Origin of the sequence: Kitasatospora sp. NPDC017646 (genome assembly GCF_044329365.1) — a bacterium.
Lineage (GTDB): Bacteria > Actinomycetota > Actinomycetes > Streptomycetales > Streptomycetaceae > Kitasatospora.
The window spans coordinates 57401-108959 of sequence record NZ_JBIRJC010000012.1 but is presented as its reverse complement, the minus strand read 5'-3'; the positions used below and the strand labels follow the sequence as shown (position 1 = coordinate 108959).

46 protein-coding genes, 2 tRNA genes and 1 pseudogene (1 of these 49 only partly in view) are annotated in these 51559 nt (G+C 73.0%); 24 read left to right on the top strand and 25 right to left on the bottom strand.

All coding sequences use genetic code 11. The features are described from left to right. Positions 1 to 482: 482 nt before the first annotated feature. Positions 483 to 1037 (top strand): GNAT family N-acetyltransferase, encoded by a 555-nt coding sequence (locus tag ACH4J0_RS20480; RefSeq protein ID WP_396241958.1) that lies wholly within the window; start codon positions 483 to 485, stop codon positions 1035 to 1037. Between the two features lie 14 nt (positions 1038 to 1051). Here the strand turns inward: ACH4J0_RS20480 and ACH4J0_RS20475 are convergent, their stop codons facing one another. Continuing rightward, positions 1052 to 1801, bottom strand: a complete 750-nt coding sequence (locus tag ACH4J0_RS20475) for a TetR/AcrR family transcriptional regulator (protein WP_396241957.1) — start codon at positions 1799 to 1801, stop codon at positions 1052 to 1054. Between the two features lie 79 nt (positions 1802 to 1880). Between ACH4J0_RS20475 and ACH4J0_RS20470 the strand changes: the two genes are divergently transcribed. Continuing rightward, positions 1881 to 2813, top strand: a complete 933-nt coding sequence (locus tag ACH4J0_RS20470) for a zinc-binding dehydrogenase (protein WP_396241956.1) — start codon at positions 1881 to 1883, stop codon at positions 2811 to 2813. 75 nt (positions 2814 to 2888) lie between these two features. On the opposite strand, the gene ACH4J0_RS20465 is transcribed toward ACH4J0_RS20470, so the two are convergent. Both ACH4J0_RS20465 and ACH4J0_RS20460 read right to left on the bottom strand, forming a co-directional pair. Next, complete coding sequence (locus ACH4J0_RS20465; protein WP_396241955.1) at positions 2889 to 3404, bottom strand: SDR family oxidoreductase; 516 nt, start codon at positions 3402 to 3404, stop codon at positions 2889 to 2891. 37 nt (positions 3405 to 3441) lie between these two features. Continuing rightward, on the bottom strand, positions 3442 to 4431 hold the full coding sequence (locus tag ACH4J0_RS20460) for a zinc-binding alcohol dehydrogenase family protein (RefSeq protein ID WP_396241954.1): 990 nt from the start codon (positions 4429 to 4431) through the stop codon (positions 3442 to 3444). Positions 4432 to 4540: 109 nt separating this feature from the next. On the opposite strand from ACH4J0_RS20460, the gene ACH4J0_RS20455 reads away from it, so the two are divergent. After that, positions 4541 to 4954 (top strand): ArsR/SmtB family transcription factor, encoded by a 414-nt coding sequence (locus ACH4J0_RS20455; protein ID WP_396241953.1) that lies wholly within the window; start codon positions 4541 to 4543, stop codon positions 4952 to 4954. Between the two features lie 9 nt (positions 4955 to 4963). On the opposite strand, the gene ACH4J0_RS20450 is transcribed toward ACH4J0_RS20455, so the two are convergent. Beyond that, the gene (locus ACH4J0_RS20450; protein WP_396241952.1) at positions 4964 to 5539 is read right to left on the bottom strand and encodes a hypothetical protein; all 576 of its coding nucleotides are present in this window, start codon (positions 5537 to 5539) and stop codon (positions 4964 to 4966) included. Between the two features lie 137 nt (positions 5540 to 5676). Continuing rightward, positions 5677 to 6444, bottom strand: coding sequence for a CDP-alcohol phosphatidyltransferase family protein (locus tag ACH4J0_RS20445; protein WP_396241951.1), 768 nt, complete (start codon positions 6442 to 6444; stop codon positions 5677 to 5679). 278 nt (positions 6445 to 6722) lie between these two features. Between ACH4J0_RS20445 and ACH4J0_RS20440 the strand changes: the two genes are divergently transcribed. Continuing rightward, a complete protein-coding gene (locus ACH4J0_RS20440; RefSeq protein ID WP_396241950.1) occupies positions 6723 to 7289 on the top strand; it encodes an NUDIX hydrolase in 567 nt (188 codons plus the stop codon). A gap of 35 nt (positions 7290 to 7324) precedes the next feature. After that, complete coding sequence (locus ACH4J0_RS20435) at positions 7325 to 8014, top strand: HAD family hydrolase (protein ID WP_396241949.1); 690 nt, start codon at positions 7325 to 7327, stop codon at positions 8012 to 8014. A 10-nt stretch (positions 8015 to 8024) separates the two neighbouring features. On the opposite strand, the gene ACH4J0_RS20430 is transcribed toward ACH4J0_RS20435, so the two are convergent. Together ACH4J0_RS20430 and ACH4J0_RS20425 are read right to left on the bottom strand one after the other, a co-directional pair. Continuing rightward, positions 8025 to 8717: a YidC/Oxa1 family membrane protein insertase gene (locus ACH4J0_RS20430; protein ID WP_396241948.1), complete on the bottom strand. Its 693-nt coding sequence runs from the start codon at positions 8715 to 8717 to the stop codon at positions 8025 to 8027. An 88-nt stretch (positions 8718 to 8805) separates the two neighbouring features. Further along, positions 8806 to 9099 carry a DUF6412 domain-containing protein gene (locus tag ACH4J0_RS20425; RefSeq protein ID WP_396241947.1) on the bottom strand — a complete coding sequence of 98 codons (294 nt, stop codon included), beginning with the start codon at positions 9097 to 9099 and terminating at the stop codon, positions 8806 to 8808. Between the two features lie 197 nt (positions 9100 to 9296). On the opposite strand from ACH4J0_RS20425, the gene ACH4J0_RS20420 reads away from it, so the two are divergent. Beyond that, entirely contained in the window at positions 9297 to 9581 is a 285-nt protein-coding gene (locus tag ACH4J0_RS20420; RefSeq protein ID WP_030290733.1) for a type II toxin-antitoxin system Phd/YefM family antitoxin, read from the top strand. Next, positions 9574 to 9996 (top strand): type II toxin-antitoxin system VapC family toxin, encoded by a 423-nt coding sequence (locus ACH4J0_RS20415; protein ID WP_396241946.1) that lies wholly within the window; start codon positions 9574 to 9576, stop codon positions 9994 to 9996. The genes ACH4J0_RS20420 and ACH4J0_RS20415 overlap by 8 nt, the downstream gene beginning before the upstream one ends. A 51-nt stretch (positions 9997 to 10047) precedes the next feature. Here the strand turns inward: ACH4J0_RS20415 and ACH4J0_RS20410 are convergent, their stop codons facing one another. Then, entirely contained in the window at positions 10048 to 11136 is a 1089-nt protein-coding gene (locus tag ACH4J0_RS20410; protein ID WP_396241945.1) for a Gfo/Idh/MocA family oxidoreductase, read from the bottom strand. Between the two features lie 229 nt (positions 11137 to 11365). Between ACH4J0_RS20410 and ACH4J0_RS20405 the strand changes: the two genes are divergently transcribed. From ACH4J0_RS20405 to ACH4J0_RS20390, 4 genes are all read left to right on the top strand, one after another. Then, the gene (locus ACH4J0_RS20405; protein ID WP_396241944.1) at positions 11366 to 12145 is read left to right on the top strand and encodes an HAD-IIA family hydrolase; all 780 of its coding nucleotides are present in this window, start codon (positions 11366 to 11368) and stop codon (positions 12143 to 12145) included. Positions 12146 to 12239: 94 nt separating this feature from the next. Then, entirely contained in the window at positions 12240 to 13454 is a 1215-nt protein-coding gene (locus ACH4J0_RS20400; RefSeq protein WP_396241943.1) for a low temperature requirement protein A, read from the top strand. A gap of 129 nt (positions 13455 to 13583) precedes the next feature. Then, positions 13584 to 14261 carry a uracil-DNA glycosylase gene (locus tag ACH4J0_RS20395; RefSeq protein WP_396242059.1) on the top strand — a complete coding sequence of 226 codons (678 nt, stop codon included), beginning with the start codon at positions 13584 to 13586 and terminating at the stop codon, positions 14259 to 14261. A 480-nt stretch (positions 14262 to 14741) separates the two neighbouring features. Further along, a complete protein-coding gene (locus ACH4J0_RS20390) occupies positions 14742 to 15635 on the top strand; it encodes a glycoside hydrolase family 6 protein (protein ID WP_396241942.1) in 894 nt (297 codons plus the stop codon). A gap of 12 nt (positions 15636 to 15647) precedes the next feature. Here the strand turns inward: ACH4J0_RS20390 and ACH4J0_RS20385 are convergent, their stop codons facing one another. The 4 genes from ACH4J0_RS20385 to ACH4J0_RS20370 form a co-directional block, all read right to left on the bottom strand. Next, on the bottom strand, positions 15648 to 17579 hold the full coding sequence (locus ACH4J0_RS20385; protein ID WP_396241941.1) for a galactose oxidase-like domain-containing protein: 1932 nt from the start codon (positions 17577 to 17579) through the stop codon (positions 15648 to 15650). A 52-nt stretch (positions 17580 to 17631) separates the two neighbouring features. Then, positions 17632 to 19764, bottom strand: coding sequence for a glycosyltransferase family 2 protein (locus tag ACH4J0_RS20380; RefSeq protein ID WP_396241940.1), 2133 nt, complete (start codon positions 19762 to 19764; stop codon positions 17632 to 17634). 448 nt (positions 19765 to 20212) lie between these two features. Beyond that, on the bottom strand, positions 20213 to 20890 hold the full coding sequence (locus ACH4J0_RS20375; RefSeq protein WP_396242058.1) for a 3-oxoacid CoA-transferase subunit B: 678 nt from the start codon (positions 20888 to 20890) through the stop codon (positions 20213 to 20215). A 139-nt stretch (positions 20891 to 21029) separates the two neighbouring features. Then, positions 21030 to 21791 (bottom strand): CoA transferase subunit A, encoded by a 762-nt coding sequence (locus tag ACH4J0_RS20370; RefSeq protein WP_396241939.1) that lies wholly within the window; start codon positions 21789 to 21791, stop codon positions 21030 to 21032. Positions 21792 to 22126: 335 nt separating this feature from the next. Between ACH4J0_RS20370 and ACH4J0_RS20365 the strand changes: the two genes are divergently transcribed. The 6 genes from ACH4J0_RS20365 to ACH4J0_RS20340 all read left to right on the top strand — a co-directional run bounded on the left by ACH4J0_RS20365 (position 22127) and on the right by ACH4J0_RS20340 (position 28274). Then, positions 22127 to 23401, top strand: a complete 1275-nt coding sequence (locus tag ACH4J0_RS20365) for a substrate-binding domain-containing protein (RefSeq protein ID WP_396241938.1) — start codon at positions 22127 to 22129, stop codon at positions 23399 to 23401. Positions 23402 to 23523: 122 nt separating this feature from the next. Beyond that, positions 23524 to 24264: an ABC transporter ATP-binding protein gene (locus tag ACH4J0_RS20360; RefSeq protein WP_396241937.1), complete on the top strand. Its 741-nt coding sequence runs from the start codon at positions 23524 to 23526 to the stop codon at positions 24262 to 24264. Positions 24265 to 24356: 92 nt separating this feature from the next. After that, on the top strand, positions 24357 to 25169 hold the full coding sequence (locus ACH4J0_RS20355) for an ABC transporter ATP-binding protein (protein ID WP_396242057.1): 813 nt from the start codon (positions 24357 to 24359) through the stop codon (positions 25167 to 25169). Beyond that, positions 25169 to 26035, top strand: coding sequence for a branched-chain amino acid ABC transporter permease (locus ACH4J0_RS20350; protein WP_396241936.1), 867 nt, complete (start codon positions 25169 to 25171; stop codon positions 26033 to 26035). Before ACH4J0_RS20355 ends, ACH4J0_RS20350 begins: the two co-directional genes overlap by 1 nt. Positions 26036 to 26286: 251 nt before the next feature. Then, positions 26287 to 27372, top strand: coding sequence for a branched-chain amino acid ABC transporter permease (locus tag ACH4J0_RS20345; RefSeq protein ID WP_396241935.1), 1086 nt, complete (start codon positions 26287 to 26289; stop codon positions 27370 to 27372). Further along, positions 27369 to 28274, top strand: coding sequence for an alpha/beta fold hydrolase (locus ACH4J0_RS20340; RefSeq protein WP_396241934.1), 906 nt, complete (start codon positions 27369 to 27371; stop codon positions 28272 to 28274). Before ACH4J0_RS20345 ends, ACH4J0_RS20340 begins: the two co-directional genes overlap by 4 nt. Positions 28275 to 28395: 121 nt before the next feature. On the opposite strand, the gene ACH4J0_RS20335 is transcribed toward ACH4J0_RS20340, so the two are convergent. Both ACH4J0_RS20335 and ACH4J0_RS20330 read right to left on the bottom strand, forming a co-directional pair. After that, positions 28396 to 29676, bottom strand: coding sequence for a hypothetical protein (locus ACH4J0_RS20335; protein WP_396241933.1), 1281 nt, complete (start codon positions 29674 to 29676; stop codon positions 28396 to 28398). A 357-nt stretch (positions 29677 to 30033) separates the two neighbouring features. Continuing rightward, a complete protein-coding gene (locus ACH4J0_RS20330) occupies positions 30034 to 30621 on the bottom strand; it encodes a DedA family protein (protein WP_396242056.1) in 588 nt (195 codons plus the stop codon). Positions 30622 to 31287: 666 nt separating this feature from the next. Between ACH4J0_RS20330 and ACH4J0_RS20325 the strand changes: the two genes are divergently transcribed. Beyond that, a complete protein-coding gene (locus ACH4J0_RS20325; protein ID WP_396241932.1) occupies positions 31288 to 32394 on the top strand; it encodes an LLM class flavin-dependent oxidoreductase in 1107 nt (368 codons plus the stop codon). 66 nt (positions 32395 to 32460) lie between these two features. Here ACH4J0_RS20325 and ACH4J0_RS20320 read toward each other — a convergent pair whose 3' ends face one another. Together ACH4J0_RS20320 and ACH4J0_RS20315 are read right to left on the bottom strand one after the other, a co-directional pair. After that, positions 32461 to 34674: a putative bifunctional diguanylate cyclase/phosphodiesterase gene (locus ACH4J0_RS20320; protein ID WP_396241931.1), complete on the bottom strand. Its 2214-nt coding sequence runs from the start codon at positions 34672 to 34674 to the stop codon at positions 32461 to 32463. A gap of 375 nt (positions 34675 to 35049) precedes the next feature. After that, on the bottom strand, positions 35050 to 35475 hold the full coding sequence (locus tag ACH4J0_RS20315) for an OsmC family protein (RefSeq protein ID WP_396241930.1): 426 nt from the start codon (positions 35473 to 35475) through the stop codon (positions 35050 to 35052). Between the two features lie 237 nt (positions 35476 to 35712). Between ACH4J0_RS20315 and ACH4J0_RS20310 the strand changes: the two genes are divergently transcribed. Next, entirely contained in the window at positions 35713 to 36048 is a 336-nt protein-coding gene (locus ACH4J0_RS20310) for a chorismate mutase (RefSeq protein WP_396241929.1), read from the top strand. A gap of 134 nt (positions 36049 to 36182) precedes the next feature. Continuing rightward, a complete protein-coding gene (lepB, locus tag ACH4J0_RS20305) occupies positions 36183 to 37088 on the top strand; it encodes a signal peptidase I (RefSeq protein ID WP_396241928.1) in 906 nt (301 codons plus the stop codon). Here the strand turns inward: lepB and ACH4J0_RS20300 are convergent. The 3 genes from ACH4J0_RS20300 to ACH4J0_RS20290 all read right to left on the bottom strand — a co-directional run bounded on the left by ACH4J0_RS20300 (position 37051) and on the right by ACH4J0_RS20290 (position 41129). Continuing rightward, the gene (locus ACH4J0_RS20300; protein WP_396241927.1) at positions 37051 to 38181 is read right to left on the bottom strand and encodes an EamA family transporter; all 1131 of its coding nucleotides are present in this window, start codon (positions 38179 to 38181) and stop codon (positions 37051 to 37053) included. The genes lepB and ACH4J0_RS20300 overlap by 38 nt on opposite strands. A 224-nt stretch (positions 38182 to 38405) precedes the next feature. Next, a complete protein-coding gene (locus ACH4J0_RS20295) occupies positions 38406 to 40832 on the bottom strand; it encodes a transglycosylase domain-containing protein (RefSeq protein ID WP_396241926.1) in 2427 nt (808 codons plus the stop codon). A 223-nt stretch (positions 40833 to 41055) separates the two neighbouring features. Further along, positions 41056 to 41129 (bottom strand) — tRNA-Lys (locus ACH4J0_RS20290). A 164-nt stretch (positions 41130 to 41293) separates the two neighbouring features. Here ACH4J0_RS20290 and ACH4J0_RS20285 point away from each other — a divergent pair. Continuing rightward, positions 41294 to 42175, top strand: coding sequence for an alpha/beta fold hydrolase (locus ACH4J0_RS20285; protein WP_396241925.1), 882 nt, complete (start codon positions 41294 to 41296; stop codon positions 42173 to 42175). 29 nt (positions 42176 to 42204) lie between these two features. On the opposite strand, the gene ACH4J0_RS20280 is transcribed toward ACH4J0_RS20285, so the two are convergent. The 5 genes from ACH4J0_RS20280 to ACH4J0_RS20260 all read right to left on the bottom strand — a co-directional run bounded on the left by ACH4J0_RS20280 (position 42205) and on the right by ACH4J0_RS20260 (position 47106). Further along, positions 42205 to 42864: a GPP34 family phosphoprotein gene (locus ACH4J0_RS20280; RefSeq protein WP_396241924.1), complete on the bottom strand. Its 660-nt coding sequence runs from the start codon at positions 42862 to 42864 to the stop codon at positions 42205 to 42207. A gap of 73 nt (positions 42865 to 42937) precedes the next feature. Further along, a tRNA-Lys gene (locus tag ACH4J0_RS20275) sits at positions 42938 to 43011 on the bottom strand. A gap of 73 nt (positions 43012 to 43084) precedes the next feature. Next, positions 43085 to 45139, bottom strand: a complete 2055-nt coding sequence (locus ACH4J0_RS20270) for a dipeptide ABC transporter ATP-binding protein (protein ID WP_396241923.1) — start codon at positions 45137 to 45139, stop codon at positions 43085 to 43087. Beyond that, the gene (locus ACH4J0_RS20265; protein WP_396241922.1) at positions 45136 to 46110 is read right to left on the bottom strand and encodes an ABC transporter permease; all 975 of its coding nucleotides are present in this window, start codon (positions 46108 to 46110) and stop codon (positions 45136 to 45138) included. The genes ACH4J0_RS20270 and ACH4J0_RS20265 overlap by 4 nt, the downstream gene beginning before the upstream one ends. Positions 46111 to 46125: 15 nt before the next feature. Then, positions 46126 to 47106, bottom strand: a complete 981-nt coding sequence (locus ACH4J0_RS20260) for an ABC transporter permease (RefSeq protein WP_396241921.1) — start codon at positions 47104 to 47106, stop codon at positions 46126 to 46128. Positions 47107 to 47429: 323 nt separating this feature from the next. Between ACH4J0_RS20260 and ACH4J0_RS20255 the strand changes: the two genes are divergently transcribed. Continuing rightward, positions 47430 to 49136: an ABC transporter family substrate-binding protein gene (locus ACH4J0_RS20255; protein ID WP_396241920.1), complete on the top strand. Its 1707-nt coding sequence runs from the start codon at positions 47430 to 47432 to the stop codon at positions 49134 to 49136. A gap of 460 nt (positions 49137 to 49596) precedes the next feature. Beyond that, a pseudogene (locus ACH4J0_RS20250) lies at positions 49597 to 50048 on the top strand (low temperature requirement protein A); the annotation flags it as partial. On the opposite strand, the gene ACH4J0_RS20245 reads toward ACH4J0_RS20250, so the two are convergent. Further along, the gene (locus ACH4J0_RS20245; protein WP_396241919.1) at positions 50036 to 51061 is read right to left on the bottom strand and encodes a LysR family transcriptional regulator; all 1026 of its coding nucleotides are present in this window, start codon (positions 51059 to 51061) and stop codon (positions 50036 to 50038) included. The pseudogene ACH4J0_RS20250 and the gene ACH4J0_RS20245 sit on opposite strands and share 13 nt — an antisense overlap. Positions 51062 to 51323: 262 nt before the next feature. Between ACH4J0_RS20245 and ACH4J0_RS20240 the strand changes: the two genes are divergently transcribed. Beyond that, positions 51324 to 51559: the beginning of a snapalysin family zinc-dependent metalloprotease gene (locus tag ACH4J0_RS20240; RefSeq protein WP_396241918.1), read on the top strand. It continues 469 nt past the right edge of the window; only the first 236 of its 705 coding nucleotides appear in the window; its start codon is at positions 51324 to 51326; the stop codon falls past the right edge of the window.

Here is a 51559-nt window from a genome sequence, read left to right as displayed (position 1 = left end):
TAACACCCCCGGGGCGCCCCCCTGGGGGGGGGGGGCGCCCCAAACCCCCGCGCCGCGCGGGGGGGGGTGGTGGGTAGGGGGCCCGGGCCGACTTCCCGTCCACGGCCACCACTAGGCTCACCTCCCTGGTCCGGGGGGAGCCGCCCCGGCCGCCCCGTCGTACGAACTCCCGGGGGAGCCGCCGTCGCCTTCTACGGCAGCGAGATCTGGCGCCGGGGGCCGCGCGAGGCGATCGTCTCCCGGATCGACAGCATGCACTCGATCGTGATCGAGGTGCCCGAGCGCGCCGTGGAGGCCTTCGAGCGCCCCTGAGGCGTGAGCCCCTTCCCCGGTCTCGGCGGGACCCGCTGCCTGCCGCCGTGTGGATGCGGCGAACCCGCTCCGCGAGCTCCCGGGGCCGCTGCCGCAGCCGGGGGAAGCCCGGTCCGGCGGCGTGGAAAAGGGGGTTGCCAGCGCGGACGGGCGCTCGTGATGATCGTGCGATGAGCACCACCATCAGACGGGTACGGACCGACGAGTGGGAGCGGGTCAAGGAGATCCGCCTCGCCGCGCTGCAGGACCCGATCGCGCACCTCGCCTTCCTGGACACGTACGAGAACGCCTCCGCCAAGCCCGACGGGTTCTGGCAGCAGCGCACCGCCGGCGCCGCCGAGGGCGAGGCCGTGTGGCAGGGCGTCGCCGAGGCCCCCGACGGGCGCTGGCTCGGCACCATGACCGTGCTCGTCGAGCAGCCCGGCGGGGACGGCGCCCTCGGCGGCGACGTCATCACCGTCCCGCAGGCCCACGTCGTCGGCGTCTACGTCCGCCCCGAGGCGCGCGGCACCGGCCTGGCGCACGAGCTGATCCGGGCCGCCCAGGACTGGGCCTGGTCGCTCACCGAGCCCCGGCTCCAGCGCGTCCGGCTGTACGTCCACGAGGACAACGCCCGCGCCCAGGCCATGTACGAGCGGGCCGGCTTCAAGCACTCCGGCGTGTCCGTGCCGGTGCCGGGCGACGAGACGCACCGGGAGATCGAGCTCGCCGTCGAGCGGGACTGACTCCCGCCCCGACCTCAGGCGTTCCGCGGCAGCAGGCCGCCGAGCGCCGTGCGCTCGTCGCCGACGGTCGTCGTCCTGGACACGGGCGCTTGCACGGTCTCCTCGCCGCGCGGTTGCGCCGTCGTGGCGAGGGTGCCCGGGAGCTCGGCGCAGGCCGCTCGGAGGCGCCGGGCGAGGTCCTCGCGGGTGTGTCCGGAGGGTTGGGCCACCCAGGCGGCGAGGGCCTGGTGGAAGGCGGAGACCAGCATGTCCAGTGCGAGCCGGATGCGCAGGGCGGCGACGCCCTCCTCGGCGGTGTCCAGGGTGAACCGCCGCTCCGTGACGGCCGCCGCCTCCCGGCTGACACGGCCGCAGAAAGCCAGTCCGTGGGCGTCCATCGAGGGCGTCACGGCGGCCAACTTCCGGCTCGCCAGGGCGCGTTCGGCCCACCCCGGGCTCGACATCCGGTCGATCGCCTCGACCAGGACCTCCTCGTACAGCGAGACCAGTGGCCGGCCCTGCGGCGGGCGGTCCTCCAGCACCTCCAGGAATGCCGTCCAGAGGTCCTGGGTGGGCGCCGCCGCGACGTCCTCCTTGCTGCTGAACGCGCGGAAGAACGTCCGCTTGGAGACCTCGACCGCCTCGCACAGCTGGTCCAGGGTCACCCGGTCGAAGCCGCGCTCGCCGAACAGCTCCAGCGCGGTGTCGATGAGCGCCTGGCGGGTGCGCAGCTTCTTGCGCTCGCGCAGGGGGAGCGCGGGGTCATCCGGAGTCATCGGGGTCATCCGGGCCAGTGTATCCGGGCAGCGATTGCCACCTGTAGGCTTATGCCACTCAGTGGCAGAATTCAGGGGAGGATCCTCCATGCGCGCACTTCTGGTCGACCGCTCGGCTCCCGGCGGCCTTCGCCTCGGCACCGCCCCCGACCCCGAACCTGCGCCGCACCAGGCGCTGGTCCGGGTCACCGCGACCTCGCTCAACCACGGTGAGGTCGCCTTCGGCCTCGACTCGGCCCCCGACGGCACCGTGCTCGGCTGGGACGCGGCCGGAATCGTGGAGCGCGCCGCCGCCGACGGCTCCGGCCCTGTGGCCGGGACTCCGGTGGTCACCCTGATGCCCGCCGGTGCATGGGCCGAACTGCGGGCCGTCGACACCGAGTTGATCGGCGTCGCACCCGCCGGGGCCGACCCGGCCGCGCTCGCCACCATCCCGGTCGCCGGCGCCACCGCCCTGCGCGCCCTGCACCGCGCGGGGCCGCTGCTCGGCCGCACCGTACTGGTGACGGCGGCCACCGGCGGCGTCGGGCGGTACGCCGTCCAACTCGCCCGCGCCGCAGGGGCGTACGTGATCGCGTCCACCGGCGCACCCGAGCGGAACCGTGCTCTGCTGGAGCGGCTGGGCGCGCACGAGGTGGTCGGGGCGCCCGGGCAGGCCTCGCGTCCGGTCGACGGAGTGGTCGAGCTGGTCGGCGGGCCTCAGCTGGTCGATGCCTACGCCGCCCTGGTTGAGGGTGGCACCCTGGTCGCCGCCGGACACATCGCGGGCCAGGGAGAGGACTTCCCGTTCGGCGCGCTGTTCGGTGACCAGCAGCGGCACGACCGCAGCCTGGTGACCTTCTTCCTGCTCGGCTGCACCGGCCTCGGCCGGGACCTCACCTGGCTCGCACACCGCGTCGCCGCGGGGGAGTTGGACCCGGGCATCACCTGGCGCGGGAGCTGGGACGGCGCGGCGGAGGCCGTCGACGCCCTGCTCGCCGGGCGGCTTCACGGCAAGGCGGTGCTGACCTTCGACGCCTGAGTCCCGACCCCCTTTTGGCTCCGGTCGGGGCCCGTCGTGCCGTACGGGCCCCGACCGGGTGCGCCGCGTGGCGGACTACCGGAAGTCCTCCGCGTGCTCCCGCACCCAGGAGCGGAAGCTACGGGCCGGGTGACGGACACCGTGGAGCAGGTGCTCGGCCGCGTGGGCGATCGCCTCGGGCCCGGTGACCAGGTACTTGGCGCCTTCGTGCCCGTCCTCGGTGAGCGCCCGTACGACCACGTCAGCGATGTCCCGCTCGTGGATCAGCGAGCGGCGGGCCTGCCCGTACGGCCAGCGGACGACGCCCGCGCGGACCTTGTCGGCCCAGGCGAGCACGTTGCCCGCGAAGTCGATCGCCCGGACGAAGGTCCACCCCAGGCCGGACTTGCGGATCAGCCGCTCGATCTCCTGGTGGAAGATCGCGGGCGGCTCGTCGTCGGCGGCGTCCGGCACGTCCGTCGAGAGGTGGACGACCCGCTCGGCGTGCTCGGCGATCGGCTCCACGATCCGTGGCCGCACGGGGATCCCGGGCCACATCAGGTAGACGGCGTCCACCCCGTCGCCCAGCGCCCCCGCCCGCCACCAGCGCACTTCACCTGTCCGTCGTGCGCCGGCCCCGGCTGCCTGGTCAACCGGCCACGCGCACCACGTACTTGCCGGTGGCCCGCCCCTCCTGCATCGCGTCGTGCGCCGCCGGTACGGCCTCCAGGCCCGGCAGTTCGGTGAGCGGGACGGTGAGGCCGCCGTCGGCCTGGAGGCCGAGGGTGGTGCGGATGGCCCGAGCGAGGCGCTCCGGGGCGGTGGCGGCGAAGGCGCGGTGGCTGAAGCCGGTGACGGAGAGGTTGCCGCCCATCAGACGGCCGAGCGGGGGCAGGTCGTTCACCTCGCCGCCGCCCGCGTTGCCGAACAGGACGATCCGGGCGCCGGGCGCGGCGACCGTCAGGTCGAGCTCCAGCGCGGCGGTGCCCAGTGGGTCGAGCACCAGGTCGACGCCCCGGCCGCCGGTGGCGGTTCGGACGGCCTCGGCGAGCTCCTCGTCGCGGGCGAAGGCGTGGTGGTAGCCGAGGTCGACGGTGGCCGCGGCCTTCTCGGGGCGGCCGACCGTGCCGATCAGAGTGCCCTCGCCGCCGAGCAGCGGGACGAGCTGGGCGATGGCGCTGCCGATGCCGCCGCCCGCCGAGTGGACCAGCACGTTGTCCCCGGCGGTCAGCCGACCCGCGTCCGTGAGCAGCAGGACGGCGGTGGCGAGGCCGAGCGGGGCGGCGGCGGCCGTGCTGAGCTCAAGCCCGTCCGGGACGGGGAGGGTCAGTACGGCCTCGGCGACCACGACCTCGGCCAGTCCGCCGCCGACCGGTGCGGCGACCACCCGGTCGCCCACGGCCAGTCCGGTGACGCCCTCGCCGAGCTCCCGGACCGTACCGGCCACCTCCTTGCCCGGCAGGTAGGGCCACTCGGAGGTGTATCCGCCGTCGCCCCGGCGGGCCATCACGTCCACGAAGTTCAGTCCGGCCCAGGCGACGTCGATCGCCACCTGGCCGGGGCCGGGGCGCGGCGCCTCGACCTGCCGGATCTCGGAGTTCTCGGCTCCACCGGGTGCGGTCATCACCAGTGCGCGCATGTCGGTCCCCCTGGACTACGATGTTCGACGAACGGCGAAATTGCCGTGGCACAGTGGTACCGCTCGTTTCGGCGTTTGTCGAACATCCCAGATCAGAGGAGGTAGGAGCGTGCCCCGCAGCACCCGTCGCCGGCCGGCGCCCGCCCACCCGGCGACCGAGGAGATCGACCTGTACGACGTTCTCCACGCGCTCTCCGACCCCACCCGGATGACCATCGTGCGCGTTCTGCGGACCGAGCCCGAACGGGCCTGCGGCACCTTCCCGGTGGACGTCGCGCCCTCCACCCTCAGCCACCACTTCAAGGTGCTGCGCGAGGCCGGGGTGATCAGCCAGCGCGAGGAGGCCAACCGCCGGTTCTCCGCGCTGCGGACGGTCGACCTGGAACGGCGCTTCCCCGGACTGCTCGACACCGTGCTCGCCGCGCTCGCCCGCAACGAGCCGGGCGAGCGCGGCGAGTTCGACGACGGGCACGACGGCGAACCCGGCGGCGGGCGCGGCTCCGAGGTGGCCCGGCACGGGTAGCTTCCGCGGTCAGGCGCCGGCCCCGCGGTGCCTGCGGTGGTACGAGACGGTGACCGCCGCCAGCAGCGGACCCCAGGCGACGGCGGGCAGGTAGAGGAACCCGACCAGCAGGTGCCCGAGCGGGGTCATGTTCGGGTGGGCCATCGCCCACCAGGCCAGGAACGGCGTCCAGAGCACCGTCAGCCCGGCGGCGCCCAGCGAGGCCGCCAGGACGACGCGGCGCGGGTTGACCGGGTGCCCGCCGAGGAGCGGGACCCAGCGCGGCGGCACCGTGCCCCAGGGGCGGACCAGCCCGAGGGTGAGCAGGGCCAGCGCCTCGGTGAGCACGCTCAGGGTGAGCGGCCAGACCGCGTTCCAGCCGGTGAAGCCCACCGCGTGGTAGCCCGCGTCGGTGTACCCGCCGTGCCAGCCCAGGACCAGCCCGAGCCGCCACAGCCCGGCCGGCAGCGCGGTGACCGCGGCCACGTGGGCGGCGCGGACCGCCCAGCGCGGCGGGGCGGGAACGGCGGGCGCCGCGGTCGGGGCGCTACATGCGGTGGCGGCGGTGGTGGTGGGGCCGGTGGCCGCAGGCTGGGGCGTCGTCATGCGTTCACCCTCACGTGCGGGCCACCGCCACGGCGTCCGCCCGGCGACGGGCTCGTGCGGGGCCCCTCCCCCTGGTGGGGGAGGGCCGGCTCGGCCCTACGGAGGCCGGTGGCGGCGCCGGTTGCGGCCGCCGGACGTCAGCGCAGCCGCGAGGAGGAGAGGATCGACGCCAGGTGCGCCACCACCATCCCCCAGGTGATCACCGTGATCCCGGCGAGCGTCCACCGGGTCGCGTCCAGGTCGTGCAGCCCGGCGTCCACCACGGCCGCCGCCAGCAGCACCAGCGAGGCCTCGATGCCGTTCGTCACCCGGTGGATCTTGAAGATCGAGGCGAACCGACGGGCCGTCGCGATGCCCTGGGAACGCGGCTGGGTCGACTCCTCGTCCGCCGGCGGCTGTCCGCTGCGCGCGCGGGCCACGTCCACCAGGTCCGTCGACGCCTTGAGCAGCACCACGCCCAGCGCGGCCGCCAGGCCCGCCGACACCCAAAGCTCCGAGCCGCCGCGCGCCGCCCGGACGCCGGCGCCGATCATCAGCGCGGCGTCCGCCAGATAGGCGCCGAGCCGGTCCACGTACACCCCGGCCATGCTGAACCGGCGCTTCCAGCGCGCCACTTCGCCGTCCACGCAGTCGAACAGCAGGAACAGCTGGAACAGCACCGCCGCGAGCACCGCGCCGGTCGGACCCGGGATCAGCAGGGCCGCGCCGCCGCCGACCCCGCACACCACCATCACCCAGGTCAGGGTGTTCGGCGAGACCGAGGTGCGCACCAGCTGCCGGGTGGTCCGCAGCGAGATCGCCCGCATGTACATCCGACCCGCCCAGTGCTCACCGTTGCGGCTCTGCAGCTTGGCCTGCGGCTGGCACACCTCGCGCAGCTCGGCGAGCGCCGGAGCAGCCACCATGACGACATCCCTCCACCTGTCCCGAAACGATCACCACAGGCTACGGCCTCCGGGCGGGCGCGCTGACCCGCGGGTACGGCCCCGCAGGTACGGCCCCGGGGCCGGGAAAACCGGTGGGCCGCCCGGCCGCCCCGGGGCTAGGCTTCCCGGGTTCACCGGAACCGGAGCCCCGACCCGACCGACCGCTCCCGCAAGCCCGTTGGCGTTCCTCGCCGTGACGCGGCCCGGCGGGGACGGCGCGACGCCGCCCCGAGGCGGAACGAGGAGAGCACATCACCATGGTGACCACGGGCACCGCACCGCAGAGCCCCGGCCTGGCCCGACTTCTGGCCGACCACCGCCCGCAGGGCCCGGTCGAGGCCGCCGACCACGCCCGGGCCCGCGCCCTGGTCGACGCCCCCGACGCCTGGGACCGCGGCACCCCGCTGCACTTCACCGCCTCCGCGCTGATCGTCCACCCGCCCACCCGACGGGTGCTGCTGCGCTGGCACGTCCGCCAGCAGGCCTGGTTGCAGGTCGGCGGCCACGGCGACCCGGGGGAGACGCTGCCGCTGGACATCGCCCTGCGCGAGGGCCTGGAGGAGACCGGCCTGACCGACCTCACCCCCTGGCCCGACGCCGCCCTCCTCCACCTCGCAGTGGTGCCCGTCCCGGCCTCGCCCGTCGAACCCGCCCACGAGCACGCCGACCTGCGCTTCCTGCTGGCCACCGGTACCCCGGACGACGCCCGGCCGGAGAACCCCGCCTCCCCGCTGGAGTGGCTCACGGTCGAGGAGGCCCGGCAGCGGACCACCGAGGACAACTTCCGCGAGACCCTCGACCGCGCCGCCCGCCTGCTCGGCTGAACCGCCCTCCCCCTAAGGACCGTTGAGGAACCTTGATGCACACCGACCAGACCCTCATCTTCGACGCCGACGACACCCTCTGGGAGAACAACGTCCTCTTCGAGCGGGTCATCGACGGCTTCCTGGACTGGGTCGCCGGCCCGGTGGAGCGGGACGCCACCCGCAGCCTGCTCGACCGGATCGAGGCCGCCAACGCCGCCGAACTCGGCTACGGCGCCACCGTCTTCCGGCAGAGCCTCGCGGACTGCCTGCGACAGCTGAACGAGGACCGCACCCCCACCGCGGCCGAACTGGCCCGGATCGACGAGCTGCTCGCCCCCCTCACCCGCCGCGGCGAGATCGAGCTGATCCCCGGCGTCGCCGACACCCTCACCGCCCTCGCCGACCGCCACCACCTGCTGCTGCTCACCAAGGGCGACCAGGAGGAGCAGCGGGCCAAGGTGACGGCCTCCACCATCGACCACCACTTCCGCGGCGTCCACATCGTGGCCGAGAAGTCCGTCGACACCTACCGGCAGCTCACCGCGGAGCTCGGCCTCGACCCGCACCGGACCTGGATGATCGGCAACTCGCCCAAGTCCGACATCGCCCCCGCCCGCCGGGCCGGCCTGCGCACCGTGTTCATCCCGCACGAGCACACCTGGGTGCTGGAGCACGAGGACCTCGGCCCGGACGAGGCGACGCTGCAGCTCACGGCCTTCCCGGAGCTGCTGCGCCACTTCTGAGACGGCGGGCCTAGATCGCCAGCGCCGTCGCCGGGGCCTGGTTCGTACCCCGGTACAGCCAGGCCCGCTCGGAGGCCGACCACATGCTCGTGGTCAGCAGGTAGAGCCCGGCGGCCACCGGTACCAGCACCGCGAACAGCACCGAGGCGAAGGACAGGTACGGCAGCAGAGCCGCCCCCGGCTGCGGGGTGGTCTGCGCCGCCGCCGCACGCCGGGCCCGGCGGTAGTTGACGTACCCGACCGCCGCCAGCCCGGCGTACAGCAGGCCGAACACCGCGAACTGCCCGGCGCCGTGGGCGTTCCCGACGTGCAGGCCCAGCGGCACGCCGAACAGGGTGTGGTCCAGCAGGTCGTTGGGGGTGGTGAACAGCCGGTACATCACCGAGAAGAACGGGATCTGGATCAGCATCGGCAGGCAACCCGCGAACGGCGAGACCTGCTCCTTCCGGTACAGCTCCGCGAGCGCCTCGCGCGCCCTCTCCGGGTTGTTCCTGTGCTTCTTGTTCAGCTCGGCGACCTTCGGCGCGAGCTTCGTACGGGCCTTCTCCCCGCGCGCAGCCGCCCGCGCCAGCGGGTGCAGGCAGAGCCGTACGGCGAGGACGAACAGGACGATCGCCAGCGCGGTCGGCAGCAGGTGGGCGATGGCGGACACCACGGCGTGGGCGACGGTGACGGCCGGGTCGAGAACAGACAGAACGGACATGGTGGAGCGAGCCCTCCGGGGTCTCAGGACATGAGTGATCGGCGGAGGACGGCCGCGAAGGAACCCACGGCGACGGGGCGACGAGGGGTTACGCGGCCGCCGGGGCCGCTCCCGGCGCCCTGGGGCGTCGCCTGCCCCGGGCGTCCGGATCACGCTGCGGAAGGAACGCCGTACGGAACGCCCGGCGTCGCAGCACGCCGCTGCGCACCGCCGCCGGGGCTCGCGCCCCCAACAGCCGCGCTCCGGCCAGTGCGCCCGCGACCGCCCCGGCCACCAGGACCACGGCCGCGACGGCGGCGACGGACGCGAGCGCGCCGCCGTCGGTCACCAGCTGTCCGGTCAACATCCGGAGCAGGCTCAGCAGCATCGCGACGACACCCACGGCGGCCCCCCTCTCGATGTCTTCCCGGTTCGGACGTTCAGCAGGACGATCGTACGGGCTGTCGAGTTCCCGCGGTGCGGCGGTGCGGCGGTGCGGCGGTGCGGCGGTGCGCGCAGTGCCGCAGTCCCGCAGTGCCGCAGTGCCGCAGTGCCGCGCGAAGCGTAGCCACCGGTGCTACGCAGGGCTACCGTGGATCCATGAAGACGATTACCCAGCGGGAGTTCCGGAACAACTCCGCCGCGGTGATGGACGCGGTGGAGGCCGGGGAGACCTTCCACATCACCAGGAACGGGGTCGAGGTCGCGGAGCTGCGGCCGGTGTCCGGGCGCCGGAGGCTCACGGCCGAGGAGCTGGTGGCGCGGCACGTGAAGCTGCCGCGGGTGGACTACCAGGAGATGCGCAAGGAGGCCGAGGAGTACTTCGGGCCCGAGGAGCTGGTGGGGGACGAGGGCGACGACCCGTTCGAGCGGCGGCGTGGCTGAGCGCCGCAGACCACCCCGGCGGCGGCCCGCCGGGGTGCTGGACACCTGCGTCTACATCGACCTTGCCCTGCTGAACCCCGCCGACCTGCCCGCCGTGCCGGAGCTGACCGCGATCACCTTCGCCGAACTCCAGCAGGGCGTCTCGATGGCCCGAGACCCGGTCAGCCGGGCGGCCCGGCTGGAGGTGCTGGGCGCGGCGATGGCCGACTTCGACCCGCTGCCCTTCGACGCGGCCGCTGCCGCCCGCTACGGGACCCTCGTCACCCTGACGATCGCCGCCGGGCGCCAGCCGCGCCCGCGCCGGATCGACCTGATGATCGCCGCCGTCGCCTCCGCCCACGGGCTGCCGCTGTACACCCGCAACGTGGCGGACTTCCGGGGCCTGGGCTCGGCCGTGGAGATCATCGGACTGTGACGGCGGGTGGCTCCGCCGGAGCCCCGATGCGGGCGGAGCCGCCCGGCGCTGTCAGACGAGTCGGACCGCCGACCCGGTGGCCGCGGAGGTGCGGGCCGCCTCCAGGACGGTGAGGGTGGCCACCGCGTCGCGCGGGTCGACCGGGGGCGGGGTGCCGGGGACGGCCAGGGCGGCGGCGATGCCGGCGTAGTAGGCCGGGTAGTCGCCCGGTTCGGTGGGCAGGGAGATCGCGGACTCGTCGGTGCCCAGGGTGCCGTAGTGCTCGGGCAGGTCGGCGCCCCACGGGTGGCTGCCGTCCGGGCGGTGGCCCGACCGCAGCTCCCCCTCCTGGGGGTCCATGCCGTGCTTGACGTATCCGGCGGTGTCGCCGAGCACCCGCAGCCGGGGGCCGATCAGCGGGGTGATGGCGCTGGTCCACAGGTGCGAGCGGGTGCCGGAGGCGTGGGTCAGGGCGAGGAAGGCGTCGTCGTCGACCACCGCGCCGTCGCGCCGCACGTCGATCTCCGCGTACACCATCTCGACCGGCCCGAAGAGGGTGAGCGCCTGGTCGACGAGGTGGCTGCCCAGGTCGTACAGGGTGCCGCCGATCTCGGCCGGGTCGGCCAGCTCGCGCCAGCCCGGCTTGGGCTTGGGGCGGAATCGCTCGAAGCGGGACTCGAAGCGGTGCACCCTGCCCAGTGCCCCGCCGCGCACCAGCCGGCTCGCGGTGAGGAAGTCGCCGTCCCAGCGCCGGTTCTGGAACACCGAGAGCAGGGTGCCCCGCTCCTCGGCGAGCCGGCACAGCTCCAGCGCCTCGGCGGCGGTGCCGGCCAGCGGCTTGTCCACCACGGTGGCCAGGCCCGCACGCAGGGCGGCGCGGGCGAGCGGGGCGTGGGTGCGGTTGGGCGAGGCGATGACGACCAGGTCCAGAGCGTCCGGGTCGGCGAGCAGCTGCTCGGGGGTGTCGACCGCGCGGGCGTCGGGATGCTCCTGCCGCAGCTGCTCGCGGCGCTCCGGGTTGGCGGTGACCACGGCGTCCAGCCTCAGCCCCGGGGTGGTGGCGATGAGCGGGGCGTGGAAGGCGGAGCCGGCCAGGCCGTAGCCGATCAGGCCGACGCGCAGCGGGCGGTCGTGCGGGGCGCGGGGGGTCTGCGGGTTCATGCCGCCCACTCAATCACGAGGCGCCCGGTTGCTCCCGGTTTCCACGGGACGGGCACCACATGACTGCTGCGCGGTCGTCGGGCGGTCGTCGGGTGGCCGTCGCACGACTGCCGCACTGCTGCCGCATCCCGCCCAGCGGGACGTCCCTGTCCCCGGTCACCTGCGCGGATTAGGCTGTGCCGGGTCAGGGCCCCACGCAAGACGCTGCAACACTTCGGGAGACACGCACGTGGCAGACCGCAAGCCCATCGAGTCCTGGCTGACCGACATGGACGGTGTCCTCATCCACGAGGGCACGCCGATCCCCGGCGCGGAGGAGTTCCTGCGCAGGCTCCGGGAGTCCGGCAAGCCCTTCCTGGTCCTCACCAACAACTCCATCTACACCCCGCGCGACCTGAGCGCCCGACTGGCCGGGATGGGCCTGGAGGTGCCGGAGGAGTGCATCTGGACCTCCGCCCTGGCCACCGCCAAGTTCCTCGCGGGCCAGCGGCCGAACGGCACCGCGTACGTGATCGGCGAGGCCGGCCTCACCACCGCGCTGTACCAGGCCGGGTACGTCCTGACCGACAACAACCCCGACTACGTGGTCCTCGGCGAGACCCGCACCTACTCCTTCGAGGCGCTCACCAAGGCGATCCGCCTGATCAACCAGGGCGCCCGGTTCATCTGCACCAACCCGGACGAGACCGGCCCCTCCACCGAGGGCGTGCTGCCGGCCACCGGCTCGGTCGCGGCCCTGATCACCAAGGCCACCGGCGTCGAGCCGTACTTCGTCGGCAAGCCCAACCCGCTGATGATGCGCGAGGCGCTGAACACCGCCGGTGCCCACTCGGAGACCGCCGTGATGATCGGCGACCGGATGGACACCGACATCGTCGCGGGCATGGAGGCCGGCATGGAGACCATCCTGGTGCTCACCGGCCTGACCTCCGCCTCCGACGTGGAGCGCTTCCCGTACCGGCCGACCCGGGTGGTCAAGTCGATCGCGGACCTGATCGAGCTGGTCTAGCCTCTGCGGTGCAGTCGCGAGCCCCGTTCCGGCCGAGCGCCGGGGCGGGGCTCGTTCCGTAACGGGTGCCGCAGGGCGGGGAGGCAGGGCGCGGATGAGTGCGACGGGGGAGACGGGCGAAACGGGGGAGACGAGCGCGTCGGGGGTAGTGGCGGGGGCCGGGGAGAAGCGGGTCACCTGGGCGGAGCTCTACTTCGACCTGGTCTTCGTCTTCGCGATCACCCAGGTCTCCGCGCTGCTGCACCACCAGCACGACCTCACCGGGCTGGTCCGGGCCCTGGTGGTGTTCGTGCCGGTCTACTGGTGCTGGGTCGGCACCACCGTGCAGGCCAACATCCGGGACGTGGACAACCCGCGCGACCGCCTCGGCATCCTGCTGGTCGGACTGACCGGCCTGTTCATGGCGCTTGCCGTCCCCGGGGCGTACGGGCGCCGGGGCGTTCTGCTCGGTGCCGCGTACTGGCTGGCCCGGGTGGTGCTGCTGCTCCTGCTGGTGCGCATCCCGGGCGTCTGGCAGGGCCCGTACGGGGCGGGCGTGCTGGTCAGCGGGCCGCTGCTGCTGGTCGGCGGGCTGCTGCCCGACGGTCCGCGACTGGTGCTGTGGGCGGCGGCCGCGCTCTGCGACCTGTCCGCGCCGCTGGTGTTCCGGCGGCGGCTCGCGGACGTGGCCTACCACCCGTCGCACATGCCCGAGCGGTTCGCGCTGTTCCTGCTGGTGGCGATCGGCGAGTCGATCGTGGGGATCGGCGGCTCGGCCGCCGCGGCCCGGTTGGACCTGCCCGAACTGTTCGCCGTGGCGGCCGCGTTCACCATCTCGGCCGGGCTGTGGTGGCAGTACTTCGTGTTCGCGGCGGACGCCATGCGGCACGCGGTGGAGGTCGCCGACTCGCGACGGGACGTGGTCCGGCGGATCTTCCAGTACGGGCACCTGGCGCTGGCCGCCGGGGTGATCGGGGTGGCGGTCGGCTTCGAGGAGACGGTCGCGGACCCGTGGCGGGCGCTCGGCGCCGGGTCGGTGGCGCTGCTGTACGGCGGGTGCGGGCTGTACCTGCTGACCTTCGGGTACACCCGCTGGATGATGTTCCGCCGGGTGTCGACGACCAGGATCGCCGCGGCGGTGGTGGTACTGGGGCTGCTGCCCGCGATGGTGCGGCTGCCGGCGCTGGTGGTGCTGGGGGTGCTGGCGGTGCTGCTGGTGGTGCTCAACGGGGTGGAGTACGTGCGGGTGGTGCGGGCGGCGGGTGCTGGCCCTGCCCCTGACCCTGCCCCGTCGGCTCCTGCCCCCGCCCCGTCGGCTCCCGTGGAGTGAGTTGTCGGTGGGGCTGTGTAGCGTTCGGGGTGTAAGAGGGCGGGCGGCGCAGCAGCCGCGGTGTGGGAGGTAGATGTCGTGACGGACACGGTCGAGGCGGGCGTGGTCGAGGCCGGCGAGGGCGGCGGGCTGGAGCTGCCCGAGTCCTGGCGCGAGGTGCTGGGCGCCGAGACGGAGAAGCCGTACTTCGCGGAGCTGGCGGCCTTCGTGGCGGCCGAGCGCGCTGAGCACGAGGTGTTCCCGCCGAGCGGCCAGGAGTTCGCGGCGCTGGAGGCCACCCCGTACGAGAAGGTCCGGGTGCTCGTCCTCGGTCAGGACCCGTACCACGACAACGGCCAGGCCCACGGCATGAGCTTCTCGGTGCTGCCCGGGACGAAGACGCCGCCGTCGCTGCGCAACATCTTCAAGGAGCTGGACGCCGACCTGGGCGTCCCCGCCCCCGACAACGGGTACCTGATGCACTGGGCCGAGCAGGGCGTGCTGCTGCTCAACGCGGTGCTCACGGTCCGCGCGCACGAGGCCAACTCGCACAAGGCGAAGGGCTGGGAGAAGTTCACCGACGCGGTGATCAAGGCGGTGAGCGCTCGCGAGGAGCCGGTGGTCTTCGTGCTGTGGGGCAACTACGCCAAGAAGAAGCTGCCGCTGATCGACACCGAGAAGCACGTGGTCGTGCAGGGCGCGCACCCGTCGCCGCTGTCCGCCAAGCTGTTCTTCGGCAGCCGTCCGTTCTCGCAGATCAACACGGCGCTGGACGACTTCGGCGGCGAGCCGATCGACTGGCGGGTGCCGGACCTGAAGCAGGGCTGACGCCGAGCCGGGGCCGGTCCGGTGGGGAGCCGGGCCGGGTCGGCGGTGAGTCTGGGGGGACGGGACGGGACGGGACGGGACGGCGTGGCCGTGGGTGGACGGGGTCGGATTCCCGTTCGCCCACGGCCACTTGTCCTTCACCGACGGCTGCCGTCGGCCGGGGTCGGGTGTGCTTAGCTGGTGCCGACCGGTCGCCGGGCCGGTCCTGGGGCGGGGGTCGGGCTTCGGGCTTCGGAGGGGCGGTACGTGCGCGGGGTGGGACGGGCAGGAACGGTTCGGAGCGTCAGGGCTTGCCGGTGGAGCGCCGCGCTGGTCGGTGCGGTGGTGGTGCTGGCGGTGTCGGGCTGTGGCGGCTCGGGCGGTTCGAGTGGTGCGGGTCCGAGCGGTACCGGTTCCACTGGCGCTGGTCCGAGCGGTACCGGTTCGAGTGGGACCGGGGCGGGCGCCGGTACCCCCGCTGGTAGCCCGGCGGCCGGGCCCGTGGTCCTCAACCAGCTTCCCGGGCAGGCCTTCTACGTCTCCGACCGGACCAACGCCGCCCAGCAGGTCGGCGTCCTGCGCAGCCAGGGCCGGTCGGCCGAGGCGGACACCCTGCTGCGGATCGCCGCCCAGCCGTCCTCCCAGTGGCTCGGGGAGCAGGGCGCCCGGGAGATCGCCGACCAGGTGAGCCGGCGGGCCACCGAGGCGGGCCGCACGGCCGTCTTCGTCGCGTACGACATCCCGCACCGGGACTGCGGCCAGTACTCGGCCGGCGGCGCCACCGACGCAGCCTCCTACCGCTCCTGGATCACCGGCGTCGCCCAGGCCCTCGGCGACCGCAGGGCCTGGGTGGTGCTGGAGCCGGACGCCGTCGCCCACACCCTGGACGACTGCGGGGTCAAGGGCGACCTGGCGGCCGAGCGGTACGGCCTGCTGGCCTTCGCCGTCCAGGAGCTGAAGAAGCGTCCGAACGTCCGGGTCTACCTGGACGCGGGCAACCCCGGCTGGGCCCACGACCCGGACGACCTGGCCACCGCGCTGCGCAAGTCGGGCATCGCCGCGGCCGACGGCTTCGCGGTGAACGTCGCCAACTTCTACCCGACCGACCGGAACGTGGCGTACGGCAGTCGGCTCGCCGCCGCCCTGGACGGGAAGCACTTCGTCATCGACACCAGCCGCAGCGGCAACGGTTCGGCGGGCGCCGACTCCTGGTGCAACCCGCCGGGCCGGGCGCTCGGCGAGGCGCCGACCACCGAGACCGGCCGGCCCGGGGTCGACGCCTACCTGTGGATCAAGAACCCGGGCGAGTCGGACGGCCAGTGCGGCCGCGGCGAGCCCCCGGCGGGCCAGTTCTGGCTGCCGTACGCGCTCGGACTGGCGCAGGCGGCGCACTGAGCGCTCGCGCGGTCAGCCCGTGACCTGGACCCAGCGGGCGACCGACGGGGTGCCGGCGGCGTCCGTCAGGAAAAGCATGTACCAGCCGGGCGGCAGCAGGTTCGGGTTGCCCGGGAGGGTGAGCGAGACCCCGTCGGCGCCGCGCCCGGTGATGTCCAGGGCGACCGAGCGCTGTTCGACGTCGGTCACGTGGGTCACCGAACTCGGCCGGATCAGCTTGGCGGTGGTCACCGCGTCCGGCTCGGCGGTGCCGACCCGCAGGGTGCCGCCGAGCTTCGCCGACGCCGGCGCGGCGGTCACCTCCGGGCGGTCGCCGTGGTACAGGTAGGGCGGGGTGTAGATCTCGATGCGTTGCTCGAAGCCGCCCGGCTGGGTCTCGGCCTTGTCCGCGAACAGCGGGTTGGAGCCCAGCACGGCGACCCGGCCGTCCGGCAGCAGCAGCGCCTCGGAGTGGTAGTCGCGGCCCACGCTGGGCTCGGCGGCGGTGCTGAAGGTGTTGGAATCCGGGTGGTACACCTGCGCCTTGAGCAGGTCGCTCTTGCCCCGGCCGCGGTAGCCGCTGGAGCCGCCGGTGGTGAACACGGTGTCGTCCGGGAGGATCACGCTGTTGAGGTAGCGGGTGCCGCCGGCCGGCAGGTCCGGGCCAGGGGTGAAGGCGGGCTCGCGCGCCGTCAGGTCGACGATGTCGGTGCGGGCCGTGGACAGCGGGGACTCGCCCACCCCGCCGCCGCCGAGCACCATGACCTTCTGCGCCTGCGCGGGCGGCAGCAGCACCGAGGAGGAGGTCTCGGTCAGAACCGGGTCGCGCAGGCCGGGGACTGGCCGGAAGGAGTTGTTCGACAGGTCCCAGACGCCGGGCTCGCGCCCCTTGTCGGCGGGACCGTAGCCCGCGTTGGAACCGGAGTAGAAGAGCTTGCCGGTGGCCGTGAGGAAGATCGACGGGTAGGTCGGGAAGTAGCGGTCGGGGGCCTTGGTCCAGGTCCTGGACCCGGGATCGTAGACCTCGTTGTCGTTGCCGTCGAGGATCTGCCCGGTGTCGTCCAGGCCGGACACGGTGACCACCCGGCCGTCGCCCAGCCCGGTCAGGGTCGGGTACCACCGGGCGTGCGCCATGTCGGTGACCTGCTCGTAGAGCTCGGTCTCCGGGTTGAACTCGAAGGCGGAGCGGATGCCCTGGTAGTCCTGCTTGTCCAGGGTCAGCTTCTCGCTCTGCCCGTACAGGTTGTGGGCGTCCGCGCCGGTCAGGCCCTTGATCCGGTACTGCGCCGGGGAGTTGGTCACGGAGCCCGGGCCCTCGCCGACCGCCTCGACGAACACGTGCTGCTCGCCGGCGGTGACCACGGTCTGCTTCCCGGCGCCGGTCTTTGTCGCGGCGGGCACGGTCACCTGGACGGTGCTGGCGTACTCGCGGCCGTTGGGGGCGACGAAGACGGTGCCCTTGGGAAAGGTGTGGTCGCGTTCCGGGCTCTCGTTGCGCACCCGCATCACGCCGGCCGCCTTCTTCACCGCGCCGTCCAGCTTCTCGTACCGCTGGGTGCCGCCGGCCACCAGCACCCGGCCGTCCGGGAGGGAGGCGTGACCACCGCAGAACATGTCGGCGGGGGTGGGTACCAGCTTGTAGGTGTTCTTCGCCGGGTCCCAGAGCAGGCTCTTGAAGGTGCCCGCGTCGAACTGCTTCTCGTCGTTGCCGGAGCCGGCCACGATCAGCACCTTGCCGGTGCGCAGCAGGGTGGCGTGGACGGCGTTGACCCGGAACTCGGCGGGCAGCGTCAGGGCTTGCCAGTGGCCGTACTGCGCCTTGTACTCGGGGCGGTTGATCACGTACTGGTGGTACTGGGCACTGGCGAAGCCGAGCACGGCCGGGGCGTTCATCCCGGCGACGGTCAGCGCGACCGTGCTGCCGAGGGCGAGGCGCTTGGTGCGGCCGGCTTTGTGGATCTTCACGGTGGTGCTCCCCTCGGGAGGCGGGCGGGACTGGCTCAGTGGGTCGGCGTGCTCAGTGGGCGTGCTCAGTGGGTGGGCGTGCCGCTCCCGGCGGGGTCGGGCGGGTGGCCGTCAGGCGGAGCTGGAGGGTGGGGGTGTCGAGCGCGAGGGCGTCGGGCGGGGGCGTGTCGAGCGTGGAGGTGTGGAGGGCCGGGGTGTCGTCGGCGGTTGGGCCGCCGGTGCGGGCACGGCGGGCATGGCGTGGGCGGCGCTTCTCCAGGACGACCCTCGGGGTGGCCGACGGGCCGCCGGTCACGGTGAGGGTGGCGGTGGGCCGGGTACGGCGGCGGCGGACGGCGTCGCCGGCCGAGATCAGCAGCGGCAGTATGGTCAGGACCAGGGCGATGCAGGCCCAGGTGCGCATCGCGACGTGGTCGTAACCGGTGTGGAAGGACGCGGCGACGGCGCCCCCGAACACCAGTGTCCAGAAGAGGTGGTAGCGGAAGGTGCCGAGTCGGTCGGTGCTGGCGGAGCGGCCCTTGGGCGTCACCACGAAGCGGCCGCGGCGGCGGACCAGCGCCTGGAGCAGCGAGGCCGCGTAGACCGGGCCGCAGACCGCCGACATCACCATGCCCGCGACCCCGGAGGAGCCGGCCGGCTCGTGCGGGCTCACGTTGTGCTTGCGGTTCCAGGTGTAGAGCAGGAGTTGGAGCGCGGCGGCGTCGCTGTAGAGCATCATCCAGATCTCCGAGGAGACGTGGACGCCGGAGGCGCCGAAGCCCAGGTAGAGCACGCTGGACACCCCGCCGAGCAGCCAGGTGAGCGCCGCCATCGGGTAGAAGCCCACCATCAGTGAGTAGTTGAGCAGCCGGCCGGGCGAAAGCCGCCAGAGCACCCGCCAGTACTGGGTGAGCAGGGTCTCGTAGGTACCGCGGCTCCAGCGCAGTTGCTGGGAGAAGAAGTCGGTCCAGGAGGACGGTCCTTCGCCCACCGCGAGCACGTCCGGGGTGTACACGGACTTCCAGCGTTCTCCGGTCTCCGGGTTCTGGCTCCGGTGGAACTCCAGGCCGGTCGCCATGTCCTCGGTGATGGAGTCGTACAACCCGCCGATCGACTGGAGCGCGCGGATTCGGACGGCGTTGTTGGTCCCGACGAACATCGGTGCGCCGTAACGGTTTCCGGCGCGTTGGACGAGGGCGTGGAAGAGGTACTGCTGGCTCTCGGAGAATTTGGTGACGGCCGAGCCGGAGCTGCGGTAGTTCCCGTACACCTGGGGGCCGACCACGAATGCCACGTCCGGATCGCGGAAGTAGCCGAGCATGCGCTCGCAGAAGTCGGGCAGCGGGGCGTGGTCGGTGTCGACGGACACCCAGAAGTCGTAGTCGTCGCCGTGGGCCTGGAGCCAGGCGTTGTAGTTGCCGTGCTTGGTCCCGGCGCGGAAGCGCCCCTTCGGCTGGTTCCAGTGCGGGCGGCCGGAGCGGCTGAAGTGGCGGACTCCCAGCTCGGTGCACAGGGCCCGCATTGCAGGATCGTTTCCCTCGTCCAGCAGCCAGACCTCGTAAGGTCCTTCGTGCCGGACGGCGGTGGCCGCCACCAGAGTGGCCCGGACCATCTCCGGCGGCTCCTTGCCCGGCACGCAGGTGGTGAGGAACGCGACCCGGGTGCCGGGCTCCGGCGTCACCGGTATCGGATCGCGGGCCACCAGAGTGGCGTGGGCGTTGGAGACCACGTTGACCAGCCGGAACACCTCGACCACCGCGATGATCCCGATCATCACCTTGTCTCCGAGCAGCACCAGGACGTTGGTCTCGTCGAGGCGCTCCGGCCAGTGCTCCGGTAACAGCAGCCAGACCAGCAGTATCGCCTCCACCAACGGGGCCGCCACCAGCAGCAGGGCGGCCCGGGCCCGGTGCGGCTCGTGGCGCAGCAGGCTGCGGTACTGGACGCGGTACGGCGTGGCCGGCTCTGTTCCCACGGGGTCCCGGATGCCGCCCGGCTCGGCGCGGTAGACACCGCCACCGAGCTCCCGGTCCTCGTCCGGATCGACCGCCGGGCCGGCCAGGCGGCTGAAGTGGCCGTAGTCGTACGGGGCTTCCGGTACCGGCAGATCGCTCAGCACGGCCTCGTCGAGCCGTGCGGCGCCTCGGTGGCCGCCTCGGGTCCCGGCCGGCCCGGCGTCCCTTCGTCGCGAGGACGGTGTGGTCATGGCGTGCTCCCCCCGGAGTATTGCGAGGTGCTGTGCTCGGCGTTGCCCGCCTCGCCCCGGAGTCGCCCCGGAGTCGCCCCGGAGTTGCGCGGATAGAACACGGCCCGGTGAACTGCGGTCCGTCCCACAGTTTCCGGGCTGTCCAACACGCACTCCGGTGCCGGGAATCCCATGAGCGGGGCCCGGCACGTGGAGTGTGTGCGACCGGTTCAGTTGTGGGCCTGCACGGCGGCTTCGAATGCGGGATCCCGGTGCGCCATCCAGCTTCCCCTCCGGATGCGATGGGACCCTTGGGCTTGCTCAACTCTCCCGGAGCGTAACGCTGATGGCAACAGGACCGCACGACGATCACCGCTCAAGCGTGAAGAAACCACGGTTCCCGGCCACTCTGGCTCGTGATGGTGCTAATGCAGCGGAAATTCGGAAACGGGGCGGCGTGCGGCAGCGGTCAGAGCGGCGGCAGCAGGGTGGCGTCCGTGGCCGCCCGCACCTCGGCGGGGCTCACGCCCGGGGCCGTCTCCACCAGGTGCAGCCCGTCCGGGGTCACGTCGACGACCGCCAGGTCGGTGACGATCCGGTCCACGACCCGCCTGCCGGTGGCGGGAAGTGAGAGTTCCCGGACGATCTTCGGAGAACCGTCCCGGGCGGTGTGCTCCATCACCACGATCAGCCGGCGGGCGCCGTGCACCAGGTCCATCGCGCCGCCCATGCCCTTGACCATCCTGCCGGGGATCATCCAGTTCGCGAGGTCCCCGGTGGCCGACACCTGCATCGCCCCGAGCACCGAGACGTCGATCCGACCGGCCCGGACCATACCGAAGGAGGAGGCGGAGTCGAAGTAGGAGGCCCCGGGCACGACCGTCACCGTCTCCTTGCCCGCGTTGATCAGATCGGCGTGCTCGGCACCATCCGCCGGGTACGGGCCCACGCCGAGGATGCCGTTCTCCGAGTGCAGCACCACCCGCACGTCCGGCGGGAGGTGGTTGGGGATCAGGGTGGGCAGGCCGATACCCAGGTTGACGTACTGCCCGTCGCGCAACTCCCGGGCGGCGCGGGCGGCCAGGGCGTTGCGCGGATCGAGCGGGGCGGGGGTGGGGGTGGAGGCGTGGGTGCTGGGGGTGGGGATGTCGGGGGCCGGGACGGGGGTGCCGGCGATGGGGGTGTCTGCGACGGGGGTGTCTGCGACGGGGGTGGGAGTGCGGGGGACGGGGGTGTCGGCGACGGGGGCACTGGGGGTACTGGGGGTACTGGGGGCGGGCATCGGTTCAGACCTCCTGGAGGGCGGGGCGGACGGTCCGGCGCTCGATGCGGCGGTCCTCGGGATCGGCGGCCACGATCCGGTCGACGTACACCCCGGGCAGGTGCACCGCGCCCGGGGCCAGCTCGCCCGGGTCGACGATCCGGTCCGCCTCGACCAGGGTGATCCGGCCCGCCGCCGCACAGAGCGGGTTGAAGTTCCGCGCGGTCGCGTGGAACACGCAGTTGCCGTGCCGGTCCGCCACCTCGGCCCGGACCAGTGCGAAGTCCGCGGTGATCGCCTGCTCCAGGAGGTACCGACGGCCGCCGAACTCCCGTACCTCCTTGGGCGGTGAGGCCAGCGCCACCGAGCCGTCCGCCGCGTAGCGCCAGGGCAGCCCGCCCTCCTCGACCTGGGTGCCGACCCCGGCCGGGGTGAAGAACGCCGGGATGCCGGCCCCACCGGCCCGCAGCCGCTCGGCCAGCGTGCCCTGCGGGGTCAGCTCGACCTCCAGCTCCCCGGAGAGGTACTGCCGGGCGAACTCCTTGTTCTCGCCGACGTACGAGGAGGTCATCCGGGCGATCCGGCCCGCCCGTAGCAGTAGGCCCAGCCCCCAGTCGTCCACTCCGCAGTTGTTCGACACCACGCGCAGCCCGGTGGTGCCGGTGGCCACCAGGGCGCCGATCAGGGTGCTCGGGATGCCGCAGAGGCCGAAGCCGCCGACGGCCAGTGCCGCGCCGTCGGGGATGTCGCCGACTGCGGCGGTGGGGGAGTCCAGGACCTTGTCCAAGGGATTACCTCATGGGGGTGTGGGAGGGGAGCGGCGTGCCGCGCGCGGGGCCGTGGCGAGGCCGGCAGCCGGGAGCCGTACCCGTCCGGCACCGCGGCCCTTCCACCGTCGCCGGGCGCGGGGCGCCGCAGCCATGGCGGCCACCGCCATGGACGGGCGCGGTGCCGTGTCGGTGGGCCACATCCGGATGCCCGGAGCGCGACGTCGGGCCGGCGGTATGTCGGTGGGTGCCACATCACGGCGGGCTGCTACGTCGACCGGGCACATGTCGCCGGTCCCACCGCACACCTACGGTTCCGGCATCCACCCCGCCGCACCTCCAGGAGTCGGTCACCATGCGCAGCACCACAGTCCCCACCAGGACCGCCTCCGGCGCCCGCCCGGGCCGGCCCCTGACCGCCGACCCGGCACGGAAGCTCGCCGCCGTCGCGGTGTGCGTCCTGCTCGCCGCCGGCTGCGCCAAGGCCGGCACCGCCGGGACTGCCCCAGGGGGCGACGGTGGCGCGAAGGCCCCGGTCAAGGTCGGCCTGGTGTACTCCAAGACCGGCCCGCTCGCCGCCTACGGCAAGCAGTACCTGGACGGCTTCAAGGCCGGCCTGAGCTACGCGACCAGGGGCACCGGCGAGGTTGACGGGCACAAGATCGAATTCGAGGAGCAGGATGACGCGGGGGATCCGGCGAAGGCGGTGTCCGCCGCCAAGGACCTGATCGGCAAGGGCTACAAGGTCCTGGCCGGCTCCACCGCCTCCGGTGCCGCCCTCCAGGTCGGCCCGATCGCCTCCCAGAACAAGGTGCTCTTCATCAGCGGGCCGGCCGCCGCCGACAAGGTCACCGGCTTGAACAAGTACACCTTCCGTTCCGGCCGCCAGTCCTACCAGGACATCAGGACCGCGGCCTCCTTCATCGGTGACGCCACGGGCAAGAAGGTCACCGTGCTCGCTCAGGACAACGCCTTCGGGCAGGCCAACGTGGCTGCCGTGAAGGCCGTGCTCGGTGCCCAGGGCGCGACGGTGGAACAGGTGCTCGCCCCGCCGAGTGCCACCGACCTCACCCCCTTCGCGACCCAGGCCAAGACCGCCAAACCCGACCTGTTGTTCGTCGCCTGGGCCGGCGACACCGCGTCGGCCCTGTGGACGGCCCTCAACCAGCAGGACGTGTTCACCGACACCAAGGTGGTCACCGGCCTGGACCTGGCCGCCTCCTACCCGCTGTTCGGCCCGGCCGGCGAGAAGATCTCCTTCCTCGACCACTACTTCGACGGCGCCGCCGGCACCCCGGCGGAGAAGGCCATGGCCGGGGCCGTCACCGCCGGGGGCGGAAAGCCCGACATCTTCACCCCGGACGGCTTCACCGCCGCCCAGATGATCGTGCACGCCGTCGAGGCCAACCACGGCTCCGCCGAAGACACTTCGGCCATGGTCAAGGCCCTGGAGGGCTGGAGCTTCGACGGGGTCAAGGGCAGGACCACGGTCCGCGCCGAGGACCACGCCCTCCTCCAGCCGATGTTCCAGGTCCGGCTGACCGGCACCGGGGCCGCCGCCAAGCCCTCGGTGGAGAAGACCCTGACCGGGGACGAGGTGGCGCCCCCGGTCACCCCGATGGCGGGCTGATCCCGATGCCCGCTCCCGCTGCCTCCACTCCTCCGGCCTCCGCGCGACACTCCTCCCTGCCGCAGTCCTCCATTCCTCGTTCCTCCGCGGCGCGTTCCTCCACGGCGCGTTCCTCCGCTGCGGTGCTGCGACTGGACGGGCTCGGCTGGTCCGTCCGCGGTGTGCCGGTCGTCGAGGACGTCTCCTTCTCGGTCGGCGAAGGCGAGTTCATCGCCTTGATCGGCCCCAACGGCGCCGGCAAGACCTCCCTCTTCAACCTGATCTCCGGCATCTATCCGGCGACTCATGGCAGCCTCCACCTCGACGGCACGGACATCACCACCGAGGCCGTGCACGCCCGGGCGCGCCGCGGTCTCGGCCGCACCTTCCAGACCTCCTCACTCTGGCCGGGGATGACCGTTGCCGACCACGTCCGGCTGGCCGCCCAGGCGGCAGCCGAACCGCGAGCCTCGTACCGCCTCTGGCGCCGCGCCGACCGCTACCCGGAGCAGGTGGCCGACACCCTGCAGCGCACCGAACTCACCCACCGCGCCGATACCTTGGCCGGAGCGCTCTCTTACGGCGAGAAGCGCAAGCTGGAGCTCGCTGTCCTGCTCGTCTCCGACCCGAGGCTGATCCTGCTGGACGAGCCGATGGCAGGCGTCAGCGCGGAGGAGGTGCCGGCCCTCACCGAACTGATCCGTTCCGTACACCGTGAGCTCGGCCGGACCGTCCTGATGGTCGAGCACCACATGGACGTCCTGCTCGGCCTGGCAGACCGCTTGGCGGTGATGCACCACGGCACCCTGCTCGCCCTCGACACTCCCGAAACCGTGATGGCCGACCCGACCGTGCAACAGGCCTACTTGGGTGAGGCGCTGTGACCTCCTCTCCGTTCTCCTCCGCCCAATCGTCCTCCTCTTCTTCCTCGTCCTCGTCCGCTGTCGAACCCCTCCTCTCCGTCCGCGACCTACGGGTGGTCATCGACGGGCTGCACATCCTGCACGGTGTCGACTTCGACGTGGCCTCCGCCGGAGTCACCGCATTGCTGGGCCGCAACGGCGCAGGCAAGACCACCACCGTGAAGGCCGTCATGGGCCTGGTGCCGCGCACCGGAAGCATTCGCCTGTCCGGCGCTGAAACCTCCTCTCTTCCCACGCACCTGGTGGTCCGTCACGGCATCGGTTTCGCACCCGAGGATCGGGGGATCTTCGCCGGCCTGACGGTCGCCGAGAACCTCCGCCTCGCCGAGCGCGGAGCCCCGGGAGGAGCCCCGGGAGGAGCCCCGGGAGGAGCCTCGGGTGGAGCCGGTGCGGGTGAGCCGAACTACGCGCTCGTCCACGAGCTCTTCCCCGAACTCAAGCAGCGGGCCGGGCAGTTGGCCGGGACGCTTTCCGGGGGCCAGCAGCAGATGGTGGCGATCGGCCGGACCCTGCTCAATCGGAACCGGCTGATCATCGCCGACGAGCCCACCAAGGGCCTGGCGCCGAAGATCGTCTCGGAGGTGGCTGAGGTGCTGGCGCGAGCGGCAGACGCCGTGCCCGTTCTCCTGGTCGAGCAGAACCTCGCGCTCGTCCGCCGACTGGCCGGCACCTGCGCCGTCCTGGCCGACGGTCGGACCGCCCACCGGGGCGACACCGCCGAGTTGTTGGCCGACGAGGAGGCCGCCCGCCGCCTGCTCGGAGTCGGCTCACGGTACCCGCTCGCCGGCGGACTCCGGCCCGCCTCCTCCTCCCCGGCGGCCTCTCCGGCCGCCGCCCCAGTCGTCACCACGGAGGTGAAGCCCTGATGGACACCGTCGTTCTCCTTTCCTGCACTGGTCTCGGTCTCGGCGCGCTGTACTTCCTGGTTGCCTCCGGTCTTTCGTTGATCTTCGGCCTGATGGACGTGCTCAACTTCGCGCACGGCGCCCTGCTCTCCATCGGCGCCTATGCGACATGGTGGGCCGGTACGGAGGCCGGCTTCTCCTTCTGGCTCGCAGTGCCGTTCGGCACTCTGGTCGGGACGGCCGCCGCCATCCTGCTCGAGCTCTTCCTGATCCGGCCGCTCTACAGCCGCCCGCGCGACCAGATCCTCGCCACCGTCGGGGTCGGGCTCGCCGCACCCGCCCTGCTCATGGGGATGTGGGGCGCGGACGCCCGCCCCTTCCCCCAGCCGGCCCTGCTGGCCGGCACCTGGCACGTGCTCGGTGCGACCGTCCCGGTCAACCGCTTCGTGCTCGTGGCCGCCGCCGCGCTGTTGCTGCTCACTCTTCGGTTGTTCCTCGCCCGCACCCGCTACGGGCTGATCGTCCGGGCCGGCGTCGAGGACCGGGCGATGGTCACGGCGCTCGGCATCGACGTCCGGAGGGCGTTCACCCTCGTCTTCGCCATCGGCGGGGCGGCCGCCGCGCTGGGCGGCGCCCTCGGCGGCCTCTACTTCGGTTCGGTCAATCCCGGTCAGGGAACCAGCCTGCTCGTCTTCGCCTTCGTCGTCGTGGTGATGGGTGGCATGGGCTCCGTGACCGGGGCCGCCGCCGCCTCGGTGGGCGTCGGCCTCGTCCAGCAGTTCGCCAACTATTACACCGGCGCCGGACTCGGCGACCTCTCGGTCGTCGTCCTGCTCGCCGTGCTGCTTCTGGTCCGACCTCGTGGACTCACCGGGAGGCTCGCGTGAGCGCCGAAACTCCGATCACGAGCACCGGTGGCCCCGCGGCCGCCCACAGCGCAGCCACCTCGGCAGGGGGGACTGACACCGGCCCTGCCATGACCGCCGTGCCGACAGAGGGGACTGACACCAGCTCCACCGACACCGCCAGTGTGGCAAGGGGGACTGACACCAGCCTTGCCAGGACCAATTGTGAACACACGGATGAGCCCGGCGCCATCCCTCGAACAGGTGATTCAGTCACTAATCGCTGGACAGGGATGCACGCAGCGCTACGCTGGTGGCCGATCGCCCTGCTGATCACGCTCCTTGTCGCCCCATACAGTGCGCTTCCCGTCCCGGGACTGCTCGACGGCCCGCTCGGCAGCCCGGGAAGTCTCCAACTCATCGCCCTGTGCCTGCTCTACGGGGCCCTCGCCACCGGCTACGACCTCCTGCTCGGTCGCACCGGACTGCTCTCCTTCGGCCACGCGCTCTACTTCGCGACCGGCCTCTACGCCACCGACCTCGGCATGCTCGAACTGCAACTCCCGTTCGCCGCCGCAGCGGCGTTCGGCGTCGTCTGCACCGTGCTGCTGGCCCTGGTGCTCGGCTCGGTGAGCCTGCGAGTCACCGGAATCGGCTTCTCCATGGTCACCCTCGCCTTCGCCCAGGCCGGTGCGATCCTCGTCCAGCGCAACCCCGGTGGTGTCACCGGCGGGGAGGAGGGCCGCTCCGCCCCGGCCGACCTGCTGCCGTCCGGCCTGCTCGGGATCGAGAACACCGCCAACCTCTACTGGATCACCGTCGGTTACCTGGTGCTGACGGTCGCCGCGGTCCACTGGGCCGTCAACTCCCCGGCCGGCCGGGTCTGGGAGGGAGTCAAGGAGAACGAGCGCCGGGTGGAGGTGCTCGGACTGCGGCCCTACGGCTACAAATTGGTCGCCTTCGTACTGTCCGGAGCGCTCGCCGGACTGGGCGGAGTGGTCTACCTGCTGCTCACCGGCGGAGCCACCCCGCAGGCCGCCGGCTCGGACGCCACGCTCGCGCTGCTGGTCATGGTGGTCCTCGGTGGCTCGGGCACCCGCTGGGGGCCGCTCCTGGGCGGGGTGCTCTACACCTGGGCCGGCCACCGGCTCGGCGACCTCGCCAACTCGACCGCCGTCGCCGACCTGCCCGCGGTGCTGCGCGTGCCGCTCTCCCAACCGCTCTTCCTGCTGGGAACCCTGTTCGTCGCCGTGGTCTACCTGCTCCCCGGCGGCCTGGCCGGACTGCCCGGCCGCATCCGCGCCGCCCGATCCGCCCGTTCGGTCCGCACGCCGACCGGCGTGCCCGCCGCCCGTCCCACCGGAGGTACCCCCGCGTGAGCCAGCCGTTCCTGACGCCCGAGGAGTTGACCGTCCCCGTGCCCGGCGGGGACCTCGCCGTCCTGCGGTGGCCCGCCGACCGCCCGGGAGCCCCGACGGTCGTGGCGGTGCACGGCATCACCGCCAACGGCTTCGCCTGGTACGAGGTCGCCCGCAGGCTCGCCGGGCGAGCCACCCTGCTCGCGCCCGACCTGCGGGGCCGCGGCGCCAGCCGCTCGGTCTCAGGACCGTACGGGCTCGCCCGGCACGCCGACGACGTGGCCGCGCTGATCGCCGCCCTCGGCACGGGGCCGGTCGTGGTCGTCGGCCACTCGATGGGCGCCTGGGTCACTGCCCTGGCCGCCGTCCGGCACCCCGAACTCGTCCGCCGGGTACTGCTGGTGGACGGTGCGCTGAGCTTCCCGCTCCCGGAGGGCGTGCGCGAGGAGGATGCCCTGGCCGCGGTGCTCGGCCCCGCGCTGGCCCGGCTGTCGATGACCTTCCCGGACCGCGCGGCCTACCGGGAGTTCTGGCAGCGCCACCCGGCCTTCGACGGCAGTTGGTCCGACGGGATCGACGCCTACATCCAGCGCGACCTGGTCGGCACCGAGCCCGAACTGCGCTCCTCCTGCGTGCTGGAGGCTGTGCAGACCGACGGGGCCCAGGTCCTGCTGGACCAGGAGGCGGCCGGCGCAGTGCACCGGCTGCCCTGCCCGGCCGAACTGCTCTGGGCGGAGCGCGGTCTGCTCAACGAGCCGCAGGGCCTCTACGACCACCAGCGGATCGGGCTGTCCGGGCTGGACCGTGACCGGGTGCCGGCCTCGCTAGTGCCGGACGCCAACCACTACTCGATCCTCTGGAGCGAGGCGGGAGCCGACCGCATCGTTCGCAAGCTGCTCGCGGACGTCCCAACCGCCGGGTAGGGGGACCCGGCCGGGAACAGAGGGCGACGGAGCAGCAGGGCAACGACACAGCGGGCGCCGGAGCCAAGGAACGGCAAACGGCCGACGGGGTGCGAACACCCCGTCGGCCGGACCGGTCGGGTCAGCCCGCCGCGCCGAGGAAGCTCTCCCAGCCGCCGGACGGAGCCTGGCCGACGTTGAGCGTGCGCAGCTTGCGCAGGGTCGACTGGTCCTGCACCTCCAGCCATTCGACCAACTGCCGGAAGGAGACCAGCCGGACCTCGGGCTTGCCCGCGATGGCCTTGAGGGTTTCCTCGACGGCGTCCATGTAGATGCCGCCGTTCCACTGCTCGAAGTGGTTGCCGATGAAGAACGGCGCCCGGTTGCTGTTGTAGGCGCGCTCGAAGCCGGCCAGGTAGGAGTTGGTGGCCTGGGTGCGCCAGTCGCCGTACTTGGACGGGTCGCCCTTGGTACTGCCGTTGGACTGGTTGGCCAGGATGTTGTAGTCCATCGACAGGACCTGGAAAGTGTGCCCGGGGAACGGGATGGACTGCAGCGGGAAGTCCCAGATCTTGCCGTCCTGCACCTTCTGCGGCCATATCTGGAGGCCGCCCGAGGAACTGGCGTCGTACTTCCAGCCCAACTTGGCGATGGTCGGCAGCAGCGCCTTCTGCCCCTCCAGGCACGGGGTGCGGCCGCCGACGAGCTCCTTCTTGTAGTCGAAGGGGAGCGGGTCGACGTCGGTGAAGCCGGTGTTGGTGCGCCACTGGGTGACGAAGGCGATCGCCTGGTCTATCTCGCTCTGCCAGTCGTCCGGGGTCCACATGTTGACCCCGTTCTTGTCCGGACGGCTGGAGCAGAAGTGCCCGTTGAAGTGGGTGCCGATCTCGTGCCCGGCGAGCCAGGCCTGGCTGACGAGCTTGAGGGTGCTCTTGACCGCGCCGTCCGAGAGGTAAGGGATGTCGGAGGCGCCGACCGCGTGCTTCGGCGGGTGGTACATCTGGGACTTGCCCTTGGGCAGGGCGTAGATGCCGGAGAGGAAGAAGGTCATCGTGGCCTTGTACTGCTCCGCCAGCTTGAGGAAGCGGGGGAACTGGCCGTCGTCGGTGCCGCCCGCGCCGTCCCAGGAGAACACCACGAACTGCGGCGGGCGCTCGCCCGGCTTGAGCTTCTCGGGCTTGGGCTGGTTCGGCTGCGGACCGGTGTCCGCGTTGGATCCGTCGCCGATCGGAGTGCCCTTGGGCACCACGGCCTGGGTCGGGTCAGCGGTGCCGCTCTGGCCGGCCTTGCCACTGCCGCCGGAGGAAGATGAGGTGGAGTCCTGCCCCGAACCGGATCCGCTGCTGGAACAGGCGGCGACCGCGCCGAGGGCTGCGGTCGCGGCGGTTGCACTGAGCACCGTCCTGCGCGAGATGCTGGTCATGGTCTCCCCTGGGTTCCGATCGCCGGTGGTGGGGGCGGCGCCGGGCCGCTCCGGTCAAATCGGGCAATTGATGAGTATTCCGCCGATAGCATGTCATGTCGCCGCAGCGGCTACCAAGGCCCCCGGGCTCCGACGACAGTCAACACGTCGGGGGTGGCAGGCTGGGCTGCAGGGGGTCGTCATCTGTTGCGGTCCTGTGACGCTTCACACTGCGCGACGTCCGGGAGGTACGGTACCGCCGCCCTACCCGGCTCGGTCAGAGTTCGTCAGCGCTCGGTGCGGGTCGTCGCCCGTAAGGGAAAATTATGCTCCTCACAGCCTCCCGTGGCCGGAAGGCGTCGGTCGCCCCGGGGCCGGTCAGAGCGCGGCCAGCCGCCGGTGGCGGCGCACTATTCGGGCGATCGCGGTACTGACGGCGGTGGCCGCCGCGCAGGAGACCGCGAGACTCAGCCAGGCGGTGTTGAACCAGTGGCTGTTCAGCCAGCCCAGCGTCACTATGTAGGCGGCCCAGATCAGCGCCGCCAGCGCCGACCAGTGCAGGAAGCGGTGCGGATGGGCGGGGGAGTGGCCGATGGCCAGGTCCAGGACGGTCCGCCCGGCCGGCACGAACCGTGCGACCACCACCATCGCGGCCGCCCCGCCGTGGGGGCGCTCGACCAGTGACTGCTGGACCCGGGCCACGCTGGCCGCCAGTCGCGGGCGCCGGGCGAGGCGGCGCTGCAGCAGCGGGGCGCCGCGCCGGGCGAGGTGGAGCAGCAGGAGGTCGCCGAGGAAGGAGGCCACCGCCACACCCAGGCCGAGCAGCACGGGGGCGCCGTTGATCGGCGCCGTCTTGAGCACGGCCAGGATGACCAGCGTTCCGCTCGGGATGAAGGGGAGCAGGGCGTCGCCGAGTACGGCGAAGAGCGCAAGGGCGCAGATCCACGAGGATCCGATCGCCGCCACGAAATTCAAGGCCTTACTCCCTCCACGCCGCCCTGGGGGAGCAGGTGGCTGCTGAGCCAACGCTAGCGCCTCGACTTTTCATGCCATGAAGCACCCCGGTATGCCGCAGCTCACGGCGGTCGGCCGCAGCTCACGGGCCGGTGAGGTGCTCCGGTGAGGTGTCCCCGGGCGTCGCGGGCGGAGGTCGCCGGAAACGGAACGAGCCCCCGGGGCGGGGTGCCGCGCCGAAGGCTCGCAGGGATCGTTCGGCGCTGGTCCAGCCCGACGATCTTGCCGACGGAACGAGGACCCGCTCGGTGACCCGTTCCTGATCACCACCCTGCCCGAAGCCGGTCGCCGGTCGCGAGCGCTCCGGCTGGCGACTTCCCGACCCTGGCATGAAGTCGCCAGCCGCATCGGCGTACTGGCTCTCCGTCGTCCGAACCGCCGGGGTCGCCCCACATGCTTGAACCGGTCAAGCCGCACCCCGGCCAGCGACCCGGGCCGTACCTCGGGCCGCACCGGCCGCGCTCGGATCGAGCGGCCGGCCCGGGAACAGCCAGCCCGTGACCGTGGTTGACCCCCGTCGGCAGCAGCGACCGGCGGGCCGTCCGAGACCCGCGCGGCCGCCCACGACGGCCGGCTCGGAGGAGAGCCGGACCAAGGACAGCCAGGAGGGCGGACGGCATGACCACCGAGGACCAGCAGGAGCACCGAACCGCACCGGGGACCGGTGACCCGCGGACCGGTGAGGCGATACGGGGCACCGCCCGCGGCACGGCGCCCGCTCCGCTCTCGATCCTCGACCTGGCCACCGTCGGCGTCGGCTACTCGCCCGGCCAGGCCCTGGCCGCCACCACCGAGCTGGCTCGCCAGGCCGAGCAGTGGGGGTACCACCGCTTCTGGGTGGCCGAGCACCACGGCATGCCCGGCGTGGCCAGCTCGACCCCGGCCGTCCTGCTCGCCCACCTCGGGGCCAACACCACCACGCTGCGGCTAGGCTCGGGCGGCGTCATGCTCCCCAACCACGCCCCGCTGGCCATCGCCGAGCAGTTCGGTCTGCTGGAGGCCCTGCACCCCGGCCGGATCGACCTCGGGCTCGGCCGCGCCCCCGGCACCGACCCGGCCACCGCCCGCGCGCTGCGCCGCGGCCACGCGGAAGGAGCGGACGACTTCCCGCTGCAGCTCTCCGAGCTGACCCACTTCCTCGACGGCGACTTCCCCTCCGGCCACCCGTACGAGCGGCTGACCGCCGTTCCCAAGGGCGAGGGCCGTCCGCCGGTCTGGCTACTCGGGTCCTCCGGATTCAGCGCCCAGTTGGCCGGCCGGCTCGGCCTCCCGTTCGCCTTCGCCCACCACTTCAGCAGCGCCAACACCCTCCCGGCGCTGGACCTGTACCGGACGTCCTTCCGCCCCTCCGTCGTGCTCAGCGAGCCGTACGCGCTGATCGGCGTGAGCGCCGTCGCCGCCGACGACGAGACCTCCGCCCGCCGCCTCGCCCGCTCCGCGGCCCTCGGCATGCTCCGGCTCCGGCGCGGCAACCCCGGCCCGATCCCCACCCCGGAGGAGGCCGAGGAGTACCCGTACAGCCCGGTCGAGGCGGACTTCATCGACAGCTGGCTCGACAACGTGGTGCTGGGCGCCCCGGGCCAGGTCGCGGACGGCCTGGAGTCGCTGCGCAAGCGGACCGGCGTGGACGAGCTGATGGTCACTTCGCACATCCACGGCCACGAGGCCCGGTTCCGCTCCTACGGTCTGATCGCCGAGGCGTACGGCCTGACGGCGACCACCTGAGCCCCCCGGGTGCCCCCCCCGGTGATGCCCCGTGACGGCCTCCGGTGACGCTACCGCCCTGTCGGCCTAGCGGCCGCTCGGGGCGGGGCGGCCATTCCGGAGTATGGCCGCGACCAGTTCGGCCTCGCCGGGGCGGGCGAAGTACCAGCCCTGGGCGGTGTCGCAGCCGGTCAGCCGGAGCCGCTCCGCCTGGGCGGCGCTCTCGATGCCCTCGGCGGTGACGGTCAGGCCGAGGGTGTGGGCCAGCTGGACCATCGCGCCGACGATCTGCTCGTCCGCGTCGCGGCGGCGTGAGCGGAGCTCCGGGAGGGCCGGGCGCTCCGCCGGTGCCGGGGTCGCAGCCGGGGCCGCAGCCGAGGGAGAAGCCGAGGAAGCCGGCGACGACGCAGCCGACGCAGCCGACGCAGCCGGCGAAGCAGTCGGAGTCGCACCAGCGGTGGAGTGCCCACCCGGAGCGGGCGCCGGATCGCGGAAGCCCTCGATGAACGTCCCGTCGAGCTTCAGCACGTGCACCGGCAGCCGGGAGAGGTAGGCCAGGTTGGAATAGCCGGTGCCGAAGTCGTCGATCGCGATCCGAACGCCCATGTCGGCGAGCGCCTGCAAGGCCTGGAGCGGGCGGCCGCCGGGACCGAGCAGGGCGCTCTCGGTGATCTCCAGCTGCAGGAGCCGGGCGGGCAGGCCGGTGCGTTCGAGGGCACGGGCGACGTCGGCCACCACGTCGGAGTCCCAGATCTGGCGGGCCGCCAGGTTGACGCTCACGAAGGTCTCGGTGTCCGGGAACTCGGTGAGCCACTGTCGGGCCTGGCGGCAGGACTCCTCCAGCACCCACTTGCCGAGCGGCACGATGGCGCCGGACTCCTCGGCGAGCGGGATGAACCGGTCGGGCGAGAGCGTCCCGTAGCGGGGGTGGCGCCAGCGGACCAACGCCTCGGCGCCGCGCACCGCGCCGTCGGCCAGGCCGACCAGCGGCTGGTACTCGATGGTGAACTCGCCGCGCTCCAGCGCCGGCCGCAGCGCGGTGGCGAGCAGCTGCCGGGTGAGCTGGTGAGCACCCCGGTCCGGGTCGTAGAGGGTCCAGCGGGCGCGGCCGTCCGCCTTCGACCAGTAGAGCGTCGCGTCGGCGTCCTTGACCAGGTCGGTCGGGGTGGTCTCGTGCACCGACCGTTCGACGACGCCGACGCTGGCGGTGACCACCAGCCGGTGCCCGGCGACGTCGAAGGGACGTTCCAGCACCTCCAGGATCCGTCCGGCCAGCGCGGTCAGCTGCTCGTTGCCGGCACTGTCGGCGACCAGGACGGCGAACTCGTCGCCGCCCATGCGGGCGACCAGGTGGGCGTCCCGTTCGGGGAGCCCGCGCCGCAGCCGGGCGGCGACGGCGATCAGCAGCTGGTCGCCGATGTGGTGGCCGAGGGTCTCGTTGATCGCCGCGAAGCCGTCGAGGTCGAGGTAGCAGACACCCACCCGTCGTTCCCCCGTGACCGCCACCGGCCGGCCGGAGCCGCCACGGTTCCCGCGGTCGTCGCCGCCCGGGAGGCAGGCGGCGTCGAGCCGTTCGAAGAAGTAGGTCCGGTTGGGCAGCCGGGTCAGCGGGTCGTGCAGGGCCTGGTACTCCAGGCGGTCGCCGAGTCGGCGCTGCTCGGTGATGTCCTCGACCAGCGCGAGGGTGTACAGCGGCTGCCCGGCGGGGTCCCGGATGAGCGAGACGGTCACCTTGCTCCAGACCGTGTGGCCCTCGCGGTGCTTGAGCTGCTTCTCCACGCGGAACCGTTCCCGCTGGCCGTGGACGAGGTCGGTGAACAGCCGGGGCGGCATGCCCTCCGGGTCGATGATCTCGTGCAGGTGGGTGCGGACCAGTTCGCCGACGCCACGGCCGATCAGGGCGGCGAAGGCGGGGTTGACCTCGATGATCCGGTCCTCGGGGTCGATCAGGGCCATGCCGATGACCGCGTCGCAGAAGGCGGCCCGGAACCGGGACTCGCTGGCCCGGAGCGCCGCCAGCAGTCGGTCGTCGCCGTTGCCGTCCCGGCCGGGGACCTCGCCGGCGTCCGGGTGCGGACCGCTGGTCAACGGGGCCGAGCAGGTGGGGCAGAGCAGTGGCCCCGGGTCCTCCAGGGTGCCGCAGCCCGCGACCGGGGAGACCGACGGGGAGGCCGCAGGAGCAGCTGACGCGCTCGGGCCCGCCGGATCGAGGACCGGCGCGGCGAGGTGGCGGTGGTGTGACGATTCCTTGTGCCGCACGCCTGGGCGGCGTGCGTCGGCCCCCTCGTTCTGGCCCGGCACGGCATGCTCCCGTCCGCTGCTGACGCTTGACGATGGTCTGCCTGGCCGGTCGGGATTCCGGCGGCCGGCTCCGCACTCTGTCGGGGTCCTCGGAGTCGGTCCGCTGCGGGGCGTCCGCCGTGGGGCGCTGTCGCGCGGGGACCGGGGTGAAGAACAGGGCGCTTCGGCCGATCATAGGCCGCGACGACAACGCGCGGTGACCGCCGCCAGGGTGATTCGCCCCGTTTGGGATCATGCATGGCGGAACGTTCAGACGCCTTCGGTGCACATCACATGAGGTGCGCCGGAAGGGCGTGCGCCGAAGCCGCGCCCCCGGGCGCTGGGCGCGCGCCGGGGGCGCGGCCGGGGTGCGCCCCGGACGGGCCGGGGAGGCGGTCAGGCGAGCTCGGCCGTGAGGGTGATGGTGGTGCCGGTCAGGGCCTGGCTGACCGGGCAGTTGGCCTTGGCGTCCTCGGCGGCCTTCACGAAGCCGGCCTCGTCCAGCCCGGGGACCTCACCGGTGACGGTCAGGTGGATGCCGGTGATGCCGGTGCCGGGCTGGAAGGTGACCTCGGCCCGGGTGTCCAGCTTGGCGGGCGGGTTGCCTGCCTTGGTCAGGCCGTTGCTGAGGGCCATCGAGAAGCAGGCGGAGTGGGCGGCCGCGATGAGTTCCTCGGGGCTGGTCCTGCCGTTGGGCTCCTCGGCGCGGGCCGGCCAGGAGACGGGGTACTCGCCGATCCCGGAGGAGGCGAAGGTCACCTGCCCCTTGCCGTGGAGGAGGTCCCCCTCCCAGGCGGTGCGGGCGGTGCGGGTGGTTGCCACGATCGGTTCCTCCAGTGCTGAGGGACTGCTGAGTCGTCACTTCCGGTCATGCACGCACCAGCCTACGGGCAGCCCCGGTGCGCGGCCGGGTGCCGGACGGTCCGCAGGGCTGTCCGGATGGTGGACGGTTCCCCCGAACGGTGCCGGTCCGGACCGGAGGCCCTGTTAGATTTGCCCGGGCCCGAGCCCGGCCGCCGTACGGCTGGGCGCCCATCCCAGACACCGGGAGCCGACCCGATGACGGACCAGCCCACGACCCCCGACGCCGGCGCGACCGAGGGGATCGACGACGCGGTACGGGCGGAGCTGACCAGCCTGCGCGAGAGCATCGACAACATCGATGCCGCGGTGGTCCACATGCTGGCCGAGCGCTTCAAGGCGACCCAGCGGGTCGGTCGGCTCAAGGCCGAGCACAAGCTGCCGCCGGCGGACCCTGCGCGGGAGCGGGACCAGATCAAGCGGCTGCGGGAGCTGGCTGCCGGTGCCAAGCTCGACCCGGTCTTCGCGGAGAAGTTCCTGAACTTCATCATCGCCGAGGTGATCCGCCACCACGAGGCCATCGCCCGCGCCTGAGGGCACTGAGCGCGGCGCCCGGCGTCCGAAGGCACAGGCGGCGATGTCGGGCGCGGCTAAACACCGGATTTCCCGAGGCTCCCCGGTTGGCGTAGCGTGCAACTTTCCCCAGCCGGAGAGGTGGAGCAGCGACGATGGCGGTGAACCTGCCCGAAACGCCCGGCGGAGCTCCCAGCGAACCCGCCGTCCCCGGCGTACCAGCCGCCCGGGACGCCCAGCACGGCCGGTACGACCAGCAGGGAGCGTACGGCCCGCACGGCCGGCAGGACCCGGACAGCCCGTACGGCCAGCAGGGCCCGGGCGACCGGCATGCCCAGGGGGACGCGCCCGGGGGCCGGGCCGGGGCCCGCGGTCGGAACGGCGGATCGCGCGGCCGCAAGGCCCGTCGGGCGGGGCGCCGTCCCCGGCCGTGGTGGATCGAGCTGCCGGCGATGGCGGCGGTCGGGCTGGTGGTCGCGCTGCTGATCAAGACCTGTCTGTTCCAGGTCTTCACGATCCCGTCCGGGTCGATGGAGAACACCCTGCGGGTCGGCGACCGGGTCGGCGTGAACAAGCTCGCGCCGCTGACCGGCTGGACGCCGGAGCAGGGGCAGCCGGTGGTGTTCAAGGACCCGGGGAACTGGCTGCCGCCGCAGCCGGTCGACTCGAACCCGCTCACCAACGCCGTGAGCTCGGTGCTGAGCTTCGTCGGGCTGGTGCCGCCGAAGGACGACAACTACCTGGTCAAGCGGGTCATCGCGACCGGTGGCCAGACCGTCCAGTGCGCGGGCACCACGCTGACCGTCGACGGCAGGAAGGTCGACGAGCCGTACCTGCACCCCGGCGACGACTCCTGCGCGGGCATGGACTTCGGCCCGGTGAAGGTGCCCTCGGGCTACATCTGGGTCGAGGGTGACCACCGCAGTGACTCGGCGGACTCCCGCTGGCACCGGCAGGGGCCGGGCGGCGGCGCCGTTCCGGTGGACAACGTGGTCGGTCCGGTGTCGGCCGTGGTGTGGCCGCTCAGTCACCTCGACTGGTTCGGCTGGACCGGCCGCTGACCCCGCGGTCGGCGGCGGCCACCCGCTCCCGGGCCGCCGCAGTGGCACGTGAGGCAGTGGCACCGGAAGGAACGGAACCACCGTCCACACCCGAGGCCGCACCCGGCTCCGCCCCCGCACCCGCACCCGGCTCCGCCCCTGCAGAGGCCCCCGCCTCCACGGCGGCCGACGGCTTGCTCGTCTGCGCCGCGAAGGCGCCCGCCAGCACCAGCAGGCCGCCCACCACCTGCGGCAGCCCCAGGTGCTCGCCGAGCAGGACCCAGGCCAGCACGGTGGCGACCACGGCCTCCAGGTTGGCCACCACCCCGGCGACCGGCGGCGAGAGGTACCCGACGGAGACCACGCCGGTCAGGTAGGCGAGCACGGTCGCGACCAGCACCATCCAGGCGGCCGGGATCAGGGCGGGCAGGCTGTGCCCGTCCATCACCACCGTCCCGCCGAGCGGGCTCCAGTCGGCCTGCCAGGGCCGGGTGAGGACGGTGAGCAGGACGGCGCCGATCAGCAGCCCGTACGCGCTGACGGCCAGCGGGTCGACGGGGCGGTCGCCCCGGCGGCCGGCGTCGGCGAGCAGGAAGTAGCCGACCTGGCAGCAGGCCGCGCCGAGGGCGAACAGCACGCCCACCGCGTCGAAGCCGAGGCCGTTCCAGACCTCCACCACGCAGGCCAGCCCGGCCACCGCGACGCCCGCGCCGATGGCCGCGCCCCGGGTGATCGGCCTGCGCTGGACGAACCTGACGTAGCCGATCAGCAACGGCGGCCCGAGGTACTCGATGAGCAGGGCGACGCCGACCGGGATGCGGGAGATCGCGGCGAAGTAGCAGGCCTGGACGCCGGCCACGGCGAGCAGGCCGAAGCCGAGCAGCAGGCCGGGGCGGCGCAGGACGGCGTCCCGGTGCCGGTAGGCGATCGGCAGCAGGGCGACGGCAGCCCCGGTGACCCGGAGCCAGACCACGTGCAGGGGAGAGAGTCCGGCCTCGATCAGCGGTTTGGCCGCGGTACCGGAGCCGCCGAACGCGAAGGCGGACACCAGGGCGAGGCCGAGGCCGAGGGTTCTGCCCGAAGGGAGGGTGGGCGAGGCCGTTGATCTGTGCACTGGCGCATTGTGACAGTCATGCCGACGCTTCGGTAAGGCGCCATTTCGTTATTTGGTCCTGGTCTCGACTGTCCGAAACGGCGTACTCACCGACGCGGGCCGGACCACCGAACCGTGTCGGTGATCCGGCCCGCGTCAACGACGTCACCCGCCGCGACGACTCCATCCGGAGGGACGGCCGGTCTCCGGGACGGTCGGCCCCGGGAAGATCGGCCCCGGCACGATCAGCCCCCGGCCCCCGCCCCCGTGAGCGCACCCGCCCCGCCGGTGGGCTGGGTGGTCGGCTGACCGGTCGGGCCGGTGGTCGGCTGGGTGGTCGGCGTCGGCCGGGAGGTCGGCCGGCCGGTGGGCCGCGAGGTGGGCTGGTCGGTGGGCTGGCCGGCCGGATCGGTGGTCGTCCCGGTGCCGCTACCGCCGGAGCCCGAGCCGGAGCCCGAGCCCGAGCCCGAGCCGGAACCAGAGCCGGAACCAGAGCCGCCCGAGGAGTTAGCGCCGGGGTTGTCGCCCTGCTGGTTGCCCGCACCGGTGCTCGGCGTGGCGCTGCCGGTCGACGGGGTGCTGCTCGGCGTGCTCGGAACGGTCGGCAGGTCGGTGGGGCCCGAGGAGTCGTCGCCGTCCGCCGGGGTCGGGAAGTCGCTCACCGGCTGGCCCTTGAGCGCGGCCTTCATGTAGCTGGTCCAGATCTGTGTCGGGTACTGGCCGCCCGCCGCACCGTCGATCCCGCCGACGCCGCTCAGACTGACCTGGGCGCCGGTGCCCGGGTCCTGGCCGAACAGCGCGACCGAGGTGACCAGCTCGGGGGTGTAGCCGACGAACCAGACGGACTTCTGGTCGTCGGTGGTGCCGGTCTTGCCCGCCACCGGGCGGCCCAGCGCCTTCGCCCGCCAGCCGGTGCCGCCCGGGTCGCTCACCACGCCCTGGAGCATCGAGGTGACCTGGTTGGCGGTGTCCGCGCTGATCGCCTGGGTGGTCTTGTGCGCGGGCAGCTCCACGGACTCGCCGCCGCGGTCCACCGACTGCACCAGCCACGGGGTGATCTGCTTGCCGCCGTTGTCCAGCGTGGCGTACACCCCGGCCATGTCCATCACGCTCGGGGTGGCCGCGCCCAGCGGGATGGACGGCACCGGGTCCAGGCCCGGGGTGTTGGCGGGCAGGCCCAGCGCGATGCCGGTGTCCTTGACCTTCTGCAGCCCGGTGTCCTGGGCGAGCTGGGCGAAGGCCGAGTTGACCGACCAGTCGGTGGCCTGCTGGAGGCTGATCTGGCCGTAGCTCCTGTCGCCCTCGTTCGGCGGCGCGTACGGGGTGCCCTTGCCGCCGCGGACCTTGCGGCCGCTGGTTCCGTCGTAGACCGTGTGCGGGGTGACGGTCCGGCCGTCCTGGGTCTTGGCGTTGTTCTCGAAGGCGGCGGCCAGCGCGATCGCCTTGAAGGTCGAACCGGCCTGGTAGTCGCGCCGGGTGGCGTTGTCGACGTAGTGCTTCACGTAGTCGACGCCGCCGTACAGGGCGACGACCGCGCCGGTCTTCGGGTCCACCGAGACGGCGCCTGCCTGGGCGGCCGCGTCCTTCTTCCGCTTGTCCGGGTTCAGGGTGTCGTGCAGCTGCGCCTGGACGGAGTCCTGGAGGGCCTGCTGGCGGTTCGGGTCGATGCTCAGCCTGATCGTGTAGCCGCCCTTGGCCAGCTCGGTCTCGCTGATGACGTTGTTCGAGGTGAGGTACTGGGTGGCCGCGTCCACCAGGTAGCCGGACTGGCCGGACAGGCCCGGGTTGGGCTGCGGGTCCTTGACGTCCGGGAAGGTGGTCCTGGCCCGCTCGTCGGCGGAGAGCCAGCCCTCCTTGACCATGCCGTCCATGACGTAGTTCCAGCGGTTGACGGCGTTCTGCTTGCCCGCCGGGGTCGCGGTGGCCACGTCGAAGGCGCTCGGGGCGTTCAGCAGGGTGGCCAGGTAGGCGCCCTGGGCCGGGTTGAGCGCGGAGGCGTCGATGCCGAAGTACGCCTGGGCGGCGGCCTGGATGCCGTACGCGCCGCGACCGTAGTAGGAGGTGTTGAGGTAGCCGGAGAGGACGTCGTCCTTGCTCTCGGTGGCATCCACCTTGATCGAGATGAAGAGTTCCTTCACCTTGCGGGTGATCGACTGCTTCTGGTTCAGGTACGTGTTCTTCACGTACTGCTGGGTGATGGTGGAGCCGCCCTGGGTGCCCTCGCCCTTGGCGGTGTTGAGGGCGGCCCGGACCAGGCCCTGCACGTTGACGGCACCCTCGTTGTAGAAGTTGCGGTCCTCGGCGGCCAGCGCGGCGTGCTGGGCGGCGGGGGAGACCTTGTCCAGGCCGACGTTCTGCCGGTTGGTCTGGCCGGTGCGGGTGATCACCGAGCCGTCGGCGTAGAGCCAGGTGTTGCTCTGGGCCGTCGCGGCGGCGTGCGCGTCCGGGACCTTCACCAGCGCGACCCCCAGCGCGAACAGGCCGACGCCGAGCAGCAGTGCCGCGGCGAAGCCCAGCAGGGTCATCCGCCAGGTGGGTATCAGCCGGCGCCAGCCGGTGCGCTTGGGGCGGCGCGGCTTCCCGCCGCCGGGCACCGTGGTGGTGGAGCGCTTGAGGCGCTTGACCGGCCGCAGGCCGATCGGCGGCCGGCCGCTCTGGGCGTTTCGGAACAAGGCGCGGCCTTTCCTGCGGGCGGACCGGGCCAGCCTGCACAGACGGGGACATCGGCGGTTAGGGACCTTTGTCCCGATTCCGGTTCACAGACCTGGACGAGCCGGGTGGGCCCAATGGCTCCACCGGAACGGCAATCGAGACCGACATCACACATAAAACGGACATCGAGGGCCAAAAAATCGGGGAGCCCCTCGCTGCTGCGAGAGGCTCCCCAACTGTCTGTGCGCCGCCAGGGACTCGAACCCCGGACCCGCTGATTAAGAGTCAGCTGCTCTAACCAACTGAGCTAGCGGCGCCTGCTGACCTGGAAAACAATACACGGTTCCGGGGGGTGCCTCGAACCCCGCCCGCCCCGTCCGGTGCTCCGGAGGCCCGTTTCCTCCTGGTTTGGGAGGAGTTCTGCCGCCGGTTAGGGTGGAAACGTGCCCCCGGGCGAGCCGGCCTTCGACCGGAGGCCGGTGTGACCGCACCCACCGGCCCCCCGACCCGCGCGCGCTTCCTGCGCATCGAGGGCGTCCCGCTGCACGTCCGCACCGAGGGCAGCGGCCCGGTCTGCCTGCTCACCGGCGGCCTGGGCAGCAGCTGGTTCGACTGGGACCTGGTCGTCCCCTTCCTCGCCCCCTACCGCACCGTCGTCCGCTTCGACCGGCCCGGCTACGGGCTGAGCGCCGCCGAGCCCGCCGCCGGGCGCCCCGCCCCGACGGCGGCCGGGGAGGCCGGGCGGATCCGCGCGGTGCTGGACGGGCTCGGGATGGACGGGCCCTGCACCCTCGTCGGACACTCGCTCGCGGGCTTCCACGTGGAGGCCTTCGCACGGCTGCACCCCGAGCGGGCCGCCGGGCTGGTCCTGGTCGACGGCAGCGTCGAACCGGAGGCCCGCCCGTACCCGGCACCCGCCGCACGGGACCTGGCGGCCCGGGCCCTGGCGGGCGCCGCGACCGCCCTCGCCGTGCCGTATCTGCTCGGCCCGACCGCGCGCCGGGTGACCGCCCGGCTGTCCACCGTCCGCCGCGAGGACCTCGCCCCCGCGCCGCTGGTCCGGCACTGCTACCGCACCGGCCGGGCCCTGCGGGCGCTGCTCCGGGAGAACGGGCGCTACCTGGACATGGCAGCCGAGCTGGACGAACTGCGGCGCACCCGGCCGCTGCCCGAGGGCCTGCCGGTCACCGTGCTGGCCGCCGACGACGGCTGTCGGACCGGACGCACCGAATCCTGGCTGGCCCGGCAGCGCGAGCTCGCGACGCTGCTCGGGGCCGACTACCGGACCACGGCCCCGGCCGGGCACCTGGTGATGTTCGACCGCCCGGACGCGGTGGCCTCCGCCGTCCTCGACACGAGCTGAGGCCCGGAGCGGCTGCGGGGCCCAGGCCCTCAACTGCTCATCGCCCTCCGGCGCCGGGCTGCGGCCCGGTTCACGGCCTGGGGGACGGGCAGGCCCTGGGCGAGCTGTCGCACCGCGCGCCGGGTCGGCTCGCCCGCCGTTCCCGGGTACAGCCAGCGCTCCAGGTGGGTCGCCCCGATCAGCCCGGCGAGCTGGTGGTCCCGCTGCTCGGACGGGGTGGCCGGGCCGGAGCCGGCGGTCCCGGCCAGCGTCGCCGCCACCCGTTCGGCGATCAGCGCCCCGGCGTCCGGCCGGACGGCGGTCCAGCGGCGGCGGGGCAACCCCAGGAAGACGGGGGTGCGGACGGTGAGCACCCCCTGGTCGGTCAGCCGGTCCAGGTACCGCCGGGGGCCGCTGCGGTAACGGAGGGTGCCCAGCGCGTGGTCGAGGGTGGTCCGGCGGTGGCTCGTGCCCGCCCGCTCCAGTGCGGTCAGCGCCCTGGTGGTGAGTTCGTCGTGGTCGCCCGACGGCACGAAGGCGGTGATCCGGCGGTCCTCGACGGTGATGGTGCCCGTCAGCTGCATCTCGGCGAGGACGGCGCCCGCGATCGCGGTCGGGAAGGCGGTCGGGGACCGCAGGCGCCCCGACGCCGGGTCGGCGCAGAGCAGCAACAGTTCCTCGGCCAGGGGGCGGGTGTCGGAGGAGGTCATGGTGCGAAGGTCTACCCGCCCCGGAAACGCCTTAGGCCGCCCACCGGAGTGGACGGCCTGAGGACTCGCCATGTGCGCCGCCAGGGACTCGAACCCCGGACCCGCTGATTAAGAGTCAGCTGCTCTAACCAACTGAGCTAGCGGCGCCTGCTGACGTGGAAGACAGTACACGCCGCCGACCCGATCCGCCGAATCGTATTCGGCCGATCACTGAGAGCGATCACTGCGGGTGGTGGCAGGCCGCCTGCTGGTCCACGCCGTCGAAGCCGACCGGTGTCGGCCGCTCCCGTTCGCACCGTTCCCGGGCCGTCGCGTCCCGGAGCCCGGCGTAGAGCGGGCAGCGGGTGCGGAAGGCACAGCCGGTGCGGCGTTCGGTGGGGGAGGGCGGGTCACCGGCCAGCAGGATGCGGTCGCGGGCGCGCTCGGCGGCCGGGTCGGGCAGCGGGACGGCGGAGAGCAGGGCCCGGGTGTAGGGGTGGCGGGGGCGGTCGAAGACGGCGGAGACCTCGCCCTGCTCGACCGTCCGTCCGAGGTACATCACGCTGACCCGGTCGGCGAGGTGCCGGATCACCGAGAGGTCGTGGGACACGAACAGGTAGGACAGCCCGAGTTCGGCCTTGAGCTGTTGCAGCAGGTTGAGCACGCCGGCCTGGATCGAGACGTCCAGGGCGGAGACCGGTTCGTCCAGGACCAGCAGGTCCGGCCGGACGGCGAGTGCCCGGGCGATGGACACGCGCTGGCGCTGCCCGCCGGAGAACTGGTGCGGGTAGCGGACGGCGTGCTCCGGGTCGAGGCCGACCTGGCGCAGCAGTTCGGGCACCCGGCGGGCGATCTGCTCGCGCGGGGCGCACTGGGCGCGCAGCGGTTCGGCGACGATGTCGCCGACCGGCATCCGGGGGTCGAGGCTGGCCATCGGGTCCTGGAACACGATCTGGAGCCGGGCGCGGAGCCGCTGGGCCTCGGCCCGGGTGAGCCGGGCGGTGTCGTGCCCGAGCAGTTCGATCCGGCCGGTCTCGGGGGCGCCCAGCTTCAGCAGTTCGAACAGTGTGGTGGACTTGCCCGAGCCGGACTCCCCGACCAGGCCGAGGGTCTCACCCTCCCGCAGGTCCAGGTCGACGCCGTCCACCGCGTAGACCTCGCCGACCTTGCGCTTGAACACCGTGCCCTTGAGCAGCGGAAACGTTTTTCCGAGCCCGCTCACCGACAGTACCGGCGCCCGCTCGGAGCGGTCCCCGGCGGCGGGACCGGACGGCAGCTCCGGCACGGGGTACACCTCGCTCGGCGCGGGCCGCCGTTCGGCCAGCTCCGCCGACCGCACGCACGCGGCCCGGTGCCCGTCGTCCCCGGTCAACGGGGGCTCCGCCGCCGAGCAGCGCTCCTCCGCCAGCGGGCAGCGTGCGGCGAACGGGCAGCCGGGCGGCAGTTCGGCCATCGGCGCCGGGATGCCGGGGATCGGTACGAGCGGGCCGCCCCGCCCGTCCAGCCGGGGCAGCGCGCCGATGAGGCCGAGCGTGTACGGGTGGCGGGGGGCCGCGAACAGCTCGTCCACCGCGGCGGTCTCGACCACCCGGCCCGCGTACATCACGGCGACCCGGTCGGCCGCCCCGGCGATCACCCCGAGGTCGTGGCTGACCAGCACGAGGGCAGCGCCGGTCTCCTCCCGGGCGGTGCGCAGCACGTCGAGCACCTGGGCCTGGATGGTGACGTCCAGGGCGGTGGTGGGCTCGTCGGCGAGCAGGATGTCGGGCTCGTTGGCGATGGCCATGGCGATCATCGCGCGCTGGCGCATGCCGCCGGAGAACTCGTGCGGGAAGCTGTCGAGGGCCCGGTCGGGGGCCGGAATGCCGACCAGGTCGAGGAGTTCGGCGGCGCGGCGGCGGGCGGTGGCCCGGTCGACCGGCTGGTGGACCCGGACCGCCTCGGCGATCTGGTCGCCGATCCGGTAGACCGGCGTGAAGGCGGACAGCGGGTCCTGGAAGACCATGGCGACCCGGCGGCCGCGGATCGCGGCGAGCTCCTTGCCGGGCAGGCCGACCAGTTCCCGGCCGTCGAGCCGCACCGAGCCGCCGACCCGGGCGGTGCCCGGCAGCAGCCCGAGCACGGACAGCGCGGTGACGGACTTCCCGGAGCCGGACTCCCCGACGATGCCGAGGGTCTCGCCGCGGTGCAGGGTGAGGTCCACCCCCCGGACGGCGGGCACCGGGCCGTGGGGACCGGCGAAGTCCACCCGAAGGTCCCGGACGGCGAGCAGCGGGGTCTCGACGGCGGTGGTCACTTCTGCTTCCTCCACGAGCGGGGGGACCGGCGGGAACGGCGGGGAGCGCCCCCGGCGGTGGGGTCGAGGGCGTCGCGCAGTCCGTCCCCGACCAGGTTGACGGCGAGCACGAACAGCACCAGCAGCCCGGCCGCGAAGTAGAACATCCAGGGGAACACCGGGGCTTCGCTGGTCCCGGCGGCGAGCAGGGTGCCGAGCGAGACGTCCGGCGGCCGGACGCCGAAGCCGAAGTACGAGAGCGCGGTCTCGCTCATCACCGCGCCGCCGACCGCGATGGTGGCGTCGACGATGAGGAAGGAGGCGACGTTCGGCAGGATGTGCCGGCTGATGATCCGCAGGGGCCGGACGCCCATGAACCGGGCGGCGCGGACGAATTCGCGCTCGCGCAGGGAGACGGTCATCGAGCGGACCACCCGGGCGGTGATCATCCAGTTGAAGAGGGCGAGCAGCAGCACGAAGGCGATCCAGCCGCTGCCGCGCAGCCGCGGCGAGAGCACGGTGACGATCAGGAAGCTGGGGAAGACCAGCATCAGGTCGACCAGGAACATCAGCGCCCGGTCGGCCCAGCCGCCGAAGTAGCCGGCGCAGGCGCCGACCAGGGAGGCCAGCACGGTGGAGAACAGGGCCACCAGCAGGCCGATGATCAGCGACTTCTGCAGCCCGCGGACGGTCTGGGCGAACACGTCCTGGCCGACTCCGTTGGTGCCGAACCAGTGCTCGGCGGAGGGGGGTTGGTGCAGCGCGGTGAAGTCGGGCGTGGCGTAGTCCCAGGGCGTCAGGTACGGGCCGCCGAAGGCGAGCGCGAACAGCAGCAGGATCAGGGCGGCCCCGGCGACGGCGCCGCGGGCGGCGAGCAGCCGGGCCAGGACGAGCCGGCCCCGCCCGGAGGCCCGCGGCCGGCCGGGGGCGCCGGCGGAGTCGGACGGGGAGGAGCCGGTGGGGGAACCGGACTCGGCGGCGACGACGGTCATCTCAGCTCACTCCGGTCAGGACCGCACGCGCGGGTCGAGGGCGGCGTGCAGGGTGTCGGCCAGGAAGCCGGAGGCGAGCACGACGACGGCGGTGAACAGGTTGATCGCCACCACCGAGTTGACGTCCTGCTCGTTGATCGACTGGATCAGCCACTCGCCCATGCCGTGCCAGCCGAAGATCGTCTCGGTGAAGATCGCGCCGGTGAAGATGCCCAGGAAGCTGTAGGCGAACATGGTCGACATCGGGATCACGGCGGTGCGCAGCCCGTGCTTGAGCAAGGCCCGGCGGCGGGTGAGGCCCTTGGCCTCGGCGGTGCGCAGGTAGTCGGAGCCGAGCACGTCGAGCATGGTGCCGCGCTGGTAGCGGCTGTAGGTGGCGAGGCCGCCGAGGGCGAGCGAGACGGTCGGCAGCAGCAGGTGCAGCGCCCAGTCGGAGAGGTGGGCGCCGAAGCCGCCGGCCAGTCCGGGGGTCTCGTAGCCGGTGAACGGGACGACCTCGTGGCCGGCCGCGTCCTTGGCGGCGATGGCGCCGTTCTTGAGGAACAGCGCGACCAGGAAGACCGGCGTGGAGAGCAGCACGAAGGACAGCACGGTGAGCACCCGGTCGGAGATCCGGTACTGGCGAACGGCGCTCCACGCCCCGGCGGCGACGCCGAGGAGGGTACCGAGCAGGCTGCCGATCAGCAGCAGCCGCAGCGAGACCCAGACCCGGCGGCCGAAGTCGTCGCTGACCGGGGTGTCGTGGATGGTCCGGCCGAGGTCGCCGTGGAGCAGCCCGCCGGCCCAGTGGCCGAAGCGCTCGACGACCGGGGTGCGGTCGTTCAGGTTGAGCGCGGTGAGCTGGCGCTCGACCGATTCGGCGGACGGCCGGGGGACCTTGGCGTCGAAGTAGGTGCGCGGCTGGAGGGCGCTCGCGGAGATCGCGTACGCCAGGAACACGGCGGCGATCAGCAGCGCCGCGTAGTAGCTCAGGCGCTTCGCGAGGTAGCGGAGCATCAGCGCCCGCCCTGGGTCGGGGCGGCGGCGACGCGTCTGGAGGGCATCGGCGGGTGGCCTTCGGTCGGGCCCGGTCGGGGCGTCAGGCGGCATTAGAAGTCGAGTAGTTGGCGAACGCGCAGGTCAGAGTGAAGCACCGTGGTGTTGCGGCGGGATTGCCCCACGTGACTTTTGGATCAGGTGTGCGTTCCTCCCCCTGGTGGCGGATCTGATCCGCTGTTACGTTCCTCTGGCTCGGTGCCGGATTGAGTGCCCATGCTCAAGCCAAGTCATGCCTGCTGCGCCCCAACTCCCGCTTCGCAGACCTCTCCAGGGGGACCCTCATGGACGCTTCCACCACGGCCCGCCGCCTCGGCCGGGCGGCCGCGCTCGCCGTCGCCGTCGCGCTGGCGGTCACCGCGTGCACCTCCGGCGGGGGCGGCTCGGGCGGCGACGTGGCCAAGAGCGAGCCGCCGAGACAGGACTCCCAGGACATCAACGCCAAGCCCCTGGACCAGATCAAGGACGGCGGCGAGGTGCGCTTCGCGCTGGACCAGTGGATCACCCAGTGGAACCCGCTCCAGGTGGACGGCGGCACGTACACCGACACGGTGAACCTGATCCGGGCCCTGGAGCCCACGCTGTTCGGCACCGACGCCTCCGGCACCTTCCAACCGAACCCGGACTACCTGGTGGAGGCCAAGGTCACCTCGACCTCGCCGCAGGTGGTCACGTACAAGCTGAACCCCAAGGCCAAGTGGTCGGACGGCAAGCCGCTCAGCTACCTGGACTTCAAGGCCGACTGGCAGACCAGCAACGGCAAGGACCCGGCGTACAACATCAACGACCCGTCCGGCTACGAGCTGATCTCCGCGGTCGAACAGGGCGCCGACCCGACCGAGGTGAAGGTCACCTTCGCCCAGCCGTACGCGGACTGGCAGAACCTGTTCCGCCCGCTGATCCCGGCGGCCGGCATCGCCACCCCGGACGACTTCAACAAGGGCTGGGTGGAGAAGATCCCGATCACCGCGGGCCCGTTCAGGATCGGGACGGCGGACAAGACCGCGCAGACCATCAGCCTGGTCCCGGACCCGGCCTGGTGGGGGACCAGGGCCAAGCTCGACAAGATCACCTTCCGGGTGATGGACAAGTCGGCGAGCATCCAGGCGTACCTCAACAACGAGATCGACCTCGCCTCGGCCGGCACCGCCGCCGCGTACGGGCAGCTCAAGAGCGCCAAGGACACCGTGATCCGGGCCGCCAGCCCGTGGGACGAGGTGCACATCTCCTTCGGCGGGAACGGCGCGCTGGCCGACCAGAAGGTCCGTCAGGCGCTCGGCAAGGCGCTCGACCGCTCGGCACTGATCAAGATCGCCAACAACGGGGTGCCGGTGGAGTTCAAGCCGCTCGGCAACCACATCATCATGCCCAACCAGACCGGCTACCAGGACAACTCCGGCGACTGGGCCACGTTCGACCTCGCGACCGCCAAGAAGCTGCTGGACGACGCTGGCTGGAAGGATGCCGGCAGCGGTCAGCCGCGGACCAGGGACGGGAAGCCGCTGGAGCTGCACTGGGTGCTCAGCGACGGAACGCCGCAGGCCCAGCTCGACCTCGCCACCGCGGCGGCGGCGATGTGGCAGGCGGCCGGGGTCAAGGTCGACCTGGACAAGGTGGCCGCCAACGACTTCTTCGCCAAGTACGTCACCCCCGGCAAGTTCGACCTCGCGAGCTGGCGCAACACGGACTCGTTCCCGAACTCCAAGAGCCTCGCCAACTTCCGCCTCCCGGTGGGCGACAACTCCTTCCAGAACCCGTCCCGCCTGGGCAGCCAGGAGATCGACGACCTGCTGAAGAAGGCGGCCGGAACGGTCGACCCGGTGGAGGCGGCGAAGCTCTACAACCAGGCGGACGCGAAGATCTGGGAACTCGGCCACACCGTCGAGCTCTACCAGCGGCCGGTCGTGGTGGCGGTCCGCAAGGGGCTCGCCAACTACGGGGCCTTCGGCCTTGGCAGCGAGGACTACAGCAAGGTCGGCTGGGAGAAGTAGCCCGGGCCGCCGAGGCGGCGAGGACGACCGCACGGCAGGCGCTGGCGAGCAGCGCGGTGATCACGAGGCCGGTGGCGCGGACACGGGGAGGTCGGCTACGCCGCCCCCGCTGTCCTGCCACCGGCCTTGACCTTCCGCGTTGCCCGCAGGCCGCCCGTGTCATGGGGCCCTCGCAGGGGCCCGCGCTCGCTTCCAACCGGGGAAGAATCTAGCGGGGCGCCGGGGCCGGTCGCGGTGCAGCGCGCGGGGCGCGCCCGGAAACCCGCCGCGCTGTCACCCACTTCGCGCACCGGAGTGTCAACTCTCGCTGACGGAAAGGGGAAAAGGGGCATAAGGGGGCATCGCGCCCGGGCTCGAACGGAGCCGCCGCACTGGTGCACGCTCCGGTGCGTGCGCGGGGGCCGGGCCGCTGCCAGGATGCGGGGCCGCGAGCCCCTCCCCGGCCCCGTCCCCCTGCCGGCCCGTCCACGAGCACCTGCGCTCCAACCGGCTTGCCTTCGCCTGGGGGTACGGGCACTACCTGGTGTTCGGCTCGGCGGCGGCGATCGGTACCGGGCTGGAGGTGCGGTGGAGTCGGCCGTGCACAAGGCGGAGATCTCCCGGACGGCCGCCACCGCGACGGTCACCGTGCCGACCGCGGTCTACCTCGCCACCGTCTGGTACCTGCACTCCCGGCACACCAAGCGCGGCCCGCTCGCGCAGTCGGTGGCGCCGACCGCGGCGGCGCTGGTGCTGGCCTGCACCGCGCTGGGCGGCTCCGGGGTGCTGGCGGCGGGCCTGGTCTGCGCGCTGATGATCGCGGTGGGGGTGCTGATCCACGGCCGGGAGAGCCGGGTGAGCCGGGTGAGCCAGGAGGACCGGGGGGACCGGGGGGACCGGGCGGACCGGGAGGGCGGGGATCAGAACGTCTGAGCCCGCTCCAGCAGCACCGGTTCGTGCCGCGCCAGCCAGGCCAGGTAGGCCGGGTTGACCTTGGCCAGATCCAGGTAGGCGGCGCGCAGTTCGCCGTACAGCGCGTCCAGGGCGGGCTGGCTGAGCACCCGGGGGCGCCAGGTGAACAGCAGCCGGACGGCCAGCGGGTCACCGTGCACCGGGCGGACCACCGTGCCGGGCCCGGGCAGCGAGGTCGGCTGGCAGGGGCGGACGGCCTCCCCGGAGGCGACCAGCTCGGCTGCGGTGGCGTTGTCCCGCACCTGCACCACCCGGGGGTTGAGCCCGGCCTCGCTGAACACCCGGCGCATCGCGGCGTACTCGTGGTCGGCGGTCGGGTCGACCATCCAGGTGTCCTCGGCGAGGTCGGCCAGGTGGACGACGGGCCGGGCAGCGGCCGGGTGCCCGGCGGCGAGCGCGACGAACTGCGGCTCACGGGCCATCAGCACCCGGTGTTCGGCGTCCGGCGGCACCCGCAGCGGGAAGCCCTCGCTCTCGTACACGAAGGCCACGTCCAGCTGGTCGGCGGCGACCATCCGCAGCAGTGCGCTGGCGGAGATGTCCACGTGGATGGTGGTGTCGGTGTCCGGCAGCCGGTCGTGCACCCGGCGCAGCCAGGCGGCGACCGCCCGGCTGCCGACGCTGCCGATCCGCAGCCGGCGCTGGCGGCCGGGCCCGGTGGTGTCGCGGGCCTCCTGGCGGGCGGCGGCGACCAGGGCGGCCATCTCGCTGATCACCGGCCGGGCCCGTGACAGCACGGAGTGGCCGAGCGCGGTGGGCCGGCTGCCGGTCTGCTCGCGGGTGAAGAGGGTCCCGCCGATGGCCCGTTCGATGCGGTGCAGTTGGGTGGTGAGGGAGGGCTGGGTCATGCCGAGTTGGAGCGCCGCCTTGCGGAGGCTGCCGGTGTCGGCGATCGCGCACAGCACCCGCAGGTGTCTCACGTCGAGCTCCACGACGGGAGCATAGACGTCAACGCGCCACCTCGCCAAGGACATGACAGGAGATCACGGGCATGCCGACGGGACGCCCGGGCGTCCGCGCGGGCGTTCGGTGGACTCGCCGGTGACGGACCGCCGCTGCTATGCGGCCGGGCTATCGCCGGTTGACATCATCCGCGACGGGCCCGGGCGGGTCGAAGCTCAGGGGCACCACACCGCCCCGGTCCGGCCGGGACGGCCCCCACCGCGCGCCACTACCACCGGGTCCGGCCCCCCACGGTCGCGGCCGGTCGGCGCGCCGCGAATTCGGAGCCCCCACATGAAGCGATCCGTGCTGTCCGCGACCCTGGGCCTGGGCCTCGCCGCCGTCCTCGTGACCCTGCCCGCCACCGCCGTCGCCGCGCCCGTCACCGCCGCGCCCGCCGCCCCGGCGGCGCCGTCCGCACGGACCCATGCCGCGCAGACCCACGCCGCCCGGACCCACACCGTCCAGACCCGGGCCGGCTCGGCGTACGCCGGTGCGGCCGAGGAGGCCGCGGACAACCTGGCCTTCTT

Excerpts from the sequence above, each read along its gene's own strand:
- ACH4J0_RS20480 (WP_396241958.1), top strand. The coding sequence starts at position 483 with ATGAGCACCACCATCAGACGGGTACGGACCGACGAGTGGGAGCGGGTC.
- ACH4J0_RS20475 (WP_396241957.1), bottom strand. The coding sequence starts at position 1,801 with ATGACCCCGATGACTCCGGATGACCCCGCGCTCCCCCTGCGCGAGCGC.
- ACH4J0_RS20470 (WP_396241956.1), top strand. The coding sequence starts at position 1,881 with ATGCGCGCACTTCTGGTCGACCGCTCGGCTCCCGGCGGCCTTCGCCTC.
- ACH4J0_RS20460 (WP_396241954.1), bottom strand. The coding sequence starts at position 4,431 with ATGCGCGCACTGGTGATGACCGCACCCGGTGGAGCCGAGAACTCCGAG.
- ACH4J0_RS20450 (WP_396241952.1), bottom strand. The coding sequence starts at position 5,539 with ATGACGACGCCCCAGCCTGCGGCCACCGGCCCCACCACCACCGCCGCC.
- ACH4J0_RS20445 (WP_396241951.1), bottom strand. The coding sequence starts at position 6,444 with ATGGTGGCTGCTCCGGCGCTCGCCGAGCTGCGCGAGGTGTGCCAGCCG.
- ACH4J0_RS20440 (WP_396241950.1), top strand. The coding sequence starts at position 6,723 with ATGGTGACCACGGGCACCGCACCGCAGAGCCCCGGCCTGGCCCGACTT.
- ACH4J0_RS20435 (WP_396241949.1), top strand. The coding sequence starts at position 7,325 with ATGCACACCGACCAGACCCTCATCTTCGACGCCGACGACACCCTCTGG.
- ACH4J0_RS20430 (WP_396241948.1), bottom strand. The coding sequence starts at position 8,717 with ATGTCCGTTCTGTCTGTTCTCGACCCGGCCGTCACCGTCGCCCACGCC.
- ACH4J0_RS20420 (WP_030290733.1), top strand. The coding sequence starts at position 9,297 with ATGAAGACGATTACCCAGCGGGAGTTCCGGAACAACTCCGCCGCGGTG.
- ACH4J0_RS20410 (WP_396241945.1), bottom strand. The coding sequence starts at position 11,136 with ATGAACCCGCAGACCCCCCGCGCCCCGCACGACCGCCCGCTGCGCGTC.
- ACH4J0_RS20400 (WP_396241943.1), top strand. The coding sequence starts at position 12,240 with ATGAGTGCGACGGGGGAGACGGGCGAAACGGGGGAGACGAGCGCGTCG.
- ACH4J0_RS20380 (WP_396241940.1), bottom strand. The coding sequence starts at position 19,764 with ATGACCACACCGTCCTCGCGACGAAGGGACGCCGGGCCGGCCGGGACC.
- ACH4J0_RS20365 (WP_396241938.1), top strand. The coding sequence starts at position 22,127 with ATGCGCAGCACCACAGTCCCCACCAGGACCGCCTCCGGCGCCCGCCCG.
- ACH4J0_RS20350 (WP_396241936.1), top strand. The coding sequence starts at position 25,169 with ATGGACACCGTCGTTCTCCTTTCCTGCACTGGTCTCGGTCTCGGCGCG.
- ACH4J0_RS20345 (WP_396241935.1), top strand. The coding sequence starts at position 26,287 with ATGCACGCAGCGCTACGCTGGTGGCCGATCGCCCTGCTGATCACGCTC.
- ACH4J0_RS20335 (WP_396241933.1), bottom strand. The coding sequence starts at position 29,676 with ATGACCAGCATCTCGCGCAGGACGGTGCTCAGTGCAACCGCCGCGACC.
- ACH4J0_RS20325 (WP_396241932.1), top strand. The coding sequence starts at position 31,288 with ATGACCACCGAGGACCAGCAGGAGCACCGAACCGCACCGGGGACCGGT.
- ACH4J0_RS20310 (WP_396241929.1), top strand. The coding sequence starts at position 35,713 with ATGACGGACCAGCCCACGACCCCCGACGCCGGCGCGACCGAGGGGATC.
- lepB (WP_396241928.1), top strand. The coding sequence starts at position 36,183 with ATGGCGGTGAACCTGCCCGAAACGCCCGGCGGAGCTCCCAGCGAACCC.
- ACH4J0_RS20280 (WP_396241924.1), bottom strand. The coding sequence starts at position 42,864 with ATGACCTCCTCCGACACCCGCCCCCTGGCCGAGGAACTGTTGCTGCTC.
- ACH4J0_RS20265 (WP_396241922.1), bottom strand. The coding sequence starts at position 46,110 with ATGACCGTCGTCGCCGCCGAGTCCGGTTCCCCCACCGGCTCCTCCCCG.
- ACH4J0_RS20260 (WP_396241921.1), bottom strand. The coding sequence starts at position 47,106 with ATGCTCCGCTACCTCGCGAAGCGCCTGAGCTACTACGCGGCGCTGCTG.
- ACH4J0_RS20255 (WP_396241920.1), top strand. The coding sequence starts at position 47,430 with ATGGACGCTTCCACCACGGCCCGCCGCCTCGGCCGGGCGGCCGCGCTC.
- ACH4J0_RS20245 (WP_396241919.1), bottom strand. The coding sequence starts at position 51,061 with ATGTCCTTGGCGAGGTGGCGCGTTGACGTCTATGCTCCCGTCGTGGAG.